The organism is Streptomyces sp. NPDC050625, from assembly GCF_040654755.1.
Lineage (GTDB): Bacteria > Actinomycetota > Actinomycetes > Streptomycetales > Streptomycetaceae > Streptomyces.
On record NZ_JBFAIQ010000011.1, the window covers coordinates 168260 to 224230 of the forward strand.

General features: G+C 71.6%; 53 protein-coding genes, 1 pseudogene and 1 riboswitch (2 of these 55 only partly in view). Of the genes and pseudogenes, 28 read left to right on the plus strand and 26 right to left on the minus strand.

Going from position 1 to position 55971, the window contains the following annotated elements:
- Positions 1–2243, minus strand: the 5' portion of a protein-coding gene (locus AB0I54_RS24975) for a molecular chaperone Hsp90 (protein ID WP_363298360.1). Its footprint begins 889 nt before the window's first position; only the first 2243 of its 3132 coding nucleotides appear in the window; it begins with the start codon at positions 2241–2243; the stop codon falls past the left edge of the window.
- 688 nt (positions 2244–2931) lie between these two features.
- The gene (locus AB0I54_RS24980) at positions 2932–3858 is read right to left on the minus strand and encodes a DUF3027 domain-containing protein (RefSeq protein WP_363298361.1); all 927 of its coding nucleotides are present in this window, start codon (positions 3856–3858) and stop codon (positions 2932–2934) included.
- Between the two features lie 277 nt (positions 3859–4135).
- On the opposite strand from AB0I54_RS24980, the gene AB0I54_RS24985 reads away from it, so the two are divergent.
- The 4 genes from AB0I54_RS24985 to AB0I54_RS25000 all read left to right on the plus strand — a co-directional run bounded on the left by AB0I54_RS24985 (position 4136) and on the right by AB0I54_RS25000 (position 7673).
- Entirely contained in the window at positions 4136–5560 is a 1425-nt protein-coding gene (locus AB0I54_RS24985) for an MFS transporter (protein ID WP_363298362.1), read from the plus strand.
- A 61-nt stretch (positions 5561–5621) separates the two neighbouring features.
- Entirely contained in the window at positions 5622–6095 is a 474-nt protein-coding gene (locus AB0I54_RS24990; protein ID WP_363298363.1) for a DUF2771 domain-containing protein, read from the plus strand.
- The gene (locus tag AB0I54_RS24995) at positions 6092–6829 is read left to right on the plus strand and encodes a futalosine hydrolase (RefSeq protein WP_363298422.1); all 738 of its coding nucleotides are present in this window, start codon (positions 6092–6094) and stop codon (positions 6827–6829) included. Before AB0I54_RS24990 ends, AB0I54_RS24995 begins: the two co-directional genes overlap by 4 nt.
- Positions 6819–7673: a 1,4-dihydroxy-6-naphthoate synthase gene (locus AB0I54_RS25000; protein ID WP_363298364.1), complete on the plus strand. Its 855-nt coding sequence runs from the start codon at positions 6819–6821 to the stop codon at positions 7671–7673. Before AB0I54_RS24995 ends, AB0I54_RS25000 begins: the two co-directional genes overlap by 11 nt.
- A gap of 12 nt (positions 7674–7685) precedes the next feature.
- Here the strand turns inward: AB0I54_RS25000 and AB0I54_RS25005 are convergent, their stop codons facing one another.
- A complete protein-coding gene (locus tag AB0I54_RS25005) occupies positions 7686–8069 on the minus strand; it encodes a cold-shock protein (RefSeq protein ID WP_363298365.1) in 384 nt (127 codons plus the stop codon).
- Positions 8070–8234: 165 nt separating this feature from the next.
- On the opposite strand from AB0I54_RS25005, the gene AB0I54_RS25010 reads away from it, so the two are divergent.
- A complete protein-coding gene (locus AB0I54_RS25010; protein WP_363298366.1) occupies positions 8235–8486 on the plus strand; it encodes a hypothetical protein in 252 nt (83 codons plus the stop codon).
- A gap of 396 nt (positions 8487–8882) precedes the next feature.
- Here the strand turns inward: AB0I54_RS25010 and AB0I54_RS25015 are convergent, their stop codons facing one another.
- Positions 8883–9518 carry an HAD family hydrolase gene (locus AB0I54_RS25015; RefSeq protein WP_363298367.1) on the minus strand — a complete coding sequence of 212 codons (636 nt, stop codon included), beginning with the start codon at positions 9516–9518 and terminating at the stop codon, positions 8883–8885.
- Positions 9519–9589: 71 nt separating this feature from the next.
- Positions 9590–10576 carry a hypothetical protein gene (locus AB0I54_RS25020; RefSeq protein ID WP_363298368.1) on the minus strand — a complete coding sequence of 329 codons (987 nt, stop codon included), beginning with the start codon at positions 10574–10576 and terminating at the stop codon, positions 9590–9592.
- A gap of 156 nt (positions 10577–10732) precedes the next feature.
- On the opposite strand from AB0I54_RS25020, the gene AB0I54_RS25025 reads away from it, so the two are divergent.
- Positions 10733–13285 (plus strand): helicase C-terminal domain-containing protein, encoded by a 2553-nt coding sequence (locus AB0I54_RS25025; protein ID WP_363298369.1) that lies wholly within the window; start codon positions 10733–10735, stop codon positions 13283–13285.
- Positions 13286–13402: 117 nt separating this feature from the next.
- Positions 13403–15046, plus strand: a complete 1644-nt coding sequence (locus AB0I54_RS25030) for a DNA repair helicase XPB (protein ID WP_363298370.1) — start codon at positions 13403–13405, stop codon at positions 15044–15046.
- Here the strand turns inward: AB0I54_RS25030 and AB0I54_RS25035 are convergent.
- Both AB0I54_RS25035 and AB0I54_RS25040 read right to left on the minus strand, forming a co-directional pair.
- Positions 15004–16089, minus strand: a complete 1086-nt coding sequence (locus tag AB0I54_RS25035; protein WP_363298423.1) for a glycosyltransferase 87 family protein — start codon at positions 16087–16089, stop codon at positions 15004–15006. The two genes, AB0I54_RS25030 and AB0I54_RS25035, sit on opposite strands and share 43 nt — an antisense overlap.
- A 126-nt stretch (positions 16090–16215) precedes the next feature.
- The gene (locus tag AB0I54_RS25040; protein WP_363298371.1) at positions 16216–16395 is read right to left on the minus strand and encodes a hypothetical protein; all 180 of its coding nucleotides are present in this window, start codon (positions 16393–16395) and stop codon (positions 16216–16218) included.
- Positions 16396–16715: 320 nt separating this feature from the next.
- Between AB0I54_RS25040 and AB0I54_RS25045 the strand changes: the two genes are divergently transcribed.
- On the plus strand, positions 16716–18785 hold the full coding sequence (locus AB0I54_RS25045) for a UvrD-helicase domain-containing protein (RefSeq protein WP_363298372.1): 2070 nt from the start codon (positions 16716–16718) through the stop codon (positions 18783–18785).
- Positions 18786–18814: 29 nt separating this feature from the next.
- On the opposite strand, the gene AB0I54_RS25050 is transcribed toward AB0I54_RS25045, so the two are convergent.
- On the minus strand, positions 18815–19537 hold the full coding sequence (locus AB0I54_RS25050; RefSeq protein ID WP_363298373.1) for a copper homeostasis protein CutC: 723 nt from the start codon (positions 19535–19537) through the stop codon (positions 18815–18817).
- Positions 19538–19632: 95 nt separating this feature from the next.
- Positions 19633–20301: a maleylpyruvate isomerase family mycothiol-dependent enzyme gene (locus tag AB0I54_RS25055; RefSeq protein WP_363298374.1), complete on the minus strand. Its 669-nt coding sequence runs from the start codon at positions 20299–20301 to the stop codon at positions 19633–19635.
- Between the two features lie 48 nt (positions 20302–20349).
- On the opposite strand from AB0I54_RS25055, the gene AB0I54_RS25060 reads away from it, so the two are divergent.
- Positions 20350–21012 (plus strand): hypothetical protein, encoded by a 663-nt coding sequence (locus AB0I54_RS25060; RefSeq protein ID WP_363298375.1) that lies wholly within the window; start codon positions 20350–20352, stop codon positions 21010–21012.
- Positions 21013–21022: 10 nt separating this feature from the next.
- Positions 21023–22093 carry a GNAT family N-acetyltransferase gene (locus tag AB0I54_RS25065; RefSeq protein WP_363298376.1) on the plus strand — a complete coding sequence of 357 codons (1071 nt, stop codon included), beginning with the start codon at positions 21023–21025 and terminating at the stop codon, positions 22091–22093.
- A gap of 6 nt (positions 22094–22099) precedes the next feature.
- On the opposite strand, the gene AB0I54_RS25070 is transcribed toward AB0I54_RS25065, so the two are convergent.
- Both AB0I54_RS25070 and AB0I54_RS25075 read right to left on the minus strand, forming a co-directional pair.
- Positions 22100–22384, minus strand: coding sequence for a DUF4031 domain-containing protein (locus AB0I54_RS25070; protein ID WP_363298377.1), 285 nt, complete (start codon positions 22382–22384; stop codon positions 22100–22102).
- On the minus strand, positions 22381–22764 hold the full coding sequence (locus AB0I54_RS25075; protein ID WP_363298378.1) for a hypothetical protein: 384 nt from the start codon (positions 22762–22764) through the stop codon (positions 22381–22383). The genes AB0I54_RS25070 and AB0I54_RS25075 overlap by 4 nt, the downstream gene beginning before the upstream one ends.
- Positions 22765–22819: 55 nt before the next feature.
- Between AB0I54_RS25075 and AB0I54_RS25080 the strand changes: the two genes are divergently transcribed.
- The 4 genes from AB0I54_RS25080 to AB0I54_RS25095 all read left to right on the plus strand — a co-directional run bounded on the left by AB0I54_RS25080 (position 22820) and on the right by AB0I54_RS25095 (position 26942).
- Complete coding sequence (locus tag AB0I54_RS25080) at positions 22820–23752, plus strand: MurR/RpiR family transcriptional regulator (RefSeq protein WP_363298379.1); 933 nt, start codon at positions 22820–22822, stop codon at positions 23750–23752.
- Positions 23753–23888: 136 nt separating this feature from the next.
- Positions 23889–24824 carry an N-acetylmuramic acid 6-phosphate etherase gene (murQ, locus tag AB0I54_RS25085; protein WP_363298380.1) on the plus strand — a complete coding sequence of 312 codons (936 nt, stop codon included), beginning with the start codon at positions 23889–23891 and terminating at the stop codon, positions 24822–24824.
- A gap of 16 nt (positions 24825–24840) precedes the next feature.
- On the plus strand, positions 24841–26301 hold the full coding sequence (locus tag AB0I54_RS25090) for a PTS transporter subunit EIIC (RefSeq protein ID WP_363298381.1): 1461 nt from the start codon (positions 24841–24843) through the stop codon (positions 26299–26301).
- Between the two features lie 71 nt (positions 26302–26372).
- Positions 26373–26942 (plus strand): hypothetical protein, encoded by a 570-nt coding sequence (locus AB0I54_RS25095; RefSeq protein WP_363298382.1) that lies wholly within the window; start codon positions 26373–26375, stop codon positions 26940–26942.
- Between the two features lie 21 nt (positions 26943–26963).
- On the opposite strand, the gene AB0I54_RS25100 is transcribed toward AB0I54_RS25095, so the two are convergent.
- The 3 genes from AB0I54_RS25100 to AB0I54_RS25110 all read right to left on the minus strand — a co-directional run bounded on the left by AB0I54_RS25100 (position 26964) and on the right by AB0I54_RS25110 (position 30113).
- Positions 26964–28451, minus strand: a complete 1488-nt coding sequence (locus tag AB0I54_RS25100; protein WP_363298383.1) for an MFS transporter — start codon at positions 28449–28451, stop codon at positions 26964–26966.
- A 162-nt stretch (positions 28452–28613) separates the two neighbouring features.
- The gene (locus tag AB0I54_RS25105) at positions 28614–29741 is read right to left on the minus strand and encodes an NADH:flavin oxidoreductase (protein WP_363298384.1); all 1128 of its coding nucleotides are present in this window, start codon (positions 29739–29741) and stop codon (positions 28614–28616) included.
- 141 nt (positions 29742–29882) lie between these two features.
- Positions 29883–30113, minus strand: coding sequence for a hypothetical protein (locus AB0I54_RS25110; protein ID WP_363298385.1), 231 nt, complete (start codon positions 30111–30113; stop codon positions 29883–29885).
- Positions 30114–30228: 115 nt separating this feature from the next.
- Here AB0I54_RS25110 and AB0I54_RS25115 point away from each other — a divergent pair, with 115 nt between their 5' ends.
- The 3 genes from AB0I54_RS25115 (at position 30229) to AB0I54_RS25125 (ending at position 31845) form a co-directional block, all read left to right on the plus strand.
- Positions 30229–31068: a helix-turn-helix transcriptional regulator gene (locus tag AB0I54_RS25115; protein WP_363298386.1), complete on the plus strand. Its 840-nt coding sequence runs from the start codon at positions 30229–30231 to the stop codon at positions 31066–31068.
- Positions 31052–31255, plus strand: coding sequence for a DUF397 domain-containing protein (locus AB0I54_RS25120; RefSeq protein ID WP_363298387.1), 204 nt, complete (start codon positions 31052–31054; stop codon positions 31253–31255). Before AB0I54_RS25115 ends, AB0I54_RS25120 begins: the two co-directional genes overlap by 17 nt.
- Positions 31256–31536: 281 nt before the next feature.
- Entirely contained in the window at positions 31537–31845 is a 309-nt protein-coding gene (locus tag AB0I54_RS25125) for a Uma2 family endonuclease (RefSeq protein ID WP_363298388.1), read from the plus strand.
- Between the two features lie 27 nt (positions 31846–31872).
- Here AB0I54_RS25125 and groL read toward each other — a convergent pair whose 3' ends face one another.
- The 4 genes from groL to thrC form a co-directional block, all read right to left on the minus strand.
- Positions 31873–33495, minus strand: a complete 1623-nt coding sequence (gene groL / locus AB0I54_RS25130; RefSeq protein WP_363298389.1) for a chaperonin GroEL — start codon at positions 33493–33495, stop codon at positions 31873–31875.
- 341 nt (positions 33496–33836) lie between these two features.
- Positions 33837–34043 (minus strand): cold-shock protein, encoded by a 207-nt coding sequence (locus AB0I54_RS25135; RefSeq protein WP_019057200.1) that lies wholly within the window; start codon positions 34041–34043, stop codon positions 33837–33839.
- A gap of 430 nt (positions 34044–34473) precedes the next feature.
- Positions 34474–34749, minus strand: a complete 276-nt coding sequence (locus AB0I54_RS25140) for a MoaD/ThiS family protein (protein ID WP_363298390.1) — start codon at positions 34747–34749, stop codon at positions 34474–34476.
- Positions 34746–36029, minus strand: coding sequence for a threonine synthase (gene thrC / locus AB0I54_RS25145; protein ID WP_363298391.1), 1284 nt, complete (start codon positions 36027–36029; stop codon positions 34746–34748). Before thrC ends, AB0I54_RS25140 begins: the two co-directional genes overlap by 4 nt.
- Positions 36030–36046: 17 nt before the next feature.
- Positions 36047–36188, minus strand: a riboswitch (SAM riboswitch).
- Positions 36189–36317: 129 nt separating this feature from the next.
- On the opposite strand from thrC, the gene AB0I54_RS25150 reads away from it, so the two are divergent.
- Together AB0I54_RS25150 and AB0I54_RS25155 are read left to right on the plus strand one after the other, a co-directional pair.
- Positions 36318–37262, plus strand: a complete 945-nt coding sequence (locus tag AB0I54_RS25150) for a glucosyl-3-phosphoglycerate synthase (RefSeq protein WP_363298392.1) — start codon at positions 36318–36320, stop codon at positions 37260–37262.
- A gap of 83 nt (positions 37263–37345) precedes the next feature.
- Positions 37346–38782 carry a trehalose-6-phosphate synthase gene (locus AB0I54_RS25155; RefSeq protein WP_363298393.1) on the plus strand — a complete coding sequence of 479 codons (1437 nt, stop codon included), beginning with the start codon at positions 37346–37348 and terminating at the stop codon, positions 38780–38782.
- Between the two features lie 8 nt (positions 38783–38790).
- Here AB0I54_RS25155 and otsB read toward each other — a convergent pair whose 3' ends face one another.
- The 3 genes from otsB to AB0I54_RS25170 form a co-directional block, all read right to left on the minus strand.
- On the minus strand, positions 38791–39657 hold the full coding sequence (gene otsB, locus AB0I54_RS25160; RefSeq protein WP_363298394.1) for a trehalose-phosphatase: 867 nt from the start codon (positions 39655–39657) through the stop codon (positions 38791–38793).
- Between the two features lie 72 nt (positions 39658–39729).
- Complete coding sequence (locus AB0I54_RS25165) at positions 39730–39963, minus strand: DUF3263 domain-containing protein (protein WP_363298395.1); 234 nt, start codon at positions 39961–39963, stop codon at positions 39730–39732.
- 183 nt (positions 39964–40146) lie between these two features.
- Positions 40147–41394 (minus strand): extracellular solute-binding protein, encoded by a 1248-nt coding sequence (locus AB0I54_RS25170; RefSeq protein ID WP_363298396.1) that lies wholly within the window; start codon positions 41392–41394, stop codon positions 40147–40149.
- Between the two features lie 141 nt (positions 41395–41535).
- On the opposite strand from AB0I54_RS25170, the gene AB0I54_RS25175 reads away from it, so the two are divergent.
- The 3 genes from AB0I54_RS25175 (at position 41536) to AB0I54_RS25185 (ending at position 44668) form a co-directional block, all read left to right on the plus strand.
- Positions 41536–42477 (plus strand): ROK family protein, encoded by a 942-nt coding sequence (locus AB0I54_RS25175; protein ID WP_363298397.1) that lies wholly within the window; start codon positions 41536–41538, stop codon positions 42475–42477.
- Entirely contained in the window at positions 42477–43619 is a 1143-nt protein-coding gene (nagA, locus tag AB0I54_RS25180) for an N-acetylglucosamine-6-phosphate deacetylase (RefSeq protein ID WP_363298398.1), read from the plus strand. The genes AB0I54_RS25175 and nagA overlap by 1 nt, the downstream gene beginning before the upstream one ends.
- Before the next feature lie 119 nt (positions 43620–43738).
- Positions 43739–44668 (plus strand): 1-phosphofructokinase family hexose kinase, encoded by a 930-nt coding sequence (locus AB0I54_RS25185; RefSeq protein ID WP_363298399.1) that lies wholly within the window; start codon positions 43739–43741, stop codon positions 44666–44668.
- A gap of 70 nt (positions 44669–44738) precedes the next feature.
- Here the strand turns inward: AB0I54_RS25185 and AB0I54_RS25190 are convergent, their stop codons facing one another.
- Positions 44739–45662: a carbohydrate-binding protein gene (locus AB0I54_RS25190; RefSeq protein ID WP_363298400.1), complete on the minus strand. Its 924-nt coding sequence runs from the start codon at positions 45660–45662 to the stop codon at positions 44739–44741.
- Positions 45663–45780: 118 nt separating this feature from the next.
- Positions 45781–47433: a diguanylate cyclase CdgB gene (cdgB, locus tag AB0I54_RS25195; RefSeq protein WP_363298401.1), complete on the minus strand. Its 1653-nt coding sequence runs from the start codon at positions 47431–47433 to the stop codon at positions 45781–45783.
- 319 nt (positions 47434–47752) lie between these two features.
- Between cdgB and AB0I54_RS25200 the strand changes: the two genes are divergently transcribed.
- On the plus strand, positions 47753–48337 hold the full coding sequence (locus AB0I54_RS25200) for a flavin reductase family protein (protein ID WP_363298402.1): 585 nt from the start codon (positions 47753–47755) through the stop codon (positions 48335–48337).
- Positions 48338–48535: 198 nt separating this feature from the next.
- Here the strand turns inward: AB0I54_RS25200 and arfB are convergent, their stop codons facing one another.
- Positions 48536–48964 (minus strand): alternative ribosome rescue aminoacyl-tRNA hydrolase ArfB, encoded by a 429-nt coding sequence (gene arfB, locus AB0I54_RS25205; RefSeq protein ID WP_363298403.1) that lies wholly within the window; start codon positions 48962–48964, stop codon positions 48536–48538.
- Between the two features lie 172 nt (positions 48965–49136).
- Here arfB and AB0I54_RS25210 point away from each other — a divergent pair, with 172 nt between their 5' ends.
- The 3 genes and pseudogenes from AB0I54_RS25210 to AB0I54_RS25220 all read left to right on the plus strand — a co-directional run bounded on the left by AB0I54_RS25210 (position 49137) and on the right by AB0I54_RS25220 (position 52237).
- Complete coding sequence (locus AB0I54_RS25210) at positions 49137–49712, plus strand: TerD family protein (RefSeq protein ID WP_363298404.1); 576 nt, start codon at positions 49137–49139, stop codon at positions 49710–49712.
- A gap of 77 nt (positions 49713–49789) precedes the next feature.
- A pseudogene (locus tag AB0I54_RS25215) lies at positions 49790–50350 on the plus strand (GNAT family N-acetyltransferase); the annotation flags it as partial.
- 324 nt (positions 50351–50674) lie between these two features.
- On the plus strand, positions 50675–52237 hold the full coding sequence (locus tag AB0I54_RS25220) for a M4 family metallopeptidase (RefSeq protein WP_363298424.1): 1563 nt from the start codon (positions 50675–50677) through the stop codon (positions 52235–52237).
- A 37-nt stretch (positions 52238–52274) separates the two neighbouring features.
- Here AB0I54_RS25220 and AB0I54_RS25225 read toward each other — a convergent pair whose 3' ends face one another.
- Positions 52275–53687, minus strand: coding sequence for a M1 family metallopeptidase (locus AB0I54_RS25225; protein ID WP_363298405.1), 1413 nt, complete (start codon positions 53685–53687; stop codon positions 52275–52277).
- Positions 53688–53764: 77 nt separating this feature from the next.
- On the opposite strand from AB0I54_RS25225, the gene AB0I54_RS25230 reads away from it, so the two are divergent.
- Complete coding sequence (locus AB0I54_RS25230) at positions 53765–54265, plus strand: hypothetical protein (protein WP_363298425.1); 501 nt, start codon at positions 53765–53767, stop codon at positions 54263–54265.
- A gap of 33 nt (positions 54266–54298) precedes the next feature.
- Here the strand turns inward: AB0I54_RS25230 and AB0I54_RS25235 are convergent, their stop codons facing one another.
- A complete protein-coding gene (locus AB0I54_RS25235) occupies positions 54299–54973 on the minus strand; it encodes a pentapeptide repeat-containing protein (RefSeq protein WP_363298406.1) in 675 nt (224 codons plus the stop codon).
- 131 nt (positions 54974–55104) lie between these two features.
- Here AB0I54_RS25235 and AB0I54_RS25240 point away from each other — a divergent pair, with 131 nt between their 5' ends.
- A protein-coding gene (locus AB0I54_RS25240; RefSeq protein ID WP_363298407.1) for an FAD-dependent oxidoreductase crosses the window boundary here: on the plus strand, positions 55105–55971 show its 5' portion. It continues 294 nt past the right edge of the window; only the first 867 of its 1161 coding nucleotides appear in the window; it begins with the start codon at positions 55105–55107; its stop codon lies off the right edge, out of view.

A 55971-nucleotide genomic window follows, 5' to 3' on the forward strand; every position in this document is an offset into this window, starting at 1 on the left:
TGCTCGTCGTCGACGAGGTCGAGGTCGCGCACGGCGACGAGTTCGGTGGCCACGGGCGGCACCGGGCTGTCCGGGAAGCGGTCCAGGATGTCCTCGCACCACACGTCGACGGCGTCGAGCAGACCGGCGTCGTCGGGCTCGGCGAAGTCCCCTTCCCTGGGTTCGAGTTCGTCCGGGTCGAGGACCACGTCCGTGGCGCGCACCAGGGCGAAGTCGGCGAGCACACCACAGGCGGCCAGCGGGCTCTCGCCCCACTTCTCGGCCAAGTCGGCGTCCACGGCGGCCAGTTCGCCTTCGCGGATGACGCGCGCGAAGGAGCTGCCGGGGAAGACCAGCTCACCGGCGGGGGCGAGTTCGCCGTCCTCGTCGGGGAGGGCGAGGGCGCCCAGCCAGGGCTCGTCACCCGGCTCCAGGCCCGCGTCCCGGACGAGGGCGAGGACGATCTCGGCCAGCTCCTCGGCGTCCGGGGCGTCCTCCTCCCAGCTCGCCCCGCCCTCGTCGTCCAGGGAGGCGGCGACGGCGGCACGCACCTGGGGCGTGGTGAGGACGGCCCGGGGGGTCGCGGGCAGGGCGCCGAGCTTCTCCAGGAGCGGATGGGCGGCGTCCGGGTGGGCGACCTTCAGCCCCAGCCGGGCGAGGACCTCGGGGTCGATCCGGGTGGCGTCCGGCGCGGGCAGCAGGACCTGCCGGGGGCCGATCGTGGTCCGCCCGTCGGCGAGCGGCACGGGCAGGCCGGAGAGCCGGTCCGGGTCGACCCCGGCGAGGCTGTCGTAGAGCCGGTGCCACCAGTCCGGGTCCTTCTCCAGCCCGGCCAGCCGGTCGACCGCGTCGGCCAGCGGGAGGCGGGCGACGCCCAGCGTGCGCAGTTCGACGCGGCGTTCCAGGCCGGCCGGCAGCAGGGTGGGCAGGACCTCGGCCAGGACACGGACGGTGTCGCCGCCCGCGCCCTCGACGACCTCGGCGTCCCGGGGGCGCAGGGCCTCGGGGAGGTCCTCGGCGTGCGGCTCGGGCTCGACGGCGGGCGGGAGGAAGGCGGTGCGCGGGAGACGGTCGAGGATCGCCTGGCGCAGCGCGCCGTCGAGCTCGCCCTTGCCGAGGGGGCCGGGCACGAGGCCGATGATGCTCTCGGCCACCGGGCGCCATTCGGCGAGGAGTTCGGTGTACGCGTCCGCCGCGCGCTGCACCAGGAAGTCGGTCAGCGGGCCGGGGGCGGCGTGCCGGCGGGTGGTGTCCAGCGGGAAGGACGCGATGAGCAGGGCGGGCACGCCGAGGGGCTCGTCGCTGGGGGTGGGGGCGTGGACGACGGGGGTGGTGCGGGGGTGGACGGGGCTGCCGTAGACGTCGACGGGTACGGCCCAGGTGACGGACCAGTGGGGGCGCAGGCGCTCCTCCACCGGGCGGTCGGCGAGCAGGTCCGGGGTGAGCGGGCCGTGCGTGGCGGAGGTGCGCCAGTGGGTGACGCCGTCGCGTGAGTCCTCCACGATCGTGAAGGGGCCGTCGGTGCGGCGGGTGAGCGTGCGGGGGGCCTCGCCGTTGATCTCGACGACCACTTCCGCCAGGCCGGGGAGGGCCAGGAGGAGGGCGTCGTCGACCGCTTGCAGGAGCCGTTCGGCCAGATCGGTGGCGGCCGTGTCGCGCAGCGGGAGGATGACGACCGTGTCGTACGGGTCGGGGGCGGTGCCCTCGGCGGCGAACGGGAGGCGCAGCAGGGGGACGTGTCCGTCGCGCCGGCGGATCTCGTCGCCGAGCCCGGGGCTGTGGCGGGCGGCTTCGGCGGCGTGTTCCCGGGCCTCGGCGAGGGACCAGCGGACTCCGCCGTGGCGTCCGACGACCGCGGGCTCGTCGGTGACGGCGAGTACGGCGGCGAAGCCGACGCCGAAGCGGCCGACGGTGCCCTGGTCTTCGTGGGCCTCGCGCTTGGCGGAGGCGCGCAGGGTGGCGAGCGACTCGACACCGGCCGCGTCCAGGGGGGCGCCGGTGTTGGCGGCGAACAGGACGCCGTCGCGGAGGGTGAGCCGGAGGCGGCCGGGTGTCTTCGCCCGGGCGGCGGCGTCGGCGGCGTTCTGGGCGAGCTCGACGACGAGCCGGTCCCGGTAGCCGCCGAGGACCAGGTCCTCCTCGGCGTTGGCGTCCTCGCGGAAGCGGGCGGGGCTGGTGGCCCAGGCGTCGAGAACACCGCGGCGCAGACGGGCGGTGCCGAAGGGGTCGGCACCCTCGGCAGCGGGCCGCACGAACTTGCTCACGTTCACTCTCCTCATCGGCGTGACGATGCAAGGTACCGCGCCACTGCCCATGACTTTCCGCGCCCGGACTCCACCCACAGCCCACTCGCCCGTCCCCCGGCCCGAAACTCACCCCCGAGAGGACCAAGACGCCACCACCACCGGGGCCCAGCCCCCGCGCTCTGCTCGCCCGTCCCGGTGGTACGTCGTCCTGGAGAGGGACCACGCACCACTACCACCAGGATCCAACGCCAGCACCCCACCCGACGACCCGCGGCCCCGAGACCGGTCCGCGAGCCGGACCACGTTCCGCTGCCGCCAGGGCCCTGCCCTTGAACCCGTTCCGACGACCGACTCGCCCGCTCTGGCGGGCCGGGGGACGTCCCCGACAGGGACCACGCACCGCTGCCACCAGGGGCTCAGCCCCTGAACCCGGTCCAACGCCCCACTCACCCGCCCTACCGGGCCGGGCACGTCCCCGACAGGGACCACGCACCGCCGCCACCAGGGCCCAGCGCCTGCACCCCACCCGACGACCCGCGGGCCCGAGACTCCTCCCCGAGCCGAACCACGCACCGCCGCCGCAAGGGCTCAGCCCCTGGACACGGTCCAACGCCCCACTTACCCGCCCCGCCGGACGAAACACGCCCCCTGACAGGGACCACGCACCGCTGCCACCAGGGGCCAGCGCCTGGACCCCGCCCGAATGCTACGAGTGGCCGAGTTCTGCCGTTTCCTCGTCGCCCAGTGCCGGGACCGAGCCCGAGTCCGGGGCCGGGCGCAGGGGGAAGGGGTCCACCTTCGTCTCGTCGATGACCGGTGCCGCCGGCTGGGGCGGCTTGGGCATGACCGCGGCCTCCGAGTGGCCGCCGCAGCCGTACGTGAGCGAGACGACCCGCCCGTCGGCCGGGGAGAACTCGTTCGCGCAGAGGCCGAAGGCCTGGCCGAGGGAGCCGCCGAGGGGGACCAGGAAGCCACAGGTGACGCAGGAGGCGGGGGCCGCCTGGGCCATCGGGGTCTTGGCGCCGAACGCCTCGTCCCAGCGGTCGGCGGCGACGTGCAGGCCGTACCGGGACAGGACCCGGGCCCGGCGCATGCCGAGTTCCTCCGCCACCGAGGCGATCGAGCCACGGGCGGGGACCGTGGGCAGTGTGGCGGGCGCACCGGGGGTGACCTCCGCGTCCTCCGCCTCCGCCAGTTCCGCCATCTCGTGCGACACGGGGGAGCTCGGCAGGGGCTGGTCCTCGCCGGAGTAGCCCGGCTCCAGCCGGAGGTCCTCGGCGTCCGTGGGAAGGAGGTCGCCGGGGCCCATGTCGCCGGGCCGCAGCCGCTCGCTCCAGGGCACCCACTCCGGGGCCAGGAGCGCGTCGGGGCCGGGCAGCAGGACGACCTCGTCCAGCGTCACCACCTTCGCGCGGGACGCCCGGGTCACGGTCGCCGCCCAGCGCCAGCCCCGGTACCCGAGCTCCTTGCACTCGAAGAAGTGCGTGACAACGCGGTCGCCCTCGGACACCAGGCCGACGTGCTCGCCGACCACACCCGGGGCGGCGGCCTCCTCGGCTGCGGCGCGGGCGAGGTCGACGGCCTCGGCGCACAGGCGGTCGGGGGTGCGGCTTCGCGTGCTCGCTGCGCTCACAGGTATCGCTTCTCTCCTACGCCGTCTCACGGGTGCGCCTGCCTTTGGCGGTGGGGCGGACGGAGCGGACCTGTGGGCCGCATCGACGTCCGCGTCCGATCGCTCTCGGGCGCACCTCTGCCATCCATTCTGCGGGATGGCTGAGATACGCACGCTACCTGTTCGTAGGCGCTGGGCCTACACCGACGGGACAGTACGCCGTTTCAAGCCGGTGTTTGACCCGCCGGACGCGCCGTAACCGCACTACGGACCATCATCTCAGGGCACTATGAACGTCGTGGCAGCCGCGAAGTCGTCCCAAGGCGCCACCGGGGTCGGTGGGGTCAAAGGGAGCAGTCGAAGTGGCGGTGCGGGCCGGATGCGCGGCGCCGCCCGCTCCGTCGGCCGTGCCCTGCACTTCCCGCTGACCGGAACCGCCCGAGGCATCCGGAGGGCGACGCACGCGCACGGCGCGGGCGAGTCGGGGCTCGGGAAGCTGATCGAGCTGCACGCGGTGAACGGCGCCGGCGACGTCATGATCACCGTGGCCCTCGCCTCCACCGTCTTCTTCTCGGTGCCGACCGACGAGGCCCGCGGCCGCGTCGCCCTCTATCTCGCCATCACCATGGCCCCCTTCACGGTCCTCGCACCCGTGATCGGCCCCCTCCTCGACCGTCTGCCGCACGGTCGGCGCGCCGCGATGGCCGTGGCGATGCTCGCCCGCGCCCTGCTCGCGCTGATCATCTCGGGGGCGGTGGCCAGCGGCAGGCTGGAGCTGTATCCGGCCGCGCTGGGGGTGCTCGTGGCCTCAAGGGCGTACGGGGTCGTACGCAGCGCGGTCGTGCCCCGGCTGCTGCCGACCGGCTTCTCCCTGGTGAAGGCGAACTCCCGGGTCACCCTCGGCGGGCTCCTCGCCACCGGCATCGCCGCGCCCGTCGGGGCGGGACTGCAGGCCCTCGGCTCCCGCTGGCCGCTCTACGGCGCCTTCGTGATCTTCGTCGCGGGCACGTTCCTGTCCTTCTCCCTGCCGCCGAAGGTCGACTCGGCCAAGGGCGAGGACATCGCGCTGCTCGCGGCCGACGAGGAGCATCTGCACGGACCGCACCTCAAGCCGGTGAAGCGTCCCGGGCTGCGCACGGTCGGCCCTGCCGTCACCCACGCCCTCGGCGCCAACGCCGCCCTGCGCTGTCTGTCCGGCTTCCTGATCTTCTTCCTCGCGTTCCTGCTGCGCGAGCACCCGCTGACCGGGGAGAGCGCGGCGGTGTCCATGGGGATAGTCGCCGTCTCGGCGGGCGTGGGCAACGCGCTCGGTACGGCGGTCGGGGCCTGGCTGCGGTCGAGGACGCCGGAGATCATCATCGTGACCGTGGTCGCGGTGGTGCTGGGTACGGCAATCGTCGCGGCGGTGTTCTTCGGCGCCTTCCTGGTGGCCTGTCTGGCCGCGGTCGCCGGGTTCGCCCAGGCCCTCGCCAAGCTGTCCCTGGACGCGCTGATCCAGCGGGACGTGCCGGAACTGGTCCGTACGTCGGCGTTCGCGCGCTCCGAGACGCTGCTGCAGATGGCGTGGGTGTTCGGTGGCGCGGTCGGCATCGTGATGCCGCTCAACGGCACGCTGGGCCTGACGGTGGCCGCCGTGATCGTGGCCGCCGGCTGGCTGACCACCCTGCGCGGTCTGCTCAGCTCGGCACGCCAAGGGGGCCGGACACGGCCGCGAGTGGCGTAACGAACCGGGCACGCCGCACCCCACATGGGGCGACGGCCCGAGTGCCCGATAGCCTTCGGCCATGACCACGCTGCAATCCGCCTCGCGACGCCGCCGCGCCGTCGCCGCCGCCGGCGCCGTTTCCGCCGGACTGCTCGTTCTGTCTGCCTGCGAGAAGCCGACGCCCATCGCGACGATCACCGTCGGGACGAGCTCGGTCAACTCGGAGGCCACCTGCTACAACGACGGCAAGGCCCTGAGCACGGCCTCCCTGGCCAATTGCCTCAAGGACACCGGCATCAAGTCGATCAAGGTGGACCCGGACGAGACCGTGCGCTTCGGCGTCGACCCGGCGGTCGCGGACAGCGGGTGGACGATCCTGATGAACGGTCAGCCGCTCACCGACTCCAGCAAGAAGACCTACCGCACGATCCCGGGCAGCGTGTTCTTCAACGCCCAGTACGGCGCCCAGGGCAACTCGACCCTGGTCTCCATCAAGGAGGGCGAGAAGGACGTCAAGGGTCTGTGGTCCTTCAAGCTCAAGAAGGACTCCTGACCACGTCTTCCGCGTCTTCCGCGTCTTTTGGACGTGTTCTCGTGGCCACCGCGGTACCCGCCGAACGGGACGCGGTGGCACGGGCGTTCACGGGGCCGGAGCATGAGGTGCGGCTTCCGGGGGTGACCCTGCACCGGCTGCCTGGGCTCGATGTGGCCGCCGCCGGGGTCGGCCCGGCCCGCGCCGCCGCCTCCACCGCCGCCGCCCTCACCGCGGCCGCCCTCGAAGGCGCCCCGTACACCCTGGTGGTCTCCGCCGGGATCGCCGGCGGTTTCCAGCCCGGGGCCCCGGTCGGTTCGCTGGTGGTGGCCGACGAGATCACCGCCGCCGATCTGGGCGCCGACACGCCCGACGGCTTCCTTCCGGTCACCGAGCTGGGCTTCGGGACCGTCAACCACCGTCCGCCAAAATCACTCGTACGAGACATCGCCACCGCGACCGGAGCTCGCCCGGGAGCCGTACTCACCGTCTCGACGGTAACCGGCACGGCCGCCCGCGCCGCCGAACTGCGCACCCGTCACCCGCGTGCCCTCGCCGAGGCCATGGAGGGCTTCGGGGTGGCCGAGGCGGCCGCCGCGCACGGCGTGCCCGTCCTGGAGCTGCGCGCGGTCTCCAACCCCGTCGGCCCGCGCGACCGCGCCGCCTGGCGCATCGGCGACGCCCTGGCGGCCCTCACCGAGGGCTTCGGGAAGCTCGCGCCCGTACTGGAGAGTTGGAACCCCCATGAGCCCTGAGAGCCGACCCCTGCAGATCGCCTACTCCCCCTGCCCCAACGACACCTTCGTCTTCGACGCCCTCGCCCACGGCCGCGTGCCCGGCGCGCCCGCGCTCGACGTGACCTTCGCCGACATCGACATCACGAACGGCATGGCCGAGCGCGGCGAGTTCGACGTGCTGAAGGTGTCGTACGCGGTGCTGCCGTACGTCCTCGACGAGTACGCGCTGCTGCCCTGCGGGGGCGCGCTGGGCCGGGGCTGCGGGCCGCTGGTGCTCACTCGGGAGGCGGGGGCCGACCTGACGGGCCGTAGGGTCGCCGTGCCCAGCGAGAAGTCGACGGCCTATCTGCTCTTCCGGCTGTGGGCGGCGGACACGCTGCCCGGCGGGGTCGGTGAGATCGTCGTCATGCCGTTCCACGAGATCATGCCCGCCGTGCGGGACGGGAAGGTCGACGCCGGGCTGGTGATCCACGAGGCGCGCTTCACGTACCAGAACTACGGGCTGCACAAGCTCGCGGACATGGGCGAGCACTGGGAGAACACGACCGGGCTGCCGATTCCGCTGGGCGCGATCATCGCCAAGCGGTCCCTGGGCGCGGACACGCTGCGGCGGCTCGCCGAAGCGATCCACACGTCCGTGCACGCGGCCTGGGACGACCCCGAGGCCTCCCGGCCGTACGTCATGGAGCACGCCCAGGAGATGGACCCGGCCGTCGCCGATCAGCACATCGGGCTGTACGTCAACGAATTCACGTCGGATCTCGGCGAGGACGGCTACGCGGCGGTCAGGGGGCTGCTGACGCGCGCCGCGGCCGAGGGACTCGTCCCGCCCCTCGGCCCCCGGGCACTCGACTTCCCCTGACCGGGCCCGGCCCTACACGTCCAGCTGGTCGGCGACCGCCCGCAGCAGGCCGGCGATCTTCTTGCCGGAGGCCTTCTCGGGATAACGGCCCTTTTCGAGCATCGGAGTGATGTTCTCCAGGAGGGTCGTCAGGTCCTGCACGATCGAGGCCAGTTCGTCCGGCTTCTTGCGCTGGGCGGCCGCGACCGAGGGGGCCGGGTCGAGGACGGTGACGGAGAGCGCCTGGTCGCCGCGCTGGCCGGCGACCACGCCGAACTCCACGCGCTGTCCCGGCTTGAGTGACTCGACTCCGGCGGGAAGAACCGAGGAATGGACGAAGACGTCACCGCCGTCGTCGCGGGAGAGAAAGCCGAAGCCCTTCTCGCTGTTGAACCACTTGACCTTGCCGGTAGGCACGTCTGTCCTCGTCCTCGTTCTCGTCGGAAAACTGCTTCTGAAAACGGCTCTTGATAGCACTCGGGCGGGTCGTCCATGACCCGCCGGTACCAAGGCTAATGGTCTTCGGGCGGGTGACAAGACGTCGCCCGGTTGTTCCTTCGCGCTGGGAACTACCCTGGTCCGGTGCGTGACAAAACCCAAACGAATTCCGCCGGGCCCGGTGACGGACTGATCCGTACCGGTGCCGTCGTCTTCTTCATCGGTGCCGTGGCCACTCTCGTCACCGTGGCACCACTGTTCCTCGGTGCGAAGCCTTTTCCGACGTACATGTTCGGCCTGAGCATGCTGATGGCCGTCGGCTTCCTCGTCGCGGGCGCCGGAGTACTCCGATCGATCGCATCAGGACGCCGCCAGGCCCGCGGCACCTCGCGCTAGCCGACCACCCGGCACGGGCACGCAACCAGGCCACCGAGCACGACGTCCACCCCAGCCGACCGCACCTCATCCGGGTCGCAGGGGCCGGCGCCCACGACGACGCGACAGTACGCGGCCGTCAGACGCCCGGCGCCTCGCGGTAGCCCGTCAGCCAGCGCGGGAACGCCGCCAGGTCATCGAGCACGACGTCCGCCCCTGCCCCGCCCAGCCCGCCCCGTCACACGGACCAGTGCCCACGGCGACACGGCAGGACAGCGTCAGCCGCCCGACGCCACGCGGTAGCCCGCCAGCCAGCCCGGGAACGCCGCCAGGTCATCGAGCACGACGTCCGCCCCTGCCCCGCCCAGCCCGCCCCGTCACACGGACCAGTGCCCACGGCGACACGGCAGGACAGCGTCAGCCGCCCGACGCCACGCGGTAGCCCGTCAGCCAGTGCGGGAATGCGGCCAGGTCGTCGAGTACGACGTCCGCGCCTGCCGTGCGCAGCTCGGTCGCGTCGCAGGGGCCGGTGGCCACGGCGACGGACAGTGCTCCGGCCGTGCGGGCGCCGCGGACGTCCCCCACGTGGTCCCCTACGTACACGGCGGCTCCGTGCTCGCGCAGGGCCTCCGCCTTCTGTTCCGCCCACAGGTCGCCCACGACCACGTCCGGTTCCAGGCCGAGGTGGCTCAGGTGCAGCTTGGCGTTCGGCTCGTACTTCGCGGTGACCACGATCGCCCGTCCGCCGGCCGCCTGCACCGCCGTGATCGCCTCCCGGGCACCGGGCATCGCGGGCGTGGCGGCCACGGCTATGTCGGGGTACATCTCCCGGTACAGGTCGCTCATCGGCCCGACCTGCTCGGCCGGGAACCAGTTGATCAGCTCCTCCGCGAGCGGCGGCCCGAGCCGGGTGATCGCCAGGTCGGCGTCGATGAAGGTCCCGGTCCGCTCGGCCAGCGCCAGGTAGCAGGCATGGATGCCCGGCCGGGAGTCGATCAGGGTCATGTCGAGGTCGAAGCCGACGGTCGGCGCGGGAGCAGTCATATGGGCCATTGTGCCCAGAGGGCATGACAGCCAGGCCACCCGGGACTGTGAGGTGGGCGACGCTTCGGGGCGCCGTACACCTAGTTCCGGCGCTGGGAGCGCCAGACCAGGTAGAGGGCCGAGGCCACGGCCGCGCCGCGTACCACCCATGGCCAGGTCTCGGCGACGGCGGTGTTCATATGGCCCTGGGCGATGGGGGTGCCCCAGCGGCCCTCGTTCCTGCCCCACAGCCAGACCACTCCCGCCGCCAGCGCCAGTCCGGGCATGCCCATGACCGCCCACTTGGTCTCCGCCGGGGTGAGCCGGCGTGAGCCGTACGCGATGAGCCAGCCCAGGATGAGCCCGAACCAGTTGCCGAGGACGGCTCCCGCGACGAGCAGCGCGGCGGCGAGCAGGAGGAGCGGGTTGGTCCAGCCGGCGGCCGGGCGGGGCAGCGCGAGCCGACGGTGCCGGGCCGACGCGGGGGCGGCGTCCTGCTCGACCGGCGCGGTCTCCTCCCCCTTGGTCTCCTTGGTCTCCTTGGTCTCCCGCTCCGGCGGCTTCTCCTTCAGCGGCGGCCTGAGCAGCTCGGGGATCTCCACACCGCCGACGAACCCCGGCACGCTGTCGCCCTCCCCGAACGGGCTGCTGTCCACCCGCCACCAGTCCGGCTGCAACGCGCTGTCGCCGAGCTCGTGCTCCCCGGCCAGATGCGGCGGGGACGGCGCGTCCGGGCGGGCGGGCGGCTCCGGTTCGGCGGGGCGCGGCCGCGGTACGACCCGGCGCAGCCGCTTCGGCTCGGGCTCCGGGCGCGCCGGCTGTACGGGCACGGAGGCGGGCGGCGCCGACGGCGCACCGGAGGTGTCCCCGGCGGCCGCGACGACCTCGTCCGGGGTGCCCAGGCGAGCGATGATGCGGCGGACGGCGGCGGGGCTGTCGACGGTGGCCTTGGCACGGCGCCGGTCGATCTCGTTCCGCAGCTCCGAGACCAGACGCATCCGGACGGCCGACGACAGCTGCCGCTGCTGCGCCACATCGCCGACGCGGCTCAGATACTCGTAGACGACCTGGTCGCTTTCGATACCCACGAAGTCCCCTCCGGGGCTGACATGTTGGTAACCGGCGGGACGAAGGTAGCGCAGGTCGGCATCGACCGTTCCATCCGGCATTCGGGGACAAGGCACCCCCACCGGCCCGCACCTCATCGGCGAAACCGCTGGGGGCGACCCGCTAACGTGGGTCAGATGAGCACCGAGGACCGCCCGGCGCCCCGCTCTCTCGCGGAGGCGCTCCGCGCCAGGGACGACGTCTCGCTGGCCGCGCTCCTGCGCAGCCGCCCCGACCTCATCACCCCCGTCCCCACCGATCTCACCCAGCTCGCCACCCGCGCGGGCACCCGTGCCTCCGTGCTGCGCGCCCTGGAACGACTGGACCGCTTCGCGCTGCAGACCGCGGAGGCGCTGGCGGTGGCACCGGACCCGGCGACGTACGGCGCGCTGCTCGGCCTGATGGCCGGGGACGCCGGTGAGAAGGGTGATCCGGCCGTGGCCGCCGCCCTTCCCCGCGCCCTGGCCACCCTCCGCGAGCAGGCCCTGGTGTGGGGCGGCGACGACCGGCTGCGCCTGGTACGCACGGCCCGTGAGGTGCTGGCCCCGTCGCCGCAGCACCCGTCGCCGACGGGCCTGGGCCCGACCGTGCAGGAGGCGACCGCGGGGATGTCCCCGGGCCGCATCCAGGAGATCGTCGCCACCCTCGGACTGCCCTCGACCCATGACGCGGTCTCCGCCGCGGTCTCGCTGACCGGCCTGTTCACGCACCGCAAGAAGATGGCCGCACTGCTCCGCGAGGCACCCGAGGAGTCCCTCGAAGTCCTCACCCGGCTGGTCTGGGGCCCGCCGTACGGCCAGGTCACCCCCGACCCGGCACCCCGGCTGCGCTGGCTGCTCGACCGCGGTCTGCTGCTGCCGACGGCGCCCGGCACGGTCGTACTCCCCCGTGAGGTCGCCCTGCATCTGCGCGGGGGCCGCGCCCACCGCGCGCCCGAGGCGGTGGCGCCCGCTGTCGAACCGGCCGCGACGCACGCTCCGCAGATGGTGGACGCGACGGCCGCCGGCCAGGCGTACGGCGCCCTCGCGACCGTCGAGGAGCTGCTGAAGGACTGGGACGAGGGCGGCCCGGCGGTGCTGCGGGCCGGCGGGCTGAGCGTCCGGGACCTGAAGCGGACCGCCGTCGCGCTCGACGTGCCCGAGCCCGTCGCCGCCTTCTGGGTCGAACTCGCCTACGCGGCGGGCCTGCTGGCGTCGGACGGCGAGGCCGACGAGCGGTACGCGGCCACCCCGGCCTACGACGAGTGGCTGGAGCAGCCCCCGGCCGAACGCTGGGCGCGGCTCGCCGAGGCGTGGCTGACCGCGACCCGGACGCCGGGTGTGGTCGGCGGGCGGGACGCGAAGGACCGTGCGCTGTCGGCCCTGGGGCCGGGGCTCGACCGCTCCGCCGCGCCCGAGGTACGCCATCGCGTCCTGTCCCTGCTGGCCGCCCTGCCGGAGGGCGCGGCCCCGTCCCCCGACTCCGTGCTGGCCCGGCTGCGCTGGGAGCGCCCGCTGCGCGGCCCGCAGAGAGACGACGACCTGCGCTCCCGCCTCGCCGAATGGACCCTGTCGGAGGCGGAACTGCTGGGTGTCACCGGACGCGGCGCGCTGTCCGCCCAGGGCAGGGCGTTGCTGGGCGCACCGGCGCCCGGCCGCCCCGCGCACGGCTCGGCGGCCGCCGAGCCGTCCGGACCCGGCGACAAACTCCCCGTCCACCACCACCATCACGCCCCCGCGCCCCACGAACCCCTCTCCGCGCCCGAGCAGGCGGTGGCGTCCGCCGCGGCCGCCCGGCTCGTCGCCCCGCTGCTGCCCGAGCCGCTGGACCATGTGCTGCTCCAGGCGGACCTGACGGCGGTGGCGCCCGGCCCGCTGGAACGCCCACTCGCCGACATGCTGGGAGTGCTCGCGGACGTGGAGTCGAAGGGCGGCGCGACGGTCTACCGCTTCACCCCCGCCTCCGTACGCCGTGCCCTGGACGCCGGCCGCGCCGCCTCCGACCTGCACGCCTTCCTCGCCGCGCACTCCCGCACGCCGGTCCCGCAGCCGCTGGCCTACCTGATCGACGACGTGGCCCGCAAGCACGGCCATCTGCGCGTCGGCGCGGCCTCCGCCTATGTCCGCTGCGACGACGACGCCGTCCTGAACGAGATCCTCGCCGACAGGCGGGCGTCCGCTCTGCGCCTGCGCCGGCTGGCCCCGACGGTGCTGGCGGCCCAGGCCGACCCGGCGACGCTCCTCGACGGCCTGCGCTCGATGGGCTACGCCCCCGCCGCCGAGTCCGCGGAGGGCGACGTCCTGATCACCCGCGCCCACGCCCACCGCACCCCGCCCCGCACGGCCCCCGAGCCGGTCCCGGACGGCCCGCCCACGCCCGACGCCACGCTGCTGTCGGCCGCGATCCGCGCCATCCGGGCGGGGGACCTCGCCGCCACGACCCCGCGCAAGCCGGCCGGTGCCCCGGTCGCGAGCGGCGACCTGCCCCGGACCGGTTCCGCCGAGACCCTCGCCACCATGCAGGCCGCCGTGCTCACCGGCGAGGCCCTGTGGATCGGCTACGTCAACGCCGAGGGTGCCGCGAGCCAGCGCGTGATCGCCCCCATCCGCGTCGAGGGCGGTTTCGTCACGGCGTACGACCACACGGCGGACGAGGTACGGACGTATCCGCTGCACCGGGTGACGGGGGTGGCGGAGCTCGCCGAGGACTGATCCGGCCGACGGTTGCGATGATCTGACCGGTCCGTCCGCGGCCGGCCGTGATCGTCGGGCCGTAGGGCACACTGGACGTTTGGGCCATGACGATGGCCGTAGGGAAAGGGTGCCCGCGTGAACGGTCCGCTGATCGTCCAGTCCGACAAGACCCTGCTCCTCGAGGTCGACCACGAGCGAGCGGACGACTGCCGTCGGGCCATCGCGCCGTTCGCCGAGCTGGAGCGGGCGCCGGAGCACATCCACACCTACCGCGTGACGCCGCTGGGGCTGTGGAACGCGCGGGCCGCGGGGCACGACGCCGAGCAGGTCGTCGACGCGCTCGTGCAGTACAGCCGCTACCCCGTGCCGCACGCCCTGCTCGTCGACATCGCCGACACCATGGACCGGTACGGGCGGCTGACCCTCAGCAAGCACCCGGCCCACGGTCTGGTCCTGACGACCACCGACCGCCCGGTCCTCGAAGAGATCCTCCGCTCCAAGCGGATCGTTCCTCTCGTCGGAGCCAGGATCGATCCGGACTCCGTCGTGGTGCACCCCTCCGAGCGCGGGCAGATCAAGCAGGTGCTGCTCAAGCTGGGCTGGCCGGCCGAGGACCTCGCCGGGTACGTGGACGGCGAGGCGCACCCGATCGAGCTGCGCGAGGACGGATGGGCGCTGCGGGCCTACCAGAAGCAGGCCGTGGAGAACTTCTGGCACGGCGGCAGCGGTGTCGTCGTGCTGCCCTGCGGCGCCGGCAAGACGCTGGTCGGCGCCGGGTCCATGGCCCAGGCCAAGTCCACCACGCTCATCCTCGTCACCAACACCGTCTCCGCCCGGCAGTGGAAGCACGAACTGGTGAAGCGGACCTCGCTGACCGAGGACGAGATCGGCGAGTACAGCGGTACGCGCAAGGAGATCCGGCCGGTCACCATCGCGACCTACCAGGTGCTCACGACGAAGCGGAAGGGGATCTATCCCCACCTGGAGCTCTTCGACTCCCGTGACTGGGGTCTCATCGTCTACGACGAGGTGCATCTGCTGCCGGCTCCTGTCTTCAAGTTCACCGCCGACCTCCAGGCGCGCCGGCGTCTTGGCCTGACCGCGACCCTGGTGCGTGAGGACGGGCGTGAGTCGGACGTGTTCTCCCTCATCGGGCCCAAGCGGTTCGACGCGCCCTGGAAGGAGATCGAGGCGCAGGGGTACATCGCGCCCGCCGACTGCGTCGAGGTACGGGTCAATCTCACCGACTCCGAGCGGCTCGCCTACGCCACCGCCGAGACGGAGGAGAAGTACCGCTTCTGTGCCACCACGGAGACGAAGCGCAAGGTGACGGAGGCGATCGTCCGGCGCTTCGCGGGACAGCAGATCCTCGTCATCGGCCAGTACATCGACCAGCTCGACGAACTGGGCGAGCATCTGAACGCCCCCGTCATCAAGGGCGAGACGTCCAACGCCCAGCGCGAGAAGCTCTTCGACGCCTTCCGCGAGGGCGAGATCAGCGTCCTCGTCGTCTCCAAGGTCGCCAACTTCTCCGTCGACCTGCCGGAGGCGACGGTCGCCGTCCAGGTGTCGGGCACCTTCGGCTCCCGCCAGGAGGAGGCCCAGCGTCTCGGCCGGGTGCTCCGCCCCAAGGCCGACGGCCACCAGGCCCACTTCTACTCCGTGGTCGCCCGCGACACCATCGACCAGGACTTCGCCGCCCACCGCCAGCGCTTCCTGGCGGAACAGGGCTATGCCTACCGGATCGTCGACGCGGACGAGATCCTGGCCGAGGGCTGAGAGCCGAGGCGGGCCCGGCTGCTCGGCCGACGCTGCCCGAGGACGGCCGATCCCATGAGCAGCGCCAGCGCCAGCAGTGGATACGGCGCCGCCAGCGGCTCCTGCCACCAGGGCAGTCTCAGGTCCAGGTCGCCCTGGTGCGGCAGCAGCCACATCGTGCGGGCGGTGAAGACCGTCAGGGTCAGCGCCGCCAGGCGCACGCGGCCCTCCGCGAGGAGTACGGCGGTCAGCGGGACGCACCACACCCAGTGGTGGGACCAGCTGATCGGCGAGACGAGCAGCGCCGTGAACGCCGTCAGCAGGATCCCGTGCCGTTCCTCCGCGGCCCGCGCCGCCAGCCACAGGCCCAGCGCCCCGACCACGGCCGCCGGGAGCAGCCAGGCGAGCCCCGGCGCCGGGTCGCCCGACACCCGTGCGACGAGCCCCTGCAGGGACTGGTTGTCGACGATCCAGCCCTTGCCCACCCGGCCGGTCTCATAGAGGCGCCTGGTCCAGAACTCCACGCCGGCGACGGGGAGCATCAGCGCGCCCAGCAGAGCCGTGCCGCCGAAAGCCGCCGTAGCCGTGGCCGCCTCCCGGCGGCGCCCGGTCAGGAAGAGGTAGGCGATGAACACGGCCGGGGTGAGCTTGATCCCGGCCGCCAGGCCCAGCGCGACGCCCTTGCCCCGGGCGCCCGGGGCACGTGTGAGGTCCCACAGGACCAGGCAGGCGATCAGCAGGTTGATCTGGCCGAACAGAAGCGTCTGGAAGACCGGTTCCAGCCACAGGGACAGGGCGGTGGCGGTGCAGAGGAGAGGTGCCGGGGCCGTTCTTCCCGCGAGGCGGGCGGAGAGGTGGACGAGACCGGCGAGCAGGAGCGCGTTGCCCGCGAGGAACGCCACTTTCAGGGCCGGGACGGGGATCCAGGTCGTCGGCACGAACAGGACCGCCGCGAAGGGCGGATACGTCGCCGGCAGCCGCCACTCGGTGACCGTGAAGCCGTAGAGGTCGCCGCCGTGGGCGACGGCCTCGCCCTCGGCCCGGTAGACCAGCACGTCGGCCATCGGGATGCGCTGCAGGACGCAGAGGGCGGCGAAGGAGCAGAGGGAGAGCGTGAGGAGAAGAGGCGGAAAGAAGGGCGGAAGGGCAGGCTTCACCGTCCGAGGCGTCACGGAGGTGAACCTATGCCATTACTTACGGCGTATGCCCGCTTCCTCGCCGTACTCCCCGAGGACGACCACGCTGAACGCCGCCTCCGCGAACACCTTGATGGCGCGGAGGGCGTTGCCCAGGCGGTGATGGTGGATGCCCGCGACGGAAGTGGCACCGGACGGTCGGGCTGGGACTGAGTGGACGGTTGCTGCGCTCATGTCTCCATGGTCGCTCCGCCGACCTGGGAACGGCATCGGTCTCCAGAGCCAACCCGCACCACCTCCCCGTCCACCCACAGGCGGACCCCTCCCCCTACGCCGGGTGGCCCCACCCCCTAGGGGACGGAGGTCCGGAGGGGCGGGAGTCCGGAGGGGCGGAAGTCCGGGGACGGAAATCCATTGGCCCCCACCCGGCCCGGCTCACTACAATCTCCGCTCTTGCCCGCCTCCCCATCGGAGTGCCGCCGCCCGGCCGGAAACCGGACGGCACCCCCTCAGCACACACCAGCAGCCGCAGCAGGCCCACCGGAGGCACCCCCTTGTCCACGTCCGCCGACGACCCCCTCGCGCGTGAGCGCTCCCACCTCGCCGAGTCCCGCTCCGCCCTGCGCGCCATGCGCCAGGACGTGGAGTCGCTCGACATCAGCGATGTCACCGCGAACTGGGTGAACGCCGAGGTCCTCGCCCGTCAGATCGACGAGCGCATCAAGGCGCTGGCCGACCTCAGCGACACCCCGCTGTTCTTCGGCCGCCTCGACTATCTGCACGCACCGGGCGCCGAGCAGGCCGAGGGCGCGGAGGGCGAGCGCTTCTACATCGGGCGCAGGCATGTGCACGACGGCGGCGGCGACCCGATGGTCATCGACTGGCGCGCGCCGGTCTCGCAGCCGTTCTACCGGGCGTCCAAGAAGGACCCGATGGACGTCGGGCTGCGCCGCCGCTTCGGCTACACCGGCGGCGACCTCACCGCGTACGAGGACGAGCACCTCTCCGACCCGGCCGATCCATCGGGGGCCGCCGCCACCAGCAAGCTGCTCCAGCAGGAGATCGAGCGCCCCCGCGTCGGCCCGATGCGCGACATCGTGGCCACCATCCAGCCCGAGCAGGACGAGATCGTGCGCTCCGGTCTGTCCGGCACCGTGTGTGTGCAGGGCGGCCCCGGCACCGGGAAGACCGCGGTCGGCCTGCACCGGGTCGCGTATCTGCTGTACGCGCACCGGGAGCGGCTCGCCCGCACCGGCACCCTCGTCATCGGCCCGAACAAGTCCTTCCTGCACTACATCGAGCAGGTGCTGCCCGCGCTCGGCGAGTTGACGGTGCGCCAGGCCACCGTCGACGACCTGGTCGCCCATGCGGAGGTGCGCGGCACGGACGACGCGGCCGCCGCGATCGTGAAGGGCGACGCGCGCATGGCGGACGTCCTGCGCAGGGCCGTGTACACACACGTGACCATGCCCACCGAGCCGGTCGTGGTGGTGCGCGGCTCACGGCGGTGGCGTGTGCCCACGTACGAGCTGGAGGAGATCGTGCGGGAGCTGCTGGCCCGGGACATCCGCTACGGCGCCGCCCGCGAGGCCCTGCCGCAGCGCATCGCGCACGCCGTGCTGGTGCAGATGGAGCGGTCGGGAGAGGCCCCGGACGACCGGGTGCAGGACGCCGTCGCCCGCAACAGCGCGGTGAAGGCCGCGGTCAAGGAGATCTGGCCGCCCGTCGACCCGGCGAAGCTGGTGCTGCGGCTGCTGTCCGAGGCGGACTTCCTCGCCGAGCACGCCGAGGGGATCCTCGACGAGGACGAGCAGAAGACGATCCTGTGGGCGAAGCCGGTGCGCAGCGTCAAGTCCGCCAGGTGGTCGCCCGCGGACACGGTGCTGATCGACGAGGCCGCCGACCTCGTGCAGCGCACGCATTCGCTCGGGCATGTGGTGCTCGACGAGGCGCAGGACCTCTCGCCCATGCAGTACCGGGCCGTCGGCCGCCGCTGCACCACCGGCAGCGCGACCGTCCTCGGCGACCTGGCGCAGGGCACCACACCGTGGGCGACCCGGAGTTGGGACGAGGCGCTGACCCACCTGGGGAAGGCGGACGGGGTCGTCGAGGAGCTGACCGCCGGTTTCCGCGTGCCGACGGACGTCATCGCGTACGCCTCCGCGCTGCTGCCGCACATCGCGCCCGGCCTCACCCCGGTCGCGTCGGTCCGTGAGAACCCGGGCTTCTTCGAGGTCCGTACGATCGCCGGCACCGCCGAAGTGGTCGCGGCCTGCGCGGAGTTGCTGGGCAACGAGGGCTCGATCGGCCTCATCGCCGCCGACGCCCGCGTCCCGGCCCTCGCGGAGGCGCTCACCGCCGCGGGCATCGGCCATCTGGACCCCGGTGAGGAGACGACCCCGGACACCCGGCTGACCCTGGTCCCGGCCTCGCTCGCCAAGGGTCTGGAGTACGACTACGTCGTCCTGGACGAGCCCCGGGCCGTGGTCGACGGCGAACCGGACGAACGCACCGGCCTGCGCCGCCTGTACGTGGCCCTGACCCGAGCGGTGTCCGGCCTGATCGTGACCCACACGGCCCCGCTGCCGGAGCAGCTGGGCCAGGACGGGCCAGGACAGGGCTAGGACCGCGCAAGGACCAGGCAAGGACCGGGCTAGGACCGGGCGGTCCGGGGAAGCTCCGTGGGGGCGAGATCCAGCGCCCGTCGCCACTCCGCGACCGCCGCCGACGACACCGGTCCCGTCCAGCCCTCCGGCCGGGCCGCCCCGCCGATGTGAAAGGCGTCGAGGCCGGCGTCGAGGAGTGCCGGCACGTGGTCGAGGCGGAGGCCGCCGCCGACGAGGAGCGTCTGCTCGTACCCGGGTTCCCCGCGCCGCGACGCCTCGGCGCACAGCGTGGAGAGTCCGTCGTCCACGCCGGACGCGGAGCCGGCGGTGAGGTAGGTGTCGAGGCCGGGCAGGTCCGCGAGCTGCTTGCGCAGCGCGTCCCGGTCCGCCGCCCGGTCGATCGCCCGGTGGAAGGTCCACCGGCAGCCCTCCAGCTCGGCGACGACCCGCTCCACCGCGGCCAGGTCCACTTCGCCGTCCGCGCCGAGGAAGCCGAGCACGAACTGGTCGGCTCCGGCGCTGCGCAGCTCCCCGGCCGTCCGCACCAGGCCCTCGACGTCCCCGGCGGCGAATCCGTCCGCCAGCCGCAGCATCACGCGCAGGTCGATGTCGACGGCGGCCCGGATGCCGGCGAAGGTCCGGGGTGGCGGGGTCAGGCCGTCCGCCGCCATGTCGGTGACCAGTTCGAGGCGGTCCGCGCCTCCGGCCTGGGCGGCGACGGCGTCCTCGGGGCCGAGGGCGATCACCTCCAGGACTGCACGCGTGCTCATAGGACCCCTTCCGTCGGTGTTCCCTGGAGCGGCTACAGGTCTAGTCCAATCTCAGGGTACGTGGGACGGCACCGGCCCGCGAGAAGGCCCCCCTGTCAGCCGAAGATGTTCAGCTCCGCGATCTCCGCCCCCACCAGCTCGTAGGACGCCCCCGCGACCGTCCGCCCCGAGTACATCCGCACGAGCGTGGCGGCGTCCCCGATGAACCGCGCCGGGGTCCGCACCCCGCTCGTCGCCCCCAGCCGCAGCGGCTCGTCCACGTCGTCGAGGTCGGCGTGCACCGCCAGATGCCCCTTCTCCCGGGTCGCCCGGGCCAGCAGGGTGAGCGCGTACGTCACCCCGGCCCCGGAGTAGGCCCCCGGCTCGCCGAAGGTCTCACGCACGTCACCGGCGTGCACCCACTCCCCCAGGGCGATCAGGTCCAGCACCCCGCCCGCCCCGGCGATCACCGGCCCCGCCTCGGTCATCCCGCGCTCCAGCTCGTCGAGGACCCGCGCGTTCGTCCACCCGGCCCGCTCGGCGATGTCCCGGTCGTTCGACTCGGGCGAGAACACACCCTCCTCGAAGCGCCTCTCCACCACCCTCATCAGCGCGGCGGAACAGTGCGCCAGCACATCGCGCACCGTCCACCCCGGACACGCGGCGGTGGGCAGGGCGAAGTCCGCGTCGGGCCGGGCCCGCAGCAGGGGTATGAGGGCATCGCGCTCGACGGTCAGCAGCAGTCCGGGCAGTTCGGGGTCGCGTACATCCTGAACGTCAGTCATGGTGACCAAGCTAGGCGCCGCACCCGGCCTGCGCGGGAGAATGAACCCATGGCCGACCTCGACGCCCTCCGCTCCCGCTGGACCCGCGCCCTGGAAGGAGCCCGTGGCCCCGGCGGCGGTCCCGACCCGGTCCCGTACGCCGACAACCTCCTCGCCCGCTGGCAGGAGCCCCAGCGTCACTACCACACGCTCACCCACCTCACCGCGGTCCTCGACCACATCGACGTGCTGGCGGAGTACGCGGCCGACCCGGACGTCGTACGCCTGGCCGCCTGGTTCCACGACGCCGTCTACCTCCCCGACCGCTCCGAGAACGAGGAGCGCTCGGCCCGGCTCGCCGAGCGCGCGCTCCCCGAGGCCGGGGTTTGCGAGGAGCGGACCGCCGAGGTGGCCCGGCTGGTGCGGCTCACCGTCACCCACGACCCCGCCGACGACGACCGCGACGGCCAGGTCCTGTGCGACGCCGACCTGGCGATCCTCGCCGCGGCCCCGTCGGTGTACGCCGCCTACACCGCGGCCGTCCGCGAGGAGTACCACTTCGTCCCGAGCGACGCGTTCCGCGCGGGCCGCTCGGCGGTACTGCGCCAACTCCTCGATCTGCCACGCCTGTTCAGGACGCCGTACGGCGAGGCGAAGTGGGAGGCGACCGCCCGCTACAACCTCCGCTCCGAGCTGGAAATGCTGTCGACCCCCGCGGACCCGACCGCCTAGTCTGCGGCCCATGCGTGCATTGGACGGGGAACAGGTGCAAGAGGCCGTCGCGGGCTGTACGGCGGCGCTGCGGACGACGGCGGACCGGGACTGGACGGGGGTGAAGGCCGGTCGGCTGGAGTGGAGTTGCCACAGGACGGCGCTCCACGTCGCCTCGGACCTGATCGCGTACGCCGGCCAGCTGGCGGGGCGCGCCCAGGACTCCTATATCCCCTTCGAGATCACCCTCGACGAGGGCACCGACAACGCGGGCCTGCTGCATGTGATCGAGACGACCGGCGCCCTGCTCGCCGCCACGCTCCGCGCCACCCCGCCCGACGTGCGCGCCTGGCACCCCCATCCCTTCCGCAGCGCGGACCGCGAGGGCTTCGCCGCGATGGGGATCGCCGAAGTACTGCTGCACACGCACGACATGGCCGAGGGACTGGGCATCCCCTACGAGCCCTCCGAGGAACTGGCCGAGTCCGTACTGACCTGGATCTTCCCGCACGTCCAGCCCGGCCCGGCCGCCTGGCCCACGCTGCTGTGGGCGACCGGCCGCGGTGAGCTGCCCGGCCGCGCCCCGGTCACCGAGTGGCGCTGGCGCAACAACCTCGTCGTCCCGGCCGGGCGCCTGACCCTGACCGGCGTCCGCCCGGCCGCCGCCCGCGACCTGCGCCTCGGCGGCGACGGCGGCTTCGACTGGATCGAGGGCGGCCCGTACGAGGGCACGCGGGATGCCGCCGGGATGATGGTCAAGGCCTACGAGGCGGGCGTGCACCGGCCGGAGTTCGGGCTGTTCGTCCTCGTACGACGGGAGGACGGCCGCGCGATCGGCGGCATGGGCTTCCACGGCGCCCCGGACGAGGACGGCCGGGTGGAGATCGGCTACGACCTCGTCGAGGGCGCCCGCGGCCAGGGCTACGCCACCGAGGCGCTGCGCGCGCTGTCCCAGTGGGCGCTGGCCCGGGACGACGTACGCACGCTGTTCGCGACCGTCGACCGGGACAACACCGCCTCCCAGGGCGTGGTCACCCGGGCCGGGTTCAAGCAGGTGGGCGAGGGCGAGGAGGAGCTGGCCTACGAACTGCGGCGCGCGTAGGGGCGGTTACCGGGCCCGCCCGATGTCACGGGCCCGCCGCTTGCGTCTGCGCAGCCCGGAGGCGTGCAGCAGCCGCACCACCTCACGGCTGTCCACCTGAACGGCCCCGGCGGCCACCGCGTCCGCGTACCGGTGCGACGGAAGGTCGTAGTGATCGCGCTCGAAGGCCCGCCGGGGCAGGCCCAGTTCCGCGGCGAACAGATGCAGTTCCTCGTACGACACGTCGCTCACGAGGTGCGACCACAGGCGCCCGTGTCCCGGCCAGGTCGGCGGGTCGATGTACAGCGTCACGAGGAGGTCGCCCCGCCGGTCGCCCGCGCCAGCGACCCGACCGCCGCGACCTTCACCCCCGCCTGGTGGCACACCCAGTGCGGATCGGGCCCGAGTTCCGGCTCGACGTCCAGCGCGTGCGGGTCGCCGGAAACGCAGACGGGGCACAGCGGCCAGCGGCCGTACCGGTCCAGCAGCGCGTCCTGCACGTCCTGCGCCACCAGCCCGGCCAGATAGCCCGCACCGTCCGGCCACTGTTCGACCCACCAGCGGCGCTGTACTACGGAGTCCTCGACCAGGGAGACGACGTCCGCCTCGGCGACCTCGCCCGCGACCAGATCGGCGAGCACCAGGGCGCGGGCCGCGTGCAACGCCTGTTCCAGAGGGCTTACGGGGTCCATGGTCCCATTGTGCGCGGTCTTGACCCCGACACCGAGCCGAAAATATCTTTCATATGTGACCCAGGACGTGAAGGAAATTTTCGGCAGCCCGGGAAGGCCCGGCAGCACACCGCCGGCCCCGGCCGCCCTCGCCGCCAAGGTGCGCACGCTCGGCCCCTCCATGACCCGCTCCATGCAGCGCGTCGCCGAGGCGGTCGCGAGCGATCCGGCAGGCTGTGCCGCCCTCACGGTCACCGGTCTGGCCGAACTCACCGGCACCAGTGAGGCGACGGTCGTCCGAACGGCTCGTCTGCTGGGCTATCCGGGCTACCGCGACCTGCGCCTCGCCCTGGCCGGCCTCGCCGCGCAGCAGCAGTCCGGCCGCGCGCCCGCCATCACGACCGACATCGCGGTCGACGACCCGATCGCGGACGTCGTCGCCAAGCTCGCCTACGACGAGCAGCAGACCCTCGCCGACACGGCCGCCGGCCTCGACACCGCGCAACTGGGCGCGGCCGTGACCGCGCTGGCCGGGGCGCGGCGCACCGATGTGTACGGCATAGGCGCGTCGGGGCTGGTCGCCCAGGACCTGACCCAGAAGCTGCTGCGGATAGGGCTCATAGCCCACGCGCACAGCGATCCGCATCTCGCCGTGACCAACGCGGTCCAACTGCGGGCCGGGGACGTGGCGATCGCGATCACGCACTCGGGCTCGACGGGGGACGTCATAGAGCCGCTGCGGGTGGCGTTCGAGCACGGGGCGACCACCGTCGCGATCACGGGACGGCCGGATTCGTCGGTGACTCAGTACGCGGACCATGTGCTGACGACGTCGACCGCCCGGGAGAGTGAGCTGCGGCCGGCGGCGATGTCCTCGCGGACCGGTCAGCTGCTGGTGGTCGACTGTCTGTTCGTGGGTGTTGCGCAACGGACGTACGAGTCGGCCGCGCCGGCGCTGGCCGCTTCGTACGAGGCGTTGGCTCATCGGCATCGGAGTTCGCCGCGATAGATGGACCGTAGGACTTGATCGTTGTGGGGACGCGCGGGCCGGGTGTGGCTGGTCGCGCCCCGCGGCGGAGCCGCAAATGTCACAGCCCCGCGCCCCTGGCTACTGCACTGACCAGCACTGAAAAGAGCCGCCCCCCATGACTGCTGCGTCCGACCCCCGTGACCTCCGTGCCGAGCTGGATGCCCTGACCACCGAGGCCTTCCGTCCCGAACTCGCCGGTATCGACCGGTTGTCCACCCTTGAGATCGCTCGGCTGATGAACGGCGAGGACTCGGGTGTCCCCGGTGCCGTCGCCGAGTGTCTGCCGCAGATCGCCGGTGCCATCGACGCCATCGCCTCGCGCATGTCCCGGGGCGGCCGGCTGGTCTATGCCGGCGCGGGTACCGCCGGACGGCTCGGCGTGCTGGACGCCTCCGAGTGCCCGCCGACCTTCAACACCGAGCCCTCTGAGGTCGTCGGTCTGATCGCGGGCGGGCCGGAGGCGATGGTCACGTCCGTCGAAGGCGCCGAGGACTCGAAGGAGCTGGCCCGCAGGGATCTCGACGCGCTGGTGCTGACGCCCGACGACACGGTGGTCGGGATCTCCGCCTCCGGCCGGACCCCGTACGCGATCGGCGCCGTCGAACACGCCCGCGCGCTGGGTGCCCTGACCGTGGGGCTGGCCTGCAACAGGGACAGCGCGCTGGCGGCGGCCGCCGAGCACGGCATCGAGGTCGTCGTCGGGCCGGAGCTGATCACCGGCTCCACCCGGCTGAAAGCCGGTACGGCCCAGAAGCTGGTCCTCAACATGCTGTCGACGATCACGATGGTCCGTCTGGGCAAGACGTTCGGGAACCTGATGGTCGACGTGCGTGCCTCGAACGACAAGCTCCGGGCCCGCTCCCGCCGTATCGTCGCCCTGGCCACGGGCGCACCGGACGAGGAGATCGAGAAGGCGCTGTCGGAGTCGGGCGGCGAGGTGAAGAACGCCATCCTGACCATCCTGGCCGGTGTCGACGGCCCGACGGCCGCCCGCCTTCTGGAGGAGTCCGGCGGCCATCTGCGTGCCGCGCTGGCGGACGCGGGGCGCTGACGCGCACGCTCGGTGGGTGCGCAACGACCCCGCCTCCACCGCCGCCGCGATCCTGCCCCTGGTGGGCGGCCCCGCGAACGTCATCTCCGTCGCCCACTGCATGACCCGGCTGCGGCTCGGCGTCGCCGACCCGTCGGCCGTCGACGGGGAGGCGCTGCGGGCGGTGCCCGGGGTGCTCGGGGTGGTCGTGGACGGAGGCTCGTACCAGGTGGTGCTGGGGCCCGGGGTGGTGGCGGAGGTCACGGCCGAGGTGGATGCGCTGGTGGCGCCGACCGCGGCCGACAGGCTCGCCTCCAAGGGCGCCGAGTTGCGGGCGGCGCAGCGGCGGCGCAACGCGACCCCCGTCAAGACCGCCCTGCGCCGCATCGCCAACGTGTTCGTCCCGCTGATCCCCGCGCTGATCGGCTGCGGAATCCTGGCCGGCGTCAACGGGCTGCTGGTCAACGCCGGTTGGCTGCCGGGCCTGACCCCCGCCCTGGCCGCGACCGCCTCCGCCTTCATGGCGCTGATCGCGGTGTTCGTCGGGTACGGCACGGCGAAGGAGTTCGGCGGCACGCCGGTGCTGGGCGGGGCGGTCGCGGCGGTGACCGTCTATCCGGGCGTGGCCAAGGTGACGGTGTTCGGCATGCATCTGGCGCCCGGGCAGGGCGGGGTGCTGGGCGCGCTGGCGGCGGCGCTGCTGGGGACGTATGTGGAGCGGTGGTGCCGGAGCCGGGTGCCGGGCGCGCTGGACGTCCTGCTGACGCCGACGGTGACGGTCCTGGTGTCGGCCCTGGCGACGCTGTACGGCCTCATGTACGCGGCCGGGGTGGTCTCGACGGCCATCGGCACGGCGGCGGACCGGCTGCTGGCGACGACGGGCGCGTTCGCCGGGCTGGTCCTGGGCGGGCTGTTCCTGCCCCTGGTGATGCTGGGCCTGCACCAGGCCCTGATCCCCATCCACACCACCCTCATCCAGCAGCAGGGCTACACGGTCCTGCTGCCCCTGCTGGCCATGGCGGGCGCAGGCCAGGTGGGTGCGGCGATGGCGGTGTACGTCCGTCTGCGCCACGACGTCTCCATCCGTACGACGATCAAGTCGGCGCTCCCGGCCGGGCTGCTGGGCGTGGGCGAACCGCTCATCTACGGGGTGTCCCTGCCGCTCGGCCGGCCGTTTCTGACGGCCTGTGCGGGCGGGGCGGCGGGCGGGGCGTTCGTCGGGTTCTTCGCGATGCTCGGGGACAAGGTGGGAGCGACGGCGATCGGGCCGTCGGGCTGGGCCCTGTTCCCGTTGCTGGCGGGCAACAGGAGCCCGGCACTGACGGCGGCGATCTACGGCGGAGGCCTGCTGACCGGTTACGTCGTCGGCTTCCTGGCGACGTACGCGGTGGTCAGGCCAGGCGGCGGAGACCCGGACGAGCCGCATGAGGCCGCGGCCGCGCACAAGGCGGATCGCTCGGCGGATCCGCTGACGGATCCCTTGGCGGATCCACACTGATCCGTTGGCGGACCCATACTGAGGGCGTACTCGAAGGCGTACCGCCGCGCCGCCGGAAGACGGGAGCGCTCATGAACCACGCCCAACTGACCGCCCTGGGCCGGGCCCTGCGGCTGGTCGGCGAGCACGGGGAAGCGCTGACCGCCGACACCCCGGACGCGCGGCTGCACGAGGTGAAGGCCGATCTGCGCAGGGCCCTTGACCTGCTGGACGAGAGCGTGACCACGGGCGCGGTCACCACACGGTGTCCCGAGCATCCGAACGGGCCCGTGGACGAGAGCGCGCCGGATCTGTGTCTGCTGTGCGAGACACGGCGGCGGGCCGCTCGCCGCTCCGAGTTGCACGGCAGCCGCCCGCAGTCCGACCCCGTCTCCCCGGCCCCCTCCCGCTACGGCGTCCGCTCCGACCGCCCACAGCCCCAGCAGCGCTGGCTGCCGGAGCTGTGGAACGGGCGGGAGTGGCAGTTGTGCGGTACGCCGCGACGGGACCGCCGCGAGGCCGAGCAGTATCTCGCCGCCCAGCGGCGCGGCTCGCGGCCCGCCATGGCGTACCGGCTCGTGCACGAGTTCACGGACTACGAGGTGCTGCGGATCTGGGGCACGCCGGTACAGGTCGACATCGAGCCCATGGGCAACCTTTAGGGCACGAGTGCTCGTACCCGGTTACGCCTTCGCCCCGGCGGCCTCCACCGCGTCCCCCATCTCCTCCCCCACAGCCGCTTTCTCCGCCGCCGCGGACCGCCGGCCCGGCAGGAAGGAGGCGAGGAGGAAGGCCAGCGCCGCGGCGCCCGCGCCGAGGGCCATGACGACCTTGAAGGCGTTCTCGGACGGGAGGGCGTGGCTGCCCAGGTCGATCGTCATCTGGGCGAGGATCACGCCCGCGGCCGCGCTGGCCACCGAGGTGCCGATGGAGCGCATCAGGGTGTTGAGGGAGTTCGCGGCGGCCGTCTCCGACGCCGGGACCGCGCCCATGATCAGGGCGGGCATCGCGCCGTAGGCGAAGCCGACGCCCGCGCCGATGATGCACGACACCAGGACCAGGTGCCACACGTCGGACATGAGCACGATGTTGAGGGCGTAGCCGGCCGCCACGATCACCGCGCCGATCATCAGGGTGATCTTCGGGCCCTTGGTCCTGGTGATCGCCGCCGACACCGGGGCCATCGCCATCATCACCAGGCCCTGGGGGGCCATGACGAGTCCGACGGTGAGCATGGAGCGGCCGAGGCCGTAGCCGGTCTGCGTGGGCAGCTGGAGCAGCTGCGGGAGGACCAGCGACATCGCGAACATCGAGAAGCCGAAGGCGATCGAGGCGAGGTTGGTGAACAGCACCTGCCGACGGGCCGTGGTGCGCAGGTCGACCAGCGGCCGGGCCGTGCGCAGCTCCCAGCGGCCCCAGACCAGCAGTACGACGACCGCGGCGGCGAACAGGGTCATGGTCAGCGGGTCGGTCCAGCCCCAGTCGGCGCCCTTGGAGATGGCGAGGAGCAGGGAGACGAGCACGACGGAGAGACCGAGCGCGCCGACGATGTCGAAGCGGCCGCCCGTGCGCACCCGGGACTCCGGAATCAGCCTCAGGACGAGGGCGAGGGCCACGACACCGAGGGAGGCGGAGGTCCAGAACAGGACGTGCCAGTCGAAGTGGTCGGCGATGAAGGCCGCGGCGGGCAGTCCGAGGGCGCCGCCGACGCCGAGGGAGGCGCTCATCAGGGCGGTCGCGCCCGCGAGCCGCTGAGGCGGGAGTTCGTCGCGCATGATGCTGATGCCGAGCGGGACCACGGCCGCGGCCAGGCCCTGGAGCGTACGGCCGACGATCATCGGGGTCAGTGAGTCGCTGAGCGCGCAGACCACGGAGCCGAACACCAGCAGCACCAGGCTGACCAGCAGCAGGCGCCGCTTGCCGAGCATGTCGCCGAGGCGGCCGACGACGGGGGTGGCCACGGCCGCGGCGAGGAGGGTCGCCGTCACGGCCCAGGCCGCGTTCGACGCGGAGGCGTGCAGATAGCCCGGCAGCTTCGGGACGATCGGGATCACCAGGGTCTGCATCAGTGAGACGACGATTCCGGCGAGGGCCAGCACCGCCACCACGACGTTCGACCTCGGCGGGGCGGCACCCCCGGCGTCGACGGGCCGGGCAGGGGCTTCGGGCATGGCAGGGCCTCTCTCGGGAACGGATGATGCTTGACTTACGCAACCGTATTCCGATTGATTGACTTAAGCAAGTTAAATCTCCCCGAGATGAGCCCGTGCGATCGACCCGTCCGGCAAGGGTGGGTCCGGGGCCAGGGCAAGTCCCTGGCCCCGGGCCTGGGCTCAGCTGAGCGTCTTCAGCGAGGCCGCGTCGTACGGCTTCAGCTCGTCGAAGCGGTTCGCGAGCACCTTCGCCGCCCACTCCGGGTCCTGGAGCAGCGCGCGGCCGACGGCGACCATGTCGAACTCGTCGGCCTCCAGGCGGTCAAGCAGGTTGTCGATGCCCTTGACCGGGGAGCCCTCGCCCTGGAAGGCGTTGACGAAGTCGCCGTCGAGGCCGACCGAGCCGACGCTGATGACCTGCTTGCCGGTGAGCTTCTTCGTCCAGCCCGCGAGGTTCAGGTCGAAGCCGTCGAACTCGGGGAGCCAGTAGCGGCGGGTGGAGGCGTGGAAGACGTCGACGCCGGCGGCGGCCAGCGGGGCGAGGATCGCCTCCAGCTCGTCGGGGGTCTCGGCGAGGCGGGCGCCGTAGTCCTGCTGCTTCCACTGCGAGTAGCGGAAGAGGACGGGGAACTCGGGGGAGACGGCCTCGCGGACCGCGGCGACGATCTCCGCCGCGAACTTGGTACGGGCCACCGGGTCGCCGCCGTAGGCGTCGGTGCGGCGGTTGGTGCCGGCCCACAGGAACTGGTCCACGAGGTAGCCGTGGGCGCCGTGGAGTTCGACGCCGTCGAAACCGATCCGCTCGGCGTCGGCAGCGGCCTGGGCGAACGCGGCGACGACGTCGTCCAGGTCCTGCGCGGTCATGGACTTGCCGGTGGGCTCGGCACCCTCGGTGACCAGGCCGGACGGGCCGATCGCGGGAGCGTCGGCGTAGGGCGGCTGGCCCTGCTGGCGGACCATGCCGATGTGCCACAGCTGGGGCACGATCGTGCCGCCCGCCGCGTGCACCGCCTCGGCGACCTTCGCCCAGCCGGCCAGCTGCTCCTCACCGTGGAACCGGGGCACGCGGTCGCTCTGCCCGGCCGACTCGTGCCCGACGTAGGTGCCCTCGGTGACGATGAGCCCGACACCGGCGGCGGCGCGGCGCGCGTAGTACGACAGCACGTCCTCACCGGGGATGCCGCCCGGGGAGAACATGCGGGTCATCGGCGCCATCACGATCCGGTTGGGAACGGTGAGTCCGTTGAGGGTGATCGGGCGGGAGAGGATCTGAGCCGCGCGGGAAGCGGGAGGCGTCGTGTCGGTCACGTGGGGGCTCCTCGGGAGTAACTCGGTCGACCAGCTGGTATGTGCACGCGCATTGTTGCACCCTCTTAAGGAACCCACTGCCCGAGTGCCCGCATTCCGTTTAGAGCCGACCCGCCACGTGATCCCGGACACACCCGCACGTCAGGGCAGGCCGGCCGCCGGGCCTGATCGGGCGTCCCGATTCAGCCGCCGCACCCGCTCCCGCAGCACCTCGTCCGGCGCCGCCTCCCTCAACTCCTCGGGCGGACAGTCCCACTCCCGCCCACCACCGACGGGCCGCAACTGCACACGACCTCCCACGCGCGCCATGACCTCGCCGATCCGCCCGCTCCGTACGTCGACGACATACGTCCCGATCTCCCTCGTCTCCATTGCGCCGATCCCTCCACGCTGAGTGTTCGCCTTCACCACACAGCGTGGCCATAGGCGCCCTAACCTGGCCAGATACGGCGTCCCAACAACCTCAGCTGTCAGACCGGGAGTTGCCATGGCAGGACCGAAGGACCTCGATCCGTCATCGTCACCGCGCGCTTTGCTGGGTGCGGAGTTACGGCACGCTCGGGAGCGGAGGGGGCTGAGTCAGGAGCAGCTGGGCCAGCGGCTGTTCGTGAGCGGGTCGTTCATCGGGCAACTGGAGGCGGGGACGCGGCGGATGCAGCCGGAGTTCGCACGGATGCTGGACGAAGTGCTGGAGACGGACGGCTTCTTTGCGCGGAACTGTGGGGCGGCGGCCAAGTCGAAGTACGAGCCGCCCTTCGAGGAAGTGGTGGAGGCGGAGGCACAGGCCACGGCGATCAGGCAGTACACGTCGCTCCTGATCCCGGGGCTCCTGCAGACGCCTGCGTACGCACGGGCCGTGGACCGACCGTGGGCCCCGATGGCGTCGGAGGAGGCCATCGAGGAGTGGGTGGAGGGCCGTATGGAGCGGGCTCGACTGCTCGACCACCCAACAAAGCCGGTGTTGTGGACGGTGCTTGACGAGGCGGCGCTGCACCGGAAGATCGGCGGCCCGGCGGTGATGGCGGAGGCCCTGCGTCATGTGGCCGGTATGGCCCACCGGAACCGGATCATCATGCAGGTGCTGCCGTTCAACGTGGGTGCGCATGCGGCGATGCAGGGTTCCCTCAAGCTCATGGAGTTCGCGGACGCCCCTCCGCTGGTCTACTGCGAGGGGGTGCGCAGCGGGCGTATGGAGGACGACCCAGCTACCGTCGCCCAACTGAGGTTTGTGTACGACCTCCTCGTGGCCTCCGCGCTATCGCAGGAGAAGTCCCTGGCCCTGATCGAGGCGTTGGCGCAGGATTACGCCCATGAGGAAGAACCTTGACAACGACCTGGGCACGGCCGTATGGATCAAATCGAGCTACAGCGCCGGCGGCAACGACTGCCTCGAAGTCACCCACGACTCCCCCACGCTCATCCCCATCCGCGACTCCAAGACCCCCCTCGGTCCGAAGCTCATGTTCCGGGCCGAGGCATGGTCGGCGTTCGTCGAGGACCTGAAGCGCGCCTAGCCGTCAAGTGACCGTGGGGGCCGCCCGCTTCTTCGCCAGTGTCGTGCTTCCACGCCCCGAGTAAAGGGCGCTCCGCGTCGCCTTCGGCGATGGCCCTGCGGGCCACCCTTGACTAGGGCCGCTCCAGCACGGGTGAGAAGCAAGCGAGTGGCCCGGAAAGACGGTGGCCGCTTGACGGGGTTCACGGGCAACCGTCGGCTGCGTGCCTGGCCGGGGTTCGCGGGCGCGGCCGCGCCTCGCCAGCACGCCGGGCTGGCTCAGCGGCTTGCGGATGGTGGGCAATGGAGCGCGGGGGCTGCGTGGCGGGACGCCGGGCCAGCATCGTCATAGGTCGGCGCCTACCGCAAGGGGCCCGTGATACCAACCGACGCGACCGCATCGACAAGGTCCGCGGCTACGCCGAAGCTGGTATCCCCATCCACCTGCTGATCGACCGGGACAACAACACGCTCGTCGTACACAGCGAGCCCAAGGACGGCCGCTACCAACAGTCCCCGGCCCACTCCTGGGGCGCCACCGTCGCGCCGACTGGAAACGCCCGAGGGCGGCACCCCCAGCCAGAAGCTGGGAGAGCCGCCCTCGGTCCGTAGGACAGGCGATCAACCGGAACCGGTCGATCAGAAGTCCATGTCACCGCCCGGCATGCCGCCCGGAGCGGCCGCGGCGGCCTTCTCCGGCTTGTCGGCGATGACGGCCTCGGTGGTGAGGAACAGCGCGGCGATGGAGGCGGCGTTCTGCAGCGCGGAACGGGTCACCTTCGCCGGGTCGATGATGCCTTCCTTGACCAGGTCGACGTACTCGCCGGTCGCGGCGTTCAGGCCGTGGCCCGGGGTCAGGTTGCGCACCTTCTCCACCACGACACCGCCCTCGAGGCCGGCGTTGACGGCGATCTGCTTCAGCGGAGCCTCGAGCGCGAGCTTCACGGCCTGGGCGCCGGTCGCCTCGTCACCCTGCAGCTCCAGCTTCTCGAACACCTGGGAGGCCTGGAGCAGGGCCACGCCACCACCGGCGACGATGCCCTCCTCGACGGCCGCCTTGGCGTTGCGGACGGCGTCCTCGATGCGGTGCTTGCGCTCCTTGAGCTCCACCTCGGTGGCGGCACCGGCCTTGATGACCGCGACACCGCCGGCGAGCTTCGCCAGGCGCTCCTGCAGCTTCTCGCGGTCGTAGTCGGAGTCGCTGTTCTCGATCTCGGCGCGGATCTGGTTGACCCGGCCGTTGACCTGGTCGGAGGAGCCGGCACCGTCGACGATGGTGGTCTCGTCCTTGGTGATGACGACCTTGCGGGCGCGGCCCAGGAGGTCCAGGGTCGCGTTCTCCAGCTTGAGGCCGACCTCCTCGGAGATGACCTCGCCGCCCGTGAGGATGGCGATGTCGCCGAGCATGGCCTTGCGGCGGTCACCGAAGCCCGGGGCCTTGACGGCGACGGACTTGAAGGTGCCGCGGATCTTGTTGACGACCAGGGTCGACAGGGCCTCGCCCTCGACGTCCTCGGCGATGATCAGCAGCGGCTTGCCCGACTGCATGACCTTCTCCAGGAGCGGGAGCAGGTCCTTGACGGAGCCGATCTTGGAGTTGGCGATGAGGATGTACGGGTCGTCGAGCGACGCCTCCATCCGCTCCATGTCGGTGGCGAAGTACGCCGAGATGTAGCCCTTGTCGAAGCGCATACCCTCGGTGAGCTCCAGCTCCAGACCAAAGGTCTGGGACTCCTCGACGGTGATGACGCCTTCCTTGCCGACCTTGTCCATGGCCTCGGCGATGAGCTCGCCGATCTGGGTGTCGGCGGCGGAGATGGAGGCCGTGGAGGCGATCTGCTCCTTGGTCTCGACGTCCTTGGCCTGCTCCAGCAGGGCGGCGGAGACGGCCTCGACGGCCTTCTCGATACCGCGCTTGAGGGCCATCGGGTTGGCGCCGGCGGCTACGTTGCGCAGGCCCTCCTTGACCAGGGCCTGGGCGAGCACGGTCGCGGTGGTCGTACCGTCACCGGCGACGTCGTCCGTCTTCTTGGCGACTTCCTTGACCAGCTCGGCGCCGATCTTCTCGTACGGGTCCTCGAGCTCGATCTCCTTGGCGATGGAGACACCATCGTTGGTGATCGTGGGGGCGCCCCACTTCTTCTCGAGGACGACGTTGCGGCCCTTGGGGCCGAGCGTCACCTTCACGGCGTCCGCGAGCTGGTTCATGCCGCGCTCGAGGCCGCGCCGCGCCTCCTCGTCGAACGCGATGATCTTGGCCATGTGAAGTGGTCCCTCCAGGACTGGGGGTGATTCCTTCGGACCGCGCCCGCGCCCGCGACGGACGGCCCACGGGCCGGTGGTTCCTTGCCCCACCCGCTCCGCGGCCTCACCGACCCGGTCCTTCTTTTGTCACTCTCACCTTCAGAGTGCTAACGCCAATGATTAGCACTCGCCCCTGTCGAGTGCAAGCGGCTCGGGAGGATACGCAGGTGGGCTGCGGCGTCACGGGGCCCGGGCGGGCCGGGCGGCACGGGCGTCGCGGGCAGACCGAAGGGCCCGTACCCCGGGAGGTACGGGCCCTTCGAAGATGAACAGAACGTCGGTGTCAGTCGACGCGTGCTTCAGCTGGTCGCCAGCCGGACCATGTCCGCCTGCGGGCCTTTCTGACCCTGCGAGATCTCGAAGTCGACCCGCTGTCCCTCTTCCAGGGTGCGGTAGCCGTCCATCTGGATCGCGCTGTAGTGGACGAAAACATCCGCACCACCGTCGACCGCGATGAAGCCGTACCCCTTCTCCGCGTTGAACCACTTGACGGTGCCCTGAGCCATGCCTAACTCCCCTATTACTGGCCCTTGCACAGATCCACACCTCGCGGATCCGGGTCAGACCTCACCCCCCATTGGCTTGGGGGCGTGCGCCGGAACGCGTCGACCGCGGCTGAATGTATCTGTCCAACTGCCGTCTGCAACAGGTCAATCGGACGAGAATTCTGGACGTGCGCGGTCCGGAATGTGGCGAGAATTCGCCTGAATTCAGGGCAAGTCGGGCCCTGCAAAAGGTATAAAAGCCGCAGAAAGCCCACACACTTTGGCTACTTCTTGTCGGCCTACGGCATGAATCCAGGGCTTCCGACCCGGAGATCGGGAGCGAGTTCCCCAACTGTACCGCGCTCAATCACACTGAATTGCCCCCTCCGCTTCTCTCACGGAGGGGGCAATCAGATGAACACTCGGTAACTGCCGTTACCCACGGTAATGATCAGCCGCCGGCGACCGCCGGGATGATGGAGACACCCGAGCCGTCGGGGGTCGCCGTCTGAAGGCCCTGCTCGAAGCGGACGTCGTCGTCGTTGACGTACACATTGACGAAGCGGCGCAGCTTGCCCTGGTCGTCCAGGACACGGGCGGCGATCCCCGTGTGGTTCTTCTCCAGGCTCTCGATGACCTCGGCGAGGGTCGCGCCCTCGGCCGTCACCTCGGCCTGGCCGCCCGTGTAGGTGCGCAGGATGGTGGGGATGCGGACGGTCACACTCATGCCAGGCCAGCCTCTCGGAAGGAGTCAAGGTTCGGGCGGATGGTCGCGGTCAGGCCCGTGCCGGCCACCGCGTCAAGCGTCTTGAGGCCGTCGCCCGTGTTGAGGACGACGGTGGTCTTGGTCGGGTCGAGGACGCCGTCCTTGATGAGCTTCCGCGTCACGCCCACCGTCACACCGCCCGCCGTCTCGGCGAAGATGCCCTCGGTGCGCGCCAGCAGCTTGATGGCGTCCACGACCTGCTCGTCGGTCACATCCTCCACCGCGCCGCCGGTGCGGCGCGCGATGTCGAGGACGTACGGCCCGTCGGCCGGGTTGCCGATGGCCAGGGACTTGGCGATGGTGTTCGGCTTCTGCGGGCGGACCACGTCGTGCCCGCCCTTGAAGGCCACGGACACCGGCGAGCAGCCCTCGGCCTGGGCGCCGAAGATCTTGTAGGGCCGGTCCTCGACAAGCCCGAGCTTGATCAGCTCCTGCAGACCCTTGTCGACCTTGGTGAGCTGGGAGCCGGAGGCGATGGGGACCACGATCTGGTCGGGCAGCCGCCAGCCGAGCTGCTCGCAGATCTCGTACGCCAGGGTCTTGGAGCCCTCCGCGTAGTACGGCCGCAGGTTGACGTTGACGAAGCCCCAGCCCTCGCCGGCCGGGTCGCCGATCAGCTCGGAGCAGAAGCGGTTCACGTCGTCGTAGTTGCCCTCGATGCCGACGAGGTTGCCGCCGTAGATCGCGGCCATGACGACCTTGCCCTGCTCCAGGTCGTGCGGGATGAACACGCAGGAGCGGAGGCCGGCGCGGGCGGCCGCGGCGCCGACGGCCCCGGCGAGGTTGCCCGTGGAGGAGCAGGACAGGGTGGTGAAGCCGAAGGCGCGGGCGGCCTCCAGGGCCTGGGCGACGACGCGGTCCTTGAAGGAGTGCGTCGGGTTGCCGGAGTCGTCCTTCACGTACAGACCGCCGGTCACACCCAGCTCGCGCGCCAGGTTGTCGGCCTTGACGAGCTTGGTCCAGCCCGGGTTCAGGTTCGGCTTGTCGGCCACGTCCGCGGGGACGGGCAGCAGCGGCGCGTAGCGCCAGATGTTCGCGGGGCCCGCCTCGATGCGCCTGCGGAGTTCCTCGGTTTCGTACGCCGAGAAGTCGTACGCGATCTCGAGCGGACCGAAACACTCCTCGCAGGCGAACACCGGTCCGAGCGGTACCCGGTGACCGCACTCGCGACAGCTCAGTGCTGCGGCCGGGCCGAGGTCTACTGTGGGATTGCTGGTGCTTGCAACTGTCTGCACAGCCATGGAGGCGAGGCCCTTTCTCCTCATCTTCCTCACGACGCATCTCGCCGTGAGACGGATTTGGCACCTTCCCTAGCCGGGAGCCTCGCTGGAGGACGAGAACCGACTGGAGGGTTGCCGGGGCTTCATCGGGCCGTGTCCCTCTGCCCCTCTGGATGAGCTGTATGTGGTTGTAAACGCCCACGACCCTCGACATGCGATGGTCATCGGCGTTGTTCAAGACTGTAACCGAAGGCCAGGACAGTTGAGATAGTCGTCCGAACCGCGAGACAACGTGAGGAGCCGCTGACTGTGCTGGAAGAAGTCGAGCGCTGGCTGGCCACCCGCTCCTGGTCCATGACCGATCGCCCCCTCCACAAGATCCTCGCCGCCAAGCAGCGGACGGGTCAGTCGGTGTCCGTGGTGCTGCCCGCGCTCAACGAGGAGGAGACGGTCGGTGACATCGTCGCCGTGATCCGCCACGACCTCATGCAGCAGGTCCCGCTCGTCGACGAGATCGTCGTCGTCGACTCGGGATCCACCGACCGCACCTCCGCGGTGGCCGCCGCCGCGGGTGCCAGGGTCGTCCACCGCGACGACATCCTGCCGCGCATTCCGGCCGTTCCCGGCAAGGGGGAGGTCCTGTGGCGCTCCCTGCTGGTCACGAGCGGGGACATCGTCTGCTTCATCGACGCCGACCTGAGGGAGTTCTCCTCCGACTTCGTCTCCGGGATCGTCGGCCCGCTGCTGACCGACCCGGGGGTCGACCTGGTCAAGGCGATGTACGACCGCCCACTGGGCGGGGCGACGGGCCAGGGCGGCCGGGTCACCGAGCTGATGGCGCGCCCGCTGCTGAACATGCACTGGCCGCAGCTGGCCGGCTTCGTGCAGCCGCTCGGCGGCGAGTACGCGGCCCGCCGCTCCCTGCTGGAACAGCTCCCGTTCCCCGTCGGCTACGGCGTGGAGCTGGGCATGCTGGTCGACGCCCTGCACCTGGTGGGCCTGGACGCCCTCGCGCAGGTCGACGTGGGGGTGCGCAAGCACCGGCACCAGGACGGGCAGGCGCTGGGCCGGATGGCGGCGGCGGTCTACCGGACGGCGCAGCTGAGGCTGGCCCGCGGTCACCTCGTCCGGCCCTCCCTGACCCAGTTCGAGCGGGGCGAGGACGGCTTCGAGCCGCGCACCTACTCGGTGGACACGGAGGAGCGGCCGCCGATGGCGGAGATCGCGGAGTACGCCTCGCGCCAAGTGGCCTGATCACTGGAGAACGGCTGTATACGGCCCCCTCGCAGGGTGGAACGTACGTTTGAGCGTTTCCGGGCCGGGCTAGGTTGAGGCGTATGGCTTCCACGCACGGTGCTGCTGAAGTGCTGGTCGCGTCCAATCGCGGCCCGGTCTCGTTCGAGGTGCGCGAGGGGGGTGCGCTGCACGCCAAGCGGGGTGGTGGCGGGCTGGTCTCGGGTCTGTCGGCCATCGGGCCGCACACGGACGCGGTGTGGGTGTGCGCCGCGCTGAGCGACGCCGACCGAGAGGCGGTGCGCCGCTCGCACGGCGGCCGGCGGCTGTCCGTGGACGCGACCGGCGGCCAGCAGGTGCGCATGCTGGACATCGACGCGACGGTGTTCTCCGACGCGTACAACGGCGTCGCCAACTCCGTGCTCTGGTTCGTCCACCACATGCTCTACCAGACCCCGCTGGAGCCGGTTTTCGACGCGGAGTTCCGGCGCCAGTGGGCGTCGTACGAGGCCTACAACCGGGCCTTCGCCGAGGCGCTGGCGGAGGAGGCCGCCGAGGGTGCCGCGGTGGTGATCCAGGACTACCACCTCGCGCTGGCTCCCCGGATGCTCCGGCAGCTCCGCCCCGATCTGCGGATCGGCCATTTCTCGCACACGCCCTGGGCCCCGCCGGACTACTTCCGTCTCCTGCCCGACGACATCGCGGCCGAGCTGCTCGGCGGCATCCTCGGCGCCGACCGCGCGGCCTTCCTCACCCAACGCTGGGCGGACGCGTTCACCGACTGCTGTCATGCGGTGCTCGGGCCCGGCATCCCGTCCGGCACGCGCATCGGTGTGCACGGGCTCGGCGCGGACGCGGACTTCCTGCGCAAGCGGGCGCACGAGCCGGACGTGGCCGAGCGGATGGCCGTGCTGCGCGCGGAGATCGGTGACGGCCGCAGGACGATCGTCCGGGTGGACCGCACCGAGCTGTCGAAGAACATCGTGCGCGGGCTGCTGGCGTACCGGCAGCTGCTGGACGACCACCCCGAGTGGCGCGAGCGGGTCGTGCACGTGGCCTTCGCCTACCCCTCCCGGCAGGACCTGGCCGTGTACCGCGACTACACGGCGGAGGTGCAGCGCCTGGCGCAGGACATCAACTCCCGGTACGGCACACCGGGTTGGACCCCGGTCGAGCTGCACGTCAAGGACGACTTCGCGCGCTCCCTGGCCGCGTACCGGCTGGCGGACGTGGCGCTGGTGAACCCCATCCGGGACGGTATGAACCTGGTCGCCAAGGAGATTCCGGTCGTCTCCGACGAGGGGTGCGTGCTGGTGCTCTCACGGGAGGCCGGGGCGTACGAGGAGCTGGGCGAGGACGCGATCGCCGTGAACCCCTACGACATCGTGGGCACGGCCGACGCCCTGCACCAGGCGCTGACCATGCCCTTCGAGGAGCGGGCGGAGCGGACGAAGCGGCTGGCCGCCGCGGCCACCGCGTTGCCCCCTGCTCAGTGGTTCCTGGACCAGCTGCACGCGCTGGACGTCGATCAGTCCAGCTGAGCGGCGAGTCAGTCCAGCTGAGCGGCGAGCGTGCGGAGCAGTCGTACGACCCCCTCGGGGCCGTCCACCACCAGGTCCGCCCGTTCGGCCAGCTCCGTCACCTCCGAGCTGCCGCTGCACACCAGCAGGCCGGGGACGCCGTCCGAGCGGAGCTTGTCGACCGCGGCGTAGGCGGGGAGGTCGCCCAGGTCGTCGCCGGCGTACACCACGGACTCGGCGCCGATGTCGCGGACGTACTCCAGGAGGGCGACGCCCTTGTCCATGCCGGGCGGGCGCAGTTCGAGGACCAGCCGGCCTGGCTCGACGATCAGGCCGTGCCGGGTGGCGAGGTCGGAGAGGGGTTCACGGAGGGCCTCGAAGGCGGCCTGCGGATCGTCGGCGCGGCGGGTGTGGACGGCGACGGCCCGCCCCTTCTCCTCGATCCAGGTCCCCCGCCAGGCGCCGATCCGGTCCAGGAACCCGGGCAGTTCGGCGCGGACGGCGGCGACGCCGGGGTGCGGGGGCGGCGCGCTGACGGTTCCGCTCACGGCCTCCCAGCGCTCGGCGCCGTAGTGGCCGAGGACGACGAGGTGCTCCAGGCCGGGGACGCCCGCGAAGCCGCCGTGCCGCACGGCGACCCCGGCCGGGCGGCCGGTGATCACGGCGACGGAGGCCACCTTGGGGGCGATTTCGGAGAGTGCGGGTACGGCGTCGGGGTGGGCCCGGGCCTGTTCGGGGTCGGCGACGATGGGGGCGAGCGTGCCGTCGAAATCGAGCCCGATCAGCGCGGTGCGCGGCCGTGCGAGCAGCGCGTCGAGCCCTTCGCGTCCGGCCTGGGTCACGGGGGTCGGCAGCGGGTCCATCGGGTTGGTGGAGTCCGTCGTATGGATGCCCATACGGCGACCCTATCCACGGGAGGGCGGGCGCACCCATGGCTCAGGGGGGCGCACAGGGAAGCGCCGCGGTGTTCACCGCTCGGAGCGCCGCGCCTCCCGTACGCGCCGCAGCCGGTTCACCGTCACCGGGTCGTGCGCCAGCGCCCGCTCGTCGTCCAGCAGGGCGTTCAGCAGCTGGTAGTAGCGCACGGGCGCGAGCCCCAGCTCCTCACGTATCGCCCGCTCCTTGGCCCCGGGCCCCGCAAACCCCCGCCGCTCCAACGCAAGGATCCCCCGCTCCCGCGCCCCCAGCTCGTCCAGCTCCATACGGGGAACGGTAGCCGGGCCCACTGACAACGACCGGCTCGCCAGCTGACAACGACCGGCTCACCGGCAGTGCCTCACCCGCGTCGCGGCTGCCCGCGGGGTCGCTGTCGTCTGGGCCGAAACAGCCCGGCCCCTCCTGCTCCACGCCCACACACGACAGCGGCCCCCGTCCGCGGCACCCCCTCAGCCCTCGTCGCGGTTGTCCGCCGTCGTTGCTGTCGTCTGGAGGCGGTTCAGGATGGTCACCGGGCTGCCTGCGGGGGTGACGGCCTGGCCGATCGTCTTCTTGATGTCGGCGCTCACTCCTGCCCAGGAGGTCTTGCCGACCGGGTAGAGGGCGGACGTGGGGAGCTGGTTGAGGAAGGGGTGGAGGTTCGCGTCCTTGGCGGACTGGGACATGGCGTCCGAGGCGGCGCTGGTGACCGGCAGCAGGCCGTACTCGCGGGAGAAGCCGAGGACGTTCTTCTTGCTGTAGACGAAGTCGAGGAAGTCGCCGACCTGCTCGGCGTGGCCGTTCTGCTTGAAGGCCATCATCCAGTCGGCCACGCCCATCGAGGACCTGGACTGCCCGGTCCGCCCGGGCATCGGCACCATGCCGAACTTCACGCCCTTGGCGGCGGCCTGCTTCATCAGCGTGGGATGCCCGTTGAGCATGCCGACCTGACCGTCCGCGAACGCCGCGAAGGCATCGGCACGGTTGAGCTTGCCCGGTGCGACCGGCCCGGTCAGCCCCTTGCCGACGAGCTGGTCCTTGAGCCAGGTGAAGGTCTCCACGTTCTCGGGGGAGTCGAGGCTGTAGGTGCCGACGTCGTCGGTGATGCCGGAGCCGCCGCTCAGCAGCCACTGCATGGTCTCGGCCTGTGCCTCCTCGGGGCCGAGGGGCAGCGCGTACGGGTACTTGACCCCCTCGGCCTTCAGCGCCTTCGCGTCGGCCGCGAGCTCGCTCCAGTCGGTGGGCGCGGAGATGCCCGCCTTGGCGAAGAGGGTCTTGTTGTAGAAGAGCACGCGGGTGGAGGCGGCGAACGGGATGCCGTACTGCACGTGGCTCCACTGCCCGGCCTCGCTGAGCTGGGGGAGGAAGCTCGCCTGAACGGGTATGGAGAGCAGGTCGGACGCCTGGTACAGCTTGCCCGCGGCCGCGTAGTCGGCGTACGCGCCGATCTGGGCCATGTCGGGCGCCTTCCCGGCGTCGGCCATCTCCTTGACCTTGCGGTCGACGTCGTTCCAGGAGTAGACGCTGACCTCGACCTTCACCCCGGGGTGCTGGGCCTCGTACTCCTCGACCAGCTTGTCCCAGTACTTCTTGGAGCTGTTGGCGGCGGAGTCGCCGTAGTCGGCGGCGACCAGTCTGAGGGTCACGTCCGAAGAACCCGTGCTCCCACAGCCACCGAGAACCGCCGTCATGCCCATTGCGGACACCACCGCGATCATTCCTGCCCTACGCCGCCGCACTGCTACTGCCCCAACTCTGCCGTCTTGTCGTTTCACCATGTGGACCATGAGGTCTAAACCTAGGTCTACACCACGTGAGTGGACTAGACCTCTTACAGGTCGGAGGTCCACACTGTTCCCGTGAGACATGTCATCGCCCTCGACGTGGGCGGCACCGGGATGAAGGCCGCCCTGGTCGGGGACGGCGGCGACCTGCTCCACCAGGACCGGCGGGCGACCGGACGCGAGCGCGGACCCGACGCGGTGGTCGAGGGCATCCTCGACTTCGCCGCGGATCTGCGCGCGTACGGCGCACGGCACCTCGGCGGGCCCGCGGCCGCGGTCGGCGTAGCCGTCCCCGGCATCGTCGACGAGCAGCACGGCATCGCCGCCTACTCGGCCAACCTGGGCTGGCGCGACGTACCGCTGCGCGACCTGCTCGCGCAGCGGCTCGGCGTCCCGGTCGCCCTCGGCCACGACGTGCGCACCGGCGGGCTCGCCGAGGGCCGGATCGGGGCGGGCAAGGGCGCCGACCGGTTCCTGTTCGTGCCCCTCGGCACCGGGATCGCGGGCGCCATCGGCCTCGACGGCCGGGTGGAGGCGGGCGCGCACGGCTTCGCGGGCGAGATCGGGCACATCGTCGTACGGCCCGGCGGCGCCCCCTGTCCGTGCGGGCAGCGCGGCTGTCTGGAGCGGTACGCGTCCGCGGCCGCCGTGAGCGAGGCCTGGGCGGCCGTCTGCGAGGACCCGGACGCGGACGCCGCGGACTGCGCGAAGGCCGTCGCGTCCGGGGACCCGAACGCCGTCCGGATCTGGCAGGAGGCCCTGGACGCGCTCGCCGACGGTCTGGTCACCGCGCTCACCCTGCTGGACCCGCGCACGCTGATCATCGGTGGCGGCCTGGCCGAGGCGGGGGAAACCTTGTTCACGCCGCTGCGGGAGGCCGTCCAGCGGCGCGTCACCTTCCAGAAACTGCCGTCGATCGTCCCCGCCGCCCTCGGGGACACCGCCGGATGCCTGGGCGCGGGGCTCCTCGCCCGGGATCTCCTCGAAACCACTGACCCTTCGGAGGTAACCGCCTGATGGCCCCCAGCATGGTTCTCGCCGGTGCCCGGGTGGTTCTGCCCACCGGGACCGTGGACGACGGGCGCGTGGTCGTCGAGGGTACGAAGATCGCGGCCGCCGCGGGTCCGGACGCCGAGACGCTCGACGTGTCGGGCCACTGGCTGGTCCCCGGCTTCGTCGACATCCACAACCACGGAGGTGGCGGCGCGTCGTTCTCCGGCACGGCCGACGACGTGCTGACGGCGATCCGCACCCACCGTCTGCACGGCACCACGACCCTCGTCGCCTCCACCGTCACCGACGACATGGACTTCCTGGTCAAGCAGGCCGGGCTGCTGAGCGAGCTGGCCGAGCAGGGCGAGCTCGCGGGCATCCACTTCGAGGGCCCGTTCATCTCGCCGTGCCGCAAGGGCGCCCACTCCGAGGAGCTGCTGCGCGACCCGGATCCGGCGGAGGTCCGCAAGCTGATCGACGCGGCGCGCGGCCGGGCCACGATGGTCACCCTCGCCACCGAACTGCCGGGCGGCCTCGACTCCGTACGGCTGCTGGCGGAGCACGGGGTCATCGCGGCGGTCGGCCACACGGACGCGACGTACGAGCAGACGGTCGAGGCGATCGACGCGGGCGCCACCGTCGCCACCCACCTCTTCAACGCCATGCCCGCCCTCGGGCACCGCTCCCCCGGCCCGGTCGCCGCCCTCCTGGAGGACGAGCGGGTCACGGTCGAGCTCATCAACGACGGCACCCATCTGCACCCTGCCGCCCTGGAGCTGGCGTTCCGTCACGCGGGTGCCGGGCGGGTCGCGTTCATCACCGACGCGATGGACGCGGCCGGGATCGGTGACGGCCGCTATATGCTCGGCCCGCTGGAGGTCGAGGTCAGCGAGGGGGTCGCCCGGCTCGTGGAGGGCGGCTCGATCGCCGGCTCCACGCTCACCCTGGACCGCGCGTTCAAGCGGGCGGTGACCGTCGACAGGCTCCCCGTGGAGGACGTGGTCACGGCCCTGTCCGTCAACCCGGCCCGGCTGCTGGGCAGGTACGACACCATCGGCTCGCTGGAGCCCGGCAAGGACGCCGACCTGGTGCTGCTGGACGCCGGCTTCGAACTCAAGGGCGTGCTGCGCCGGGGCGAGTGGGTGGTCCCTCCCCAACTGCCCTGATCCGTCCCCGGGCAGAGAGACGGTGGCCGACCATGGGCTGGGCCGGTCGCCGTCTCTTTGGCATGATCGGGGCCCGGAACAGACGGCAGGCGCACAGGCTTCGAGGGAGGTCGGCCCGGGTGATCCTCACGGTCACACTGAACACCGCTCTCGACATCACCTATCGCGTACGGTCCCTGCGGCCGCACGCCTCGCACCGCGTCTCGGCGGTCACCGAACGGCCGGGCGGCAAGGGCCTGAACGTGGCCCGGGTGCTCGCGGCCCTCGGACACGAGGCGACGGTCACCGGGTTCGCGGGCGGCGGCACCGGACGGGCGGTGCGGGAGGGTCTCTCGGCCATATCCGGCGTGGTGGACGCGCTGGTCCCGGTCGGCGGGTCGACCCGGCGCACGATCGCGGTCGTAGACGAACTCACCGGCGACACCACCCAGTTGAACGAGCCGGGCCCGCAGATCACCCCGATGGAGTGGTCCGCCTTCCTGGACACGTACGAGGACCTGCTGGCCGAGGCCTCGGCGGTGGCCCTGTGCGGCAGCCTGCCGCCCGGCGTGCCGGTGGGCGCCTACGCGGGACTGGTACGAACGGCACGAACCACCGGCGCCCCCGTCCTCCTGGACACCAGCGGAGAACCACTGCGCCGCGGTGTGGCCGCCCGCCCCGACATCATCAAACCGAACACCGACGAACTGGCCGAACTAACCGGCTCCCACGACCCCCTGCGCGCGACCCAGGACGCCCGACGGCGGGGGGCCCGCGCGGTGGTCGCGTCCCTGGGCTCGGAGGGCCTCTTGGCGGTGACCCCCGAGGGCCGCTGGCGCGCCACCCTACCCACCCACGTCCACGGCAACCCGACCGGCGCCGGCGATTCGGCGGTCGCGGGCCTGCTGTCGGGCCTCGTGGAACAGATGCCGTGGCCGGACCGGCTGGCGCGCTCGGTCGCGCTGTCGGCGGCGACGGTACGGGCGCCCGTGGCGGGGGAGTTCGACCGGGTGGAGTACGAGAACCTGGTGGGGCGGGTGGCGGTGACGGGCGAGGCCACGGCAGCGTGACACTGCACGTGGCCGACAGTCACCCCTACCCCCGTACTGCGGCGGCGACCGCGCTGCAATGACGCCGCCGTCAGTCTTCGGACGTGACCCAGCCCTTCGCCAGCGACAGCTGGTCGAGGTAGGCGTCGCACTGGTTGCCCTGCTCGCACGAGATCTTGATGGTGTTCGTGCCCTTGGTGAGCTGGACCCAGTTGTAGGTCTTCGTCCAGCCCCTCTCGTAATTGCCCTCGGGTGCCTTTGCCCAGTTCTTGAACTTGACGGGCTGGTTGGACGGCGTGCCGTTGATCGTCAACGTGCCGGTGCCGTCCTTGCCCGGGACGCTGTACCCGAGAAACACGGTGTACTTGCCGGCGTCCGGGATGCCGTTGACCGTCCAGGTGACCGAGGCGCCGACGTTGTTGAAGTTCGTGACGTAGACACCGCCGTCCGCCTGGGCTCCCTTGACGTCCGAGGCGGTGGTGGCTCCGCCTTCCAGGCGAAGTGCCTTCGCATCGATCTTCGGGAGCTCGCCCGAGTCGGACACCGAGCTGGTGCTGGACGGCTTGGGTGAGGCGCTCTGCGACTGCGTCGGAGAGGGGTTCGCCGCGTTGTCCTTCTTGTCGTCGTTGCCGTTGATCACGGCGATGCTGATGCCGATCACGACCGCGGCGACCACCGCGACGGCGCCGATCAGCAGGCCCTTGGTGTTCGGGCCGCTGCCGCGGCCGCGGCCGCCGCCCGGGAGAGGCTGCTGGGTGGTCGGGGCGCCGCCCGGGAGGGTCTCCGGAGCCTGGTAGTGCGCGTTCGGCTGGCCGTAGGTGCCCTGCTGGGGGATGGTCTGGCCCTGCTGTCCGCCATAGGTGCGCTCGCCGACCGGGCGCACCCTGCTGACCGAGTTCGGGTAGCCGTAGCCACCGGACGGCGGCTGAGCCCCTCTGGCCTGGCCGTCGGCATAGAGATAGCCGAACGGGTCCTCGTCCTCGGGCGTGCTCGCGCCGTTGTCGCCGGGCGTCATCCCTTGGTACTCCTCAACAGGTGCGGGCGGATGCGGTACAGGTATTGAATGGCGAGCCTACCCGTTCTCGCTGGCCCAAACGGGTGACTCACACCGCTTCAGCCCACTGACCTGCGCATCATCCGGCGCGTCGGTGCTGTTTGGGACGAGATCGTTTCTCGACGTACATCCGTTCGTCAGCGGATTTCAACACTTCGTCCGCGGTCATGCCGCAGTGTGCCCACCCGATGCCGAAACTGGCGCCCACCCGCACGGCCCGGCCCTCGGCCCGTATCGGCTGGATGATCTCGTTGCGCAGGCGTACGGCCAGGTCCTGCGCGTCGGCCTTGCCCAGCCCGTCGGCCAGGATCACGAACTCGTCGCCGCCGAGGCGGGCCACCGTGTCCCCGTCCCGCACCCCCCGGGTGAGCCGCCGGGCGACCTCGATGAGGACCGCGTCACCCGCGTTGTGCCCGAACCGGTCGTTGATCGACTTGAAGCCGTCGAGATCGCAGAAGAGGACCGCGAGACCCTTGGTGCCGTCGTCCCGCTCCCCCTCGGGCGCGATCGTGTGCACATGGTGGTCGAAGCCGTCGTACGACTGCGCCACCGCCGCGAAGTCGAAGCCGTGGCCGTTGACGTCGAAGGCGGGATGGCCGTAGGCGGCGTCCAGGGACTCGATCTCGCCGGCGTGGCTGGCCCGCTGACAGAGCCGGGACGACAGCCGCGAGCGCAGCTCGGCCGAGTTCGGCAGGCCGGTGAGCGAGTCGTGGGAGGCGCGGTGGGCGAGCTGGAGCTCGCGGCGCTTGCGCTCCTCGATGTCCTCGACGTGGGTGAGCAGAAACCGGGGGCCGTCGGCCGCGTCGGCGACGACGCTGTTGCGCAGGGACACCCACACATAGCTGCCGTCGCGGCGGCCGAGGCGCAGCTCCGCACGGCCGCCCTCGGCGGAGGTGCGCAGCAGCGTGCCTATGTCCTCGGGGTGGACGAGGTCGGAGAAGGAGTAGCGGCGCATCGCGGAGGCGGGGCGGCCGAGCAGCCGGCACAGCGCGTCGTTGGTGCGCAGTATCCGTCCGTGCTGGTCACCGCCCATCTCGGCTATGGCCATGCCGGAGGGGGCGTACTCGAACGCCTGCCGGAAGCTTTCCTCGCTGGCGCGCAGCGCCTGCTGCTCCCGCTCCAGGCGGACCAGGGCGCGCTGCATGTTCGAGCGGAGACGCGCGTTGCTGATAGCGATGGCCGCCTGGAACGCGTACATCTGGAGCGCCTCGCGGCCCCAGGCGCCGGGGTGGCGGCCGTTGCGCGGCCGGTCCACGGAGATCACGCCGAGCAGCTCGCCGGAGGAGCCGCCCTGCACGCCGGGCGTGTACATGGGCGCGAAGAGCCGGTCGGAGGGGTGCCACTCGTCCTCGAAGCGGGGCGCGGGGCCGTCGGTGTACCACTGCGGTACGTCGTCCTCGTCGAGCACCCAGCCCTCGGTGTGCGGTATGAACCGCAGGTCGCCCCAGGCCTCGCCCATGGTCAGCCGACGCTCCCAGGACTCGCGCGAGCCGACGCGGCCGGTGATGAGGGCCTCGGCCGCGGGGTTGCCGGAGAAGGCGGCGACGACGAGGTCGCCGTCGGGGCGCACGAGGTTGACGCATGCCATTTCGTACCCGAGGGCGGTGACCGCGCCGTCGGCGACGGTCTGCAGTGTGTCCGCCAGGCTGCGTGCCGTGTTCATGTCGGCCATGACCTGGTGCAGCTGCCGCAGGGACGCAAGACGGACATACGGCTCCGACTCGGTCTCCATGCTCGCCCTCCCCCCGAGACCTCGCAGCGAATCAAGGGTTGTCTTTGGCGCTTCTTATCAGTGGTGCCCTTGCATCTTGCCCCGCCACTGAATCACAGCGCGCTGCCCACTCGGTACACAGGGTCAACAATTAATGGCCCTTGTGACTCAAGTCACAGGGGAACGTGAGCAATTGAGTGGAGTTTCTGCGTTTTCCCTGTGGGCTTACTGAACCCATGCTTTGCGGGTGTGGGGACATGATGCACGACCCTGGTCCTAGGACCCACTTCGGACCGGGGCCCGATGCGACCCGCGCGGACCGGAGATTAGCGTTTCCGGCGTGCCGAACACTCCCTCCGCCCTGCCTTCCCCCACCGCCACGGCCGCCCCCGGGCATGCTGAGGGGGTGAGCAACGACGAGTTCCGGGCCGCCATGTCCCGGCTGGCCGCGGGCGTGGTCCTGGTGACGGCGCAGGAGCCGCCGCTGGACCCGGACGACCCCCTGGCGCCGGGCGGCGAGGACGTCGGCATGACCGCCACCGCCTTCATGTCGGTCTCGCTGGACCCGCCGCTGGTCCTGGTCAGCCTGCGCAACGGCTCCCGCATGGACGACCTGCTCGACGAACAGCCCCTGTGGGCGGTCTCCGTCCTCTCCGAGAGCCAGCGGCACATCGCGGGCCGCTTCGCCATGAAGGGCCGCATCAGCGACCGGCTCCTGTTCGAGGACCTCGCGTACGTCCGCGGCGAGGCCTCCGGCGCCCCCTTGATGGGCGGCGCCCTGGCGACCCTGGAGTGCCGGACCGAGCAGCGGGTGACGGCGGGGGACCACACCCTGGTGATCGGCCGCGTGCTGACCGCCGGGGTACGGAGCGCGGACGGGGGGCCGCTGCTCTATTTCCGGGGCCGCTACCGGCAGTTGGGGTAATCGGGGACGGAAGACACGGGCGGAAGTCACGGGGCAAGGAGGTGCGGAAGGGGCCACGGAAATTCCGTTGGACCTTCGTGAACGGCCCAAAGATGCCCGGACGGCAGCCCGCCTCGAAGAAGTCGCGCCCCGGAATTCGGAAACCGCCCTCGGCATTCGGATCCGGCCCGACCAGGAGCATGCGGTCGAGCCCGTCGCTCACCCCCAGTCGCGGCCCGATCTCCCCCGCTTGGTGTCCGAGCGCTGTTTCTTCTCCCTCAGCCGGCGTTCGTTGATGCCGCGTGGGATGCGGGTCGGCTTGCGGGGCTTGGGTGGGGGTGCGGTGGCCTCCGCCAGCAGCGCCGCGAGGCGTACGGCGGCCGTCTCGCGGTTGCGCCACTGGGAGCGGTGCTCGGAGGCGCGGACCGTGACGACACCGTCGACGAGCCGCCCGGCCAGCCGCTCCAGCGCACGCCGCTTCCACACCTCGGGCAGTGCCTCGGTGTTCGCCAGGTCGAAGCGCAGCTCCACCTGGGAGTCGCTGGTATTGACGTGCTGTCCGCCGGGCCCGGACGACCGCGAGAAACGCCACATGAGCTCCGCCTCGGGCAGGAGGACGGAGCCGCGGATGACGTGAGGACCGGACATGCGTCCCATGTTCCCTGCTCTGTCCGGTCCACGTCATCCGTATTTCGCGGCCTGAATGTCTCCGGCTTGGTAAAAAAGGTAAAGCGAACCGGAACCATGGGGACCCCTCCCGGCGTTCTCCCGGGTGACGGTAGCTTCGTGCACACAGAAACTAGGGAAGGGACTCCCAACAATGGCTGTAAGCCTGTCCAAGGGTGGCAACGTCTCGCTCACCAAGGAGGCTCCGGGCCTGACCGCCGTCACCGTGGGCCTCGGCTGGGACGTCCGCACCACCACCGGCACGGACTTCGACCTGGACGCCTCCGCCATCGCGGTCAACACGCAGGGCAAGGTCTTCTCGGACGCCCACTTCGTCTTCTTCAACAACAAGCAGACCCCGGACAACACGATCGTCCACACGGGCGACAACCGCACGGGTGAGGGCGCCGGCGACGACGAGGCGATCAACGTCAACCTCGCCGGCCTCCCGGCCGACATCGACAAGATCGTCTTCCCGGTCTCCATCTACGACGCCGAGAACCGCGGCCAGAACTTCGGCCAGGTCCGCAACGCCTACATCCGCATCGTCAACCAGGCAGGCGGCACCGAGATCGCCCGCTACGACCTGTCCGAGGACGCCGCCACCGAGACGGCCATGGTCTTCGGCGAGCTCTACCGCAACGGCGCCGAGTGGAAGTTCCGCGCGGTCGGCCAGGGCTACGCCTCGGGCCTGGTGGGCATCGCCCAGGACTTCGGCGTCAGCGTCTGATCCGGTCCCCTGCCCTGCCGGAGCCCCCAGCCGGGAAACCGCTGGGGGCTCCGGGGTTCTCGCGCTAGGTTCACCCTGTGATCCTCGATCCTCTCCGCCTCACGCCCGACCACGACATCCCGGGCCCCGTGCTCACCGAACTCACCGCGCTGCACGCCTCCAACCGCGACTTCCAGGCCCTGAGCGGCGACTTCCCGGACCCGGACGACATCCGGCCGGAGCAGGTGGCGGCGGCACTCGCCGTGGAGATGGCGAATCCGGACATCGAGGTGCTCCTGGCGCGCAGCGAGGGGCTGCTGGTCGGGCTGGTGATCACCCTTGCGCACCACCCCGATCCGGCCGACCCGGATCCCTGGATCGGGCTGCTGATGGTCGACGCGGCCTCGCAGCGCCGCGGGTACGGACGCCGCCTGGCCACGCTCGTCGAGGACCGGTTCCGCGCCGCGGGCCGTACGGCCGTGCGTCTCGCCGTCCTCGACAACAACCCCAAGGGACTGGCCTTCTGGACCGCCCTCGGCTACGAGGTCATCGGTCACCGCAAGGACCTCCAACTGGGCCGCCCCTGCGCCGTACTGCGCAAGGAGCTGCGCACGCCCCGCCGCGCGGCCGGGGTCGCCGTCGCCGGCCCGGACGGCTCCGCCCGCTGAGCCGCGTGTGACGCTTCGGGCATCAAGTGCGCTGTGAAAGTGGGGAGTTCGAGCGACCCTGCTTGTCCGCATAACGGATTCACAGTGACGGATTTCGGATACGAACACGTAAATTCTTGACGGCCCCCTGTCAAACGGGCAGTCGCAGGTGTCACCCTCTCCTCGCCCGCCGCAACGCTGTGCCCCACCTGTGCATCACCTGTGCCTCGATCACGAGGCCGGCTCGAAGGAGATCGAGTGAGACAGCAGCCACGCTCCACCCGCACCTCCGGCAGGACCGCCGTACGCGCCGCCGCTCTCGTCGGCTCGGCCGCGATGGTCGTCCTCGCCCTGCAGAACGGTGCCGCCACCGCGGCCCCGGAGCACGCGACCGGCGCCACCGCACTCCCCCTCACCGCCTCGGCCCGCAGCGCCGCCATCAAGTCGGCGCAGGACGCGGCCGGTTCCACCGCACATGAACTCGGGCTGGGCGCCCGGGAGAAGCTCGTCGTCCGGGACGTCGTCAAGGACGCGGACGGCACGGTCCACACCCGCTACGAGCGGACGTACGCCGGTCTGCCGGTCCTCGGCGGCGACCTGGTCACCCACGTGGCGAGGAGCGGCACGCTCAAGGGCGTCAGCAAGGCGACCAAGGCCCGGATATCCGTGGCGTCCACCGACGCCGCCGTCTCCCCCGCCGCCGCCAGGAAGTCCGCGCTGAAGGCAGCCGGCTCCGCCGAGGCCACCACCGCCACCGCCACCTCCCGCAAGGTCGTCTGGGCCGTCGGCACCAAGCCCGTCCTGGCCTACGAGTCCGTGGTCAAGGGCCTCCAGCACGACGGCACCCCGAGCGAGCTGCACGTCGTCACGGACGCCGCCACCGGCAAGAAGATCTACTCCTACCAGGCCATCGACACCGGCACGGGCACCAGCCGGTACAGCGGCACAGTGCCGCTGGGCACCACGGCCTCCTCCTCCGGCGGCTACGACCTGACCGACGGCGGCCGCGGCGGCCACAAGACGTACGACCTGAACGGCGGGACGAGCGGCACCGGCACGCTCTTCCACGACGCCGACGACATCTGGGGCGACGGCACGGTCACCAACCGCCAGACCGCCGCCGTCGACGCCGCCTACGGTGCCGCCGTCACCTGGGACTTCTACAAGTCGGCCTTCAACCGCAACGGCATCGCGGGCGACGGCAGGGCCGCCTACTCCCGCGTCCACTACGGCAACGCCTACGTCAACGCCTTCTGGAACGACAGCTGCTTCTGCATGACGTACGGCGACGGCGCGGGCAACGCCGACCCGCTCACCTCGCTCGACGTGGCGGGCCACGAGATGAGCCACGGCCTGACCGCGGCCACCGCGGGGCTGAAGTACAGCCGGGAGTCGGGCGGCCTGAACGAGGCCACCTCGGACATCTTCGGCACCTCGGTGGAGTTCTTCGCGAACAACTCCTCCGACCCCGGTGACTACCTCATCGGCGAGAAGATCGACATCAACGGCAACGGCACGCCCCTGCGCTACATGGACAAGCCCAGCAAGGACGGCGGCTCCGCCGACTACTGGTCGCGCAGTGTCGGCCGCCTCGACGTGCACTACTCGTCCGGTGTCGCCAACCACTTCTTCTATCTGCTCAGCGAGGGCAGCGGCGCGAAGACCATCAACGGGGTGTCGTACAACTCCCCGACCTACGACGGCTCCACGGTCACCGGCATCGGCCGGACCAAGGCCTACCAGATCTGGTACAAGGCCCTGACCACGTACTTCACCTCGTCGACCGACTATGCGGGCGCGCGCACCGGCACCCTCAAGGCGGCGAGCGACCTGTACGGGGCCGGCAGCGCCGAGTACAACGCGGTGGCGGCGGCCTGGAAGGGCGTCAACGTCAACTGACCGGCGAGGCGCACGCCGGTGAAGGCCGGGCCGCTCCTCAGGGGTGGTCCGGCTTGCCGTTCCCGTACAGCCAGTCGTCCCAGATGGCGGCGAAGTCCTTGTCCGGCGCCATCTTCTCGACGTACGCCGTGAACTGGGCCGTGTCCGCGTTGCCGTGCCGGTGGGCGGCCGCCCAGCCCTGGATGATGTCGTAGAAGGTGTCGTCGCCGACCTTCTGCCGGATCTTCTGCAGGACCATGGCGCCGCGCTCGTAGACCGGGCTGTCGGAGATGTGCGCGGCGCCGGACGGCTTCGCCGGCGGGTAGGCCCAGACGGCCTTGGCCCGGTCGGCGTCGTCGAAGTGGTCGCCGCTGTAGACCGCGTCGAATGTCTGCTGCGCGGTGTCGCCGCCGTGGTCCTCCTCCCACAGCCACTCCGCGTACGTCGCGAAGCCCTCGTTGAGCCACATGTCCCGCCAGCTCTTCGGCGTGACGGAGTCGCCGTACCACTGGTGGGCCAGCTCATGGACGAGGGTTCCGGTCTCGGGGGCGCCGGGGAAGACCGGGCGGTTCTGGGTCTCCAGCGCATAGCCCGCGTCGTCGGGGCGGTCGACTATCGCGCCGGTGGAGGAGAAGGGGTACGGGCCGAAGTTGTACTCCTCCCACTCCATGATCTCGGGGATCTTCGCCAGCACCTTGCGGCTCGCCGCGGTCTGCTTCGGGTCGACGGCGACGTAGACGGGCAGTCCGCTCTTGGTGGTGTAGCGGGTGATGTCGTAGTGGCCGATGGCGACCGTGGCGACATAGGTGGCCATCGGCTGGGCGGTGTGCCAGGTGAAGGTGGTACGGCCGCCGGTGGTCCGCTCGCTCGTCAACTCACCGTTGGAGACGGCCTGAAGGCCCTTCGGCACGGTGATGGCTATGTCGTAGGTCGCCTTGTCGGAGGGGTGGTCGTTGCCGGGGAACCACGCCATGGAGCCGGTGGGTTCGCCGAGGGCGAGCGCGCCGTCCGCCGTGCGCAGCCAGCCCTCCTCGGAGCCGTCCGGGTCGGTGATCTTCTCCGGGGTGCCGGAGTAGCGGACCGTGGTGCTGAAGGTCTCCCCCTTGTCCAGGTCGTCGTGGGGGCGGACGGTCAGTTCCTGGCCGGAGCGGTTGACGCGGGCGTCCTTGCCCTCCACGGTGACGTCCTCGACGTCCAGGCCCTTCAGGTCCAGGTCGAAGGCGGACAGGTCCTCGGTGGCGCGGGCGGTGATCACGGCCTTGCCGGTGAGGCGGTGGGTGCCGGGGGTGTAGGAGAGGGTGAGGTCGTAGTGGGTGACGTCGTATCCGCCGTTGCCCGCCCTCGGGAAGTACGGGTCGTGTACGCCGGAGCCGCCCGGGATGCCGTGCACACCGCCGTCGCACGCGGTCAGGACGAGCTGGAGGGCGAGGGCGCCGGCGGCGACCGGGACAAGGCGCACGGATCTGGACATGTCAGAGATCCTACGGGGCACGAGTGACGGTCGGGGGCGTGCCGGAGACCGGATGCGGCCGTGACACCATCACGTACGTGCTCGACATCGGCTATGCCCTCTCCAACCGTTTCCCCGACCCGCCACAGACGGACTACCGGCGCGCGGACGTCCATGCGCTGCGGCACGATCTGTTCTGCGGGGACGTGTATCTGGCCGACACCGAGACGGACCGGGAGCTGTCCACAGCCTGGGGATGGGTGCCAGTGCTGGACTTCGCGTGGGCGCTGTGCGACATCGTGGAGCGGATCGACCGGGACCCGGCGGGCTCCCGCGCCTCGCGCCCGCAGCGGGCGGAGCTGGACTTCACCGAGTCGACCGACCGGATGCTCTTCGAGCGGCGCTTCGGGTGGGTGGACATCGAGTCCGACTGGATGCCGGCCGAGGAGGCACCGCTCACCTTCTCCCACGCGGAACTGCGCCGCGAGGCACGGGACTTCCTCCACGACCTGCTCGCCGACCTGACCGACCTGCACGAGGCTCTGGCCGAGAATCCGGCGATCTGGACGCTGCAGGCCCGCTTTCCACGGGTGCCGTGAGCCGCGCCGACCGTCCTCGAACGCCGACGCCGGTCATTCCACCCGGATTCCCAGCTCCGCCGCCAACACCGGCGACAGATCGACCAGTTGGCCGGGGCTGATCACCGCCCCGGTCAATCGCCCCACCCCCCGGGCGATGTCCAGCGAAGCGACCCCGCGCAGGTCCACGTCCGTCATTGTCACCCCGTTGAAATCCACCCCCTTCAGCGCGCAGTCCACGAACTCGACCCGCTCCAGTCGCGCTTCCCCGAAGTCCGGCTCGACGAGGACGCAGCTCTCGAAGACGACGTCCTTGAGCTTCGCCCTGCGGAGGTTGAGATAGTCGATCTTGCCGCCGCGGATCAGCACGCGCTCCAGCACGGCACCGTGCAACTGCGTGCCGCCCAGCCGCGCGTCGACGAGTTCGACGTCACGCAGGGTCGACTCGGCGAGGTAGGTGCCGACCCCCCTTATCCCGGTGAGGACCGTGTCGAGGATGCGCGCGTGGTGCAGTCGCGTCTCGTCGAAGGCGCAGCCCGTCAGCGCGCAGTCCATGAAGCGGGCGCCCCCGCCGTCCTGCCCGGCGAAGTCCGCCTCCCGGAACTCCACCCCGTCGTAGTCCCCGTCCGGCTCCAGCCCGCCCCCGGCATACGCCTCCAGCGCCGGCAGCCGCATCTCCGGCCGCCGCGCCGACCGCACCCCTGCCCCGCCCGTCGCTCTCCTCGCCATGCCCCCATGCTGCACCCCACCACTGACAATCACCCCGACCTGCGCAAACACCGGCGATGTCACATTTCGGCGGCGCCGACAGTCATAACTGCGGAGAAGAGGCGACCCCGAGCAGAGGGAGACATCCGCCCATGCAACGAATCACCGTCGTCGGCGGCGGCCTCGCCGGACTCACCGCGGCGATCACCGCCGCCGAGGCGGGCGCCAAGGTCACCGTGCACGAAGCCCACCACACCCTCGGCGGGCGGGCGCGGACCGCCGAGGGCCCGTACCGCACGAACGAAGGCCCGCACGCCCTCTACAGCGGCGGCCCGCACTGGGTCTGGCTCAAGCAGCGCGACCTCATAGGACCGGTCGCTCCGGTGCCGCCCCTGGAGGCGGCCCGGCTGCGGCTGCGCCACCACGGCGTCCTGCGCCGCACCCCGCCCTTCGCGATGCTCAAGCTGCTGCGGCGAAGCGCCCAGCAGGCGCCCGTCGACGAGGACTTCATGAGCTGGGCGACACGGCAGGCGGGCGAGGAAGGGGCGCGTGCCGCCGCCAACTACTCGGCCGTCGCCCTCTTCCACCACGACCCGGGCGCCCTGTCCGCCGCCTTCGTGCAGCAACGTCTGCGCCGCGCCACCAAGTTGCCGCCGGAGGCGCACTACCCGCGCGGCGGCTGGGCCAACGTGATCGACCGGATGGCCGCACGGGCCTGGAACCTCGGCGTGCGGATGGAGACCCTGTCCCGGGTCGACACCCTGCCCACCGACACGCCCGTGGTCGTCGCCACCTCCCTGGAGGCGGCCCGGCGCCTGCTGAAGGACGACTCGCTGAGCTGGACCGGTGGCCGTACCGCCCTCATCGACCTCGCCCTGCGCACCCGGCGCGGGGACGCCTTCGCCGTGTCGGATCTCGACGCACCCGGGTGGCTGGAGCGGTTCACCGCGCAGGACCGTTCACTCGCCCCGGCCGGTGAGCAGCTCGTGCAGGGGCAGATCCCGATCGGTCCCGGGGAG

What these genes read in the sequence shown, in the direction of transcription:
- AB0I54_RS25115 (WP_363298386.1), top strand. Translation starts at nt 30,229, where the DNA reads ATGGCAGGACCGAAGGACCTCGATCCGTCATCGTCACCGCGCGCTTTG.
- AB0I54_RS25095 (WP_363298382.1), top strand. Translation starts at nt 26,373, where the DNA reads ATGAACCACGCCCAACTGACCGCCCTGGGCCGGGCCCTGCGGCTGGTC.
- AB0I54_RS25100 (WP_363298383.1), bottom strand. Translation starts at nt 28,451, where the DNA reads ATGCCCGAAGCCCCTGCCCGGCCCGTCGACGCCGGGGGTGCCGCCCCG.
- AB0I54_RS25060 (WP_363298375.1), top strand. Translation starts at nt 20,350, where the DNA reads ATGGCCGACCTCGACGCCCTCCGCTCCCGCTGGACCCGCGCCCTGGAA.
- groL (WP_363298389.1), bottom strand. Translation starts at nt 33,495, where the DNA reads ATGGCCAAGATCATCGCGTTCGACGAGGAGGCGCGGCGCGGCCTCGAG.
- AB0I54_RS25220 (WP_363298424.1), top strand. Translation starts at nt 50,675, where the DNA reads ATGGTCGTCCTCGCCCTGCAGAACGGTGCCGCCACCGCGGCCCCGGAG.
- nagA (WP_363298398.1), top strand. Translation starts at nt 42,477, where the DNA reads ATGGCCCCCAGCATGGTTCTCGCCGGTGCCCGGGTGGTTCTGCCCACC.
- AB0I54_RS25235 (WP_363298406.1), bottom strand. Translation starts at nt 54,973, where the DNA reads ATGGCGAGGAGAGCGACGGGCGGGGCAGGGGTGCGGTCGGCGCGGCGG.
- AB0I54_RS25075 (WP_363298378.1), bottom strand. Translation starts at nt 22,764, where the DNA reads ATGGACCCCGTAAGCCCTCTGGAACAGGCGTTGCACGCGGCCCGCGCC.
- AB0I54_RS25050 (WP_363298373.1), bottom strand. Translation starts at nt 19,537, where the DNA reads ATGAGCACGCGTGCAGTCCTGGAGGTGATCGCCCTCGGCCCCGAGGAC.
- AB0I54_RS25170 (WP_363298396.1), bottom strand. Translation starts at nt 41,394, where the DNA reads ATGATCGCGGTGGTGTCCGCAATGGGCATGACGGCGGTTCTCGGTGGC.
- AB0I54_RS25000 (WP_363298364.1), top strand. Translation starts at nt 6,819, where the DNA reads ATGAGCCCTGAGAGCCGACCCCTGCAGATCGCCTACTCCCCCTGCCCC.
- AB0I54_RS25025 (WP_363298369.1), top strand. Translation starts at nt 10,733, where the DNA reads ATGAGCACCGAGGACCGCCCGGCGCCCCGCTCTCTCGCGGAGGCGCTC.
- otsB (WP_363298394.1), bottom strand. Translation starts at nt 39,657, where the DNA reads ATGGGCATCCATACGACGGACTCCACCAACCCGATGGACCCGCTGCCG.
- thrC (WP_363298391.1), bottom strand. Translation starts at nt 36,029, where the DNA reads ATGGCTGTGCAGACAGTTGCAAGCACCAGCAATCCCACAGTAGACCTC.
- murQ (WP_363298380.1), top strand. Translation starts at nt 23,889, where the DNA reads ATGACTGCTGCGTCCGACCCCCGTGACCTCCGTGCCGAGCTGGATGCC.
- AB0I54_RS25035 (WP_363298423.1), bottom strand. Translation starts at nt 16,089, where the DNA reads ATGGCCGACGTGCTGGTCTACCGGGCCGAGGGCGAGGCCGTCGCCCAC.
- AB0I54_RS25140 (WP_363298390.1), bottom strand. Translation starts at nt 34,749, where the DNA reads ATGAGTGTGACCGTCCGCATCCCCACCATCCTGCGCACCTACACGGGC.
- AB0I54_RS25190 (WP_363298400.1), bottom strand. Translation starts at nt 45,662, where the DNA reads ATGACGCCCGGCGACAACGGCGCGAGCACGCCCGAGGACGAGGACCCG.
- AB0I54_RS24990 (WP_363298363.1), top strand. Translation starts at nt 5,622, where the DNA reads ATGACCACGCTGCAATCCGCCTCGCGACGCCGCCGCGCCGTCGCCGCC.
- AB0I54_RS25125 (WP_363298388.1), top strand. Translation starts at nt 31,537, where the DNA reads ATGGAGCGCGGGGGCTGCGTGGCGGGACGCCGGGCCAGCATCGTCATA.
- AB0I54_RS25015 (WP_363298367.1), bottom strand. Translation starts at nt 9,518, where the DNA reads ATGGCCCATATGACTGCTCCCGCGCCGACCGTCGGCTTCGACCTCGAC.
- cdgB (WP_363298401.1), bottom strand. Translation starts at nt 47,433, where the DNA reads ATGGAGACCGAGTCGGAGCCGTATGTCCGTCTTGCGTCCCTGCGGCAG.
- AB0I54_RS25210 (WP_363298404.1), top strand. Translation starts at nt 49,137, where the DNA reads ATGGCTGTAAGCCTGTCCAAGGGTGGCAACGTCTCGCTCACCAAGGAG.
- AB0I54_RS25135 (WP_019057200.1), bottom strand. Translation starts at nt 34,043, where the DNA reads ATGGCTCAGGGCACCGTCAAGTGGTTCAACGCGGAGAAGGGGTACGGC.
- arfB (WP_363298403.1), bottom strand. Translation starts at nt 48,964, where the DNA reads ATGTCCGGTCCTCACGTCATCCGCGGCTCCGTCCTCCTGCCCGAGGCG.
- AB0I54_RS25155 (WP_363298393.1), top strand. Translation starts at nt 37,346, where the DNA reads ATGGCTTCCACGCACGGTGCTGCTGAAGTGCTGGTCGCGTCCAATCGC.
- AB0I54_RS25065 (WP_363298376.1), top strand. Translation starts at nt 21,023, where the DNA reads ATGCGTGCATTGGACGGGGAACAGGTGCAAGAGGCCGTCGCGGGCTGT.
- AB0I54_RS25120 (WP_363298387.1), top strand. Translation starts at nt 31,052, where the DNA reads ATGAGGAAGAACCTTGACAACGACCTGGGCACGGCCGTATGGATCAAA.
- AB0I54_RS25225 (WP_363298405.1), bottom strand. Translation starts at nt 53,687, where the DNA reads ATGTCCAGATCCGTGCGCCTTGTCCCGGTCGCCGCCGGCGCCCTCGCC.
- AB0I54_RS25055 (WP_363298374.1), bottom strand. Translation starts at nt 20,301, where the DNA reads ATGACTGACGTTCAGGATGTACGCGACCCCGAACTGCCCGGACTGCTG.
- AB0I54_RS25110 (WP_363298385.1), bottom strand. Translation starts at nt 30,113, where the DNA reads ATGGAGACGAGGGAGATCGGGACGTATGTCGTCGACGTACGGAGCGGG.
- AB0I54_RS25040 (WP_363298371.1), bottom strand. Translation starts at nt 16,395, where the DNA reads ATGAGCGCAGCAACCGTCCACTCAGTCCCAGCCCGACCGTCCGGTGCC.
- AB0I54_RS25165 (WP_363298395.1), bottom strand. Translation starts at nt 39,963, where the DNA reads ATGGAGCTGGACGAGCTGGGGGCGCGGGAGCGGGGGATCCTTGCGTTG.